Source organism: Synechococcus sp. CCY 0621 (assembly GCF_019038465.1).
Classification (GTDB): Bacteria; Cyanobacteriota; Cyanobacteriia; order PCC-6307; family Cyanobiaceae; genus Cyanobium.
This window is the reverse complement of the sequence record NZ_JAFKRH010000025.1, coordinates 1-54128: the sequence shown is the minus strand read 5'-3', so window position 1 is coordinate 54128 and position 54128 is coordinate 1. Positions and strand designations below refer to the sequence as shown.

General features: G+C 68.3%; 61 protein-coding genes (1 of these 61 running past the window's edge). 31 read left to right on the top strand and 30 right to left on the bottom strand.

Features of this window, described 5'->3' with window-relative positions:
- Positions 1-622, top strand: the 3' portion of a protein-coding gene (locus KUG43_RS07985) for a nucleotidyltransferase family protein (RefSeq protein ID WP_216907879.1). 560 nt of this gene lie to the left of the window's left edge; the window shows 622 of its 1182 coding nt (coding positions 561-1182); its start codon lies beyond the left edge, outside the window; the stop codon is at positions 620-622.
- Here the strand turns inward: KUG43_RS07985 and KUG43_RS07980 are convergent.
- The gene (locus tag KUG43_RS07980; RefSeq protein WP_216907877.1) at positions 557-1516 is read right to left on the bottom strand and encodes a methylenetetrahydrofolate reductase; all 960 of its coding nucleotides are present in this window, start codon (positions 1514-1516) and stop codon (positions 557-559) included. The genes KUG43_RS07985 and KUG43_RS07980 overlap by 66 nt on opposite strands.
- A 97-nt stretch (positions 1517-1613) precedes the next feature.
- Between KUG43_RS07980 and pedR the strand changes: the two genes are divergently transcribed.
- Entirely contained in the window at positions 1614-1877 is a 264-nt protein-coding gene (gene pedR / locus KUG43_RS07975; protein WP_216907875.1) for a photosynthetic electron transport-dependent transcriptional regulator PedR, read from the top strand.
- 2 nt (positions 1878-1879) lie between these two features.
- Here the strand turns inward: pedR and KUG43_RS07970 are convergent, their stop codons facing one another.
- The 9 genes from KUG43_RS07970 to KUG43_RS07930 form a co-directional block, all read right to left on the bottom strand.
- Complete coding sequence (locus KUG43_RS07970; RefSeq protein ID WP_216907873.1) at positions 1880-2434, bottom strand: CYTH domain-containing protein; 555 nt, start codon at positions 2432-2434, stop codon at positions 1880-1882.
- 32 nt (positions 2435-2466) lie between these two features.
- The gene (locus KUG43_RS07965) at positions 2467-3456 is read right to left on the bottom strand and encodes an NAD(+) kinase (protein WP_216907871.1); all 990 of its coding nucleotides are present in this window, start codon (positions 3454-3456) and stop codon (positions 2467-2469) included.
- Positions 3457-3483: 27 nt separating this feature from the next.
- A complete protein-coding gene (gene nuoK, locus KUG43_RS07960) occupies positions 3484-3813 on the bottom strand; it encodes an NADH-quinone oxidoreductase subunit NuoK (RefSeq protein WP_216907869.1) in 330 nt (109 codons plus the stop codon).
- Positions 3810-4436, bottom strand: a complete 627-nt coding sequence (locus KUG43_RS07955; RefSeq protein ID WP_216907867.1) for an NADH-quinone oxidoreductase subunit J — start codon at positions 4434-4436, stop codon at positions 3810-3812. The genes nuoK and KUG43_RS07955 overlap by 4 nt, the downstream gene beginning before the upstream one ends.
- Positions 4436-5068 carry an NAD(P)H-quinone oxidoreductase subunit I gene (gene ndhI / locus KUG43_RS07950; protein ID WP_216907865.1) on the bottom strand — a complete coding sequence of 211 codons (633 nt, stop codon included), beginning with the start codon at positions 5066-5068 and terminating at the stop codon, positions 4436-4438. Before ndhI ends, KUG43_RS07955 begins: the two co-directional genes overlap by 1 nt.
- 79 nt (positions 5069-5147) lie before the next feature.
- Positions 5148-6299 carry an NADH-quinone oxidoreductase subunit NuoH gene (gene nuoH / locus KUG43_RS07945; RefSeq protein ID WP_216907863.1) on the bottom strand — a complete coding sequence of 384 codons (1152 nt, stop codon included), beginning with the start codon at positions 6297-6299 and terminating at the stop codon, positions 5148-5150.
- Between the two features lie 39 nt (positions 6300-6338).
- Positions 6339-7550: a citrate synthase gene (locus KUG43_RS07940; protein ID WP_286194535.1), complete on the bottom strand. Its 1212-nt coding sequence runs from the start codon at positions 7548-7550 to the stop codon at positions 6339-6341.
- Between the two features lie 68 nt (positions 7551-7618).
- Positions 7619-8143 carry a phosphohistidine phosphatase SixA gene (gene sixA / locus KUG43_RS07935; RefSeq protein WP_216907861.1) on the bottom strand — a complete coding sequence of 175 codons (525 nt, stop codon included), beginning with the start codon at positions 8141-8143 and terminating at the stop codon, positions 7619-7621.
- Positions 8144-8145: 2 nt separating this feature from the next.
- The gene (locus tag KUG43_RS07930; RefSeq protein ID WP_216907859.1) at positions 8146-9756 is read right to left on the bottom strand and encodes a DUF3352 domain-containing protein; all 1611 of its coding nucleotides are present in this window, start codon (positions 9754-9756) and stop codon (positions 8146-8148) included.
- Between the two features lie 55 nt (positions 9757-9811).
- Here KUG43_RS07930 and KUG43_RS07925 point away from each other — a divergent pair, with 55 nt between their 5' ends.
- The 3 genes from KUG43_RS07925 (at position 9812) to KUG43_RS07915 (ending at position 12049) form a co-directional block, all read left to right on the top strand.
- Positions 9812-10174 carry a rhodanese-like domain-containing protein gene (locus tag KUG43_RS07925; RefSeq protein WP_216907857.1) on the top strand — a complete coding sequence of 121 codons (363 nt, stop codon included), beginning with the start codon at positions 9812-9814 and terminating at the stop codon, positions 10172-10174.
- A gap of 79 nt (positions 10175-10253) precedes the next feature.
- Entirely contained in the window at positions 10254-11264 is a 1011-nt protein-coding gene (locus KUG43_RS07920) for an HrcA family transcriptional regulator (protein ID WP_216907855.1), read from the top strand.
- Positions 11264-12049: a proteasome-type protease gene (locus KUG43_RS07915; protein WP_216907853.1), complete on the top strand. Its 786-nt coding sequence runs from the start codon at positions 11264-11266 to the stop codon at positions 12047-12049. Before KUG43_RS07920 ends, KUG43_RS07915 begins: the two co-directional genes overlap by 1 nt.
- 30 nt (positions 12050-12079) lie before the next feature.
- On the opposite strand, the gene trpB is transcribed toward KUG43_RS07915, so the two are convergent.
- Positions 12080-13339 (bottom strand): tryptophan synthase subunit beta, encoded by a 1260-nt coding sequence (gene trpB / locus KUG43_RS07910; protein WP_216907851.1) that lies wholly within the window; start codon positions 13337-13339, stop codon positions 12080-12082.
- A gap of 256 nt (positions 13340-13595) precedes the next feature.
- On the opposite strand from trpB, the gene KUG43_RS07905 reads away from it, so the two are divergent.
- Genes KUG43_RS07905 through cysC form a run of 3 tightly spaced genes read left to right on the top strand, consistent with a single transcriptional unit; the run spans position 13596 to position 15477 of the window.
- Entirely contained in the window at positions 13596-14489 is an 894-nt protein-coding gene (locus tag KUG43_RS07905) for a phytanoyl-CoA dioxygenase family protein (RefSeq protein WP_216907849.1), read from the top strand.
- Positions 14482-14808 carry a translation initiation factor gene (locus KUG43_RS07900; protein ID WP_216907847.1) on the top strand — a complete coding sequence of 109 codons (327 nt, stop codon included), beginning with the start codon at positions 14482-14484 and terminating at the stop codon, positions 14806-14808. Before KUG43_RS07905 ends, KUG43_RS07900 begins: the two co-directional genes overlap by 8 nt.
- Before the next feature lie 42 nt (positions 14809-14850).
- Positions 14851-15477, top strand: coding sequence for an adenylyl-sulfate kinase (cysC, locus tag KUG43_RS07895; RefSeq protein WP_216907845.1), 627 nt, complete (start codon positions 14851-14853; stop codon positions 15475-15477).
- On the opposite strand, the gene KUG43_RS07890 is transcribed toward cysC, so the two are convergent.
- Entirely contained in the window at positions 15452-16537 is a 1086-nt protein-coding gene (locus tag KUG43_RS07890; protein WP_216907843.1) for an AI-2E family transporter, read from the bottom strand. The two genes, cysC and KUG43_RS07890, sit on opposite strands and share 26 nt — an antisense overlap.
- A 79-nt stretch (positions 16538-16616) precedes the next feature.
- Positions 16617-17174, bottom strand: coding sequence for a 5-(carboxyamino)imidazole ribonucleotide mutase (purE, locus tag KUG43_RS07885; protein WP_216907841.1), 558 nt, complete (start codon positions 17172-17174; stop codon positions 16617-16619).
- 49 nt (positions 17175-17223) lie between these two features.
- On the opposite strand from purE, the gene KUG43_RS07880 reads away from it, so the two are divergent.
- Both KUG43_RS07880 and bchM read left to right on the top strand, forming a co-directional pair.
- On the top strand, positions 17224-18417 hold the full coding sequence (locus KUG43_RS07880; RefSeq protein WP_216907913.1) for an N-acetylglucosamine-6-phosphate deacetylase: 1194 nt from the start codon (positions 17224-17226) through the stop codon (positions 18415-18417).
- A 31-nt stretch (positions 18418-18448) separates the two neighbouring features.
- Complete coding sequence (gene bchM, locus KUG43_RS07875; protein WP_216907840.1) at positions 18449-19189, top strand: magnesium protoporphyrin IX methyltransferase; 741 nt, start codon at positions 18449-18451, stop codon at positions 19187-19189.
- Between the two features lie 188 nt (positions 19190-19377).
- On the opposite strand, the gene KUG43_RS07870 is transcribed toward bchM, so the two are convergent.
- From KUG43_RS07870 to KUG43_RS07860, 3 genes are read right to left on the bottom strand one after another with little or no spacing between them, the layout of a single operon-like run.
- Positions 19378-20412 (bottom strand): pseudouridine synthase, encoded by a 1035-nt coding sequence (locus KUG43_RS07870; protein WP_216907838.1) that lies wholly within the window; start codon positions 20410-20412, stop codon positions 19378-19380.
- Positions 20396-21193, bottom strand: coding sequence for a response regulator transcription factor (locus tag KUG43_RS07865; RefSeq protein ID WP_216907836.1), 798 nt, complete (start codon positions 21191-21193; stop codon positions 20396-20398). Before KUG43_RS07865 ends, KUG43_RS07870 begins: the two co-directional genes overlap by 17 nt.
- A 9-nt stretch (positions 21194-21202) precedes the next feature.
- Positions 21203-21796, bottom strand: a complete 594-nt coding sequence (locus tag KUG43_RS07860) for a hypothetical protein (RefSeq protein WP_216907834.1) — start codon at positions 21794-21796, stop codon at positions 21203-21205.
- Positions 21797-21802: 6 nt separating this feature from the next.
- Here KUG43_RS07860 and KUG43_RS07855 point away from each other — a divergent pair, with 6 nt between their 5' ends.
- Together KUG43_RS07855 and KUG43_RS07850 are read left to right on the top strand one after the other, a co-directional pair.
- Positions 21803-22945: a cysteine desulfurase family protein gene (locus KUG43_RS07855; protein ID WP_216907832.1), complete on the top strand. Its 1143-nt coding sequence runs from the start codon at positions 21803-21805 to the stop codon at positions 22943-22945.
- A 26-nt stretch (positions 22946-22971) separates the two neighbouring features.
- The gene (locus KUG43_RS07850; RefSeq protein ID WP_216907830.1) at positions 22972-23805 is read left to right on the top strand and encodes a hypothetical protein; all 834 of its coding nucleotides are present in this window, start codon (positions 22972-22974) and stop codon (positions 23803-23805) included.
- A gap of 20 nt (positions 23806-23825) precedes the next feature.
- Here the strand turns inward: KUG43_RS07850 and KUG43_RS07845 are convergent, their stop codons facing one another.
- Together KUG43_RS07845 and rsmH are read right to left on the bottom strand one after the other, a co-directional pair.
- Positions 23826-24410: a DUF456 family protein gene (locus KUG43_RS07845; protein ID WP_216907828.1), complete on the bottom strand. Its 585-nt coding sequence runs from the start codon at positions 24408-24410 to the stop codon at positions 23826-23828.
- 10 nt (positions 24411-24420) lie between these two features.
- Positions 24421-25320: a 16S rRNA (cytosine(1402)-N(4))-methyltransferase RsmH gene (rsmH, locus tag KUG43_RS07840; protein WP_216907826.1), complete on the bottom strand. Its 900-nt coding sequence runs from the start codon at positions 25318-25320 to the stop codon at positions 24421-24423.
- A 43-nt stretch (positions 25321-25363) separates the two neighbouring features.
- On the opposite strand from rsmH, the gene KUG43_RS07835 reads away from it, so the two are divergent.
- The 3 genes from KUG43_RS07835 to KUG43_RS07825 all read left to right on the top strand — a co-directional run bounded on the left by KUG43_RS07835 (position 25364) and on the right by KUG43_RS07825 (position 28176).
- Positions 25364-26548, top strand: coding sequence for an NAD(P)H-quinone oxidoreductase subunit H (locus tag KUG43_RS07835; RefSeq protein ID WP_216907816.1), 1185 nt, complete (start codon positions 25364-25366; stop codon positions 26546-26548).
- Positions 26545-26958 carry a DUF2752 domain-containing protein gene (locus KUG43_RS07830; protein ID WP_216907814.1) on the top strand — a complete coding sequence of 138 codons (414 nt, stop codon included), beginning with the start codon at positions 26545-26547 and terminating at the stop codon, positions 26956-26958. Before KUG43_RS07835 ends, KUG43_RS07830 begins: the two co-directional genes overlap by 4 nt.
- A gap of 114 nt (positions 26959-27072) precedes the next feature.
- On the top strand, positions 27073-28176 hold the full coding sequence (locus KUG43_RS07825; RefSeq protein WP_216907812.1) for a fatty acid desaturase family protein: 1104 nt from the start codon (positions 27073-27075) through the stop codon (positions 28174-28176).
- On the opposite strand, the gene KUG43_RS07820 is transcribed toward KUG43_RS07825, so the two are convergent.
- Positions 28169-28855, bottom strand: a complete 687-nt coding sequence (locus KUG43_RS07820) for a hypothetical protein (RefSeq protein ID WP_216907810.1) — start codon at positions 28853-28855, stop codon at positions 28169-28171. The two genes, KUG43_RS07825 and KUG43_RS07820, sit on opposite strands and share 8 nt — an antisense overlap.
- 104 nt (positions 28856-28959) lie before the next feature.
- Between KUG43_RS07820 and KUG43_RS07815 the strand changes: the two genes are divergently transcribed.
- Positions 28960-29415, top strand: a complete 456-nt coding sequence (locus KUG43_RS07815) for an acyl-CoA thioesterase (protein WP_216907808.1) — start codon at positions 28960-28962, stop codon at positions 29413-29415.
- Here the strand turns inward: KUG43_RS07815 and KUG43_RS07810 are convergent.
- The 5 genes from KUG43_RS07810 to menA are packed head-to-tail and all read right to left on the bottom strand — an operon-like array spanning position 29412 to position 33150.
- Entirely contained in the window at positions 29412-29585 is a 174-nt protein-coding gene (locus KUG43_RS07810) for a hypothetical protein (protein WP_216907806.1), read from the bottom strand. The two genes, KUG43_RS07815 and KUG43_RS07810, sit on opposite strands and share 4 nt — an antisense overlap.
- Positions 29585-29851, bottom strand: a complete 267-nt coding sequence (locus KUG43_RS07805) for a TM2 domain-containing protein (protein ID WP_216907804.1) — start codon at positions 29849-29851, stop codon at positions 29585-29587. The genes KUG43_RS07810 and KUG43_RS07805 overlap by 1 nt, the downstream gene beginning before the upstream one ends.
- A 15-nt stretch (positions 29852-29866) precedes the next feature.
- Positions 29867-31120, bottom strand: coding sequence for an AMP-binding protein (locus KUG43_RS07800; protein WP_216907802.1), 1254 nt, complete (start codon positions 31118-31120; stop codon positions 29867-29869).
- A 45-nt stretch (positions 31121-31165) separates the two neighbouring features.
- The gene (locus tag KUG43_RS07795) at positions 31166-32164 is read right to left on the bottom strand and encodes an o-succinylbenzoate synthase (RefSeq protein WP_353617968.1); all 999 of its coding nucleotides are present in this window, start codon (positions 32162-32164) and stop codon (positions 31166-31168) included.
- Positions 32161-33150 (bottom strand): 2-carboxy-1,4-naphthoquinone phytyltransferase, encoded by a 990-nt coding sequence (gene menA, locus KUG43_RS07790; RefSeq protein ID WP_216907800.1) that lies wholly within the window; start codon positions 33148-33150, stop codon positions 32161-32163. The genes KUG43_RS07795 and menA overlap by 4 nt, the downstream gene beginning before the upstream one ends.
- A 74-nt stretch (positions 33151-33224) precedes the next feature.
- Here menA and KUG43_RS07785 point away from each other — a divergent pair, with 74 nt between their 5' ends.
- Positions 33225-34613, top strand: a complete 1389-nt coding sequence (locus KUG43_RS07785; protein ID WP_502988588.1) for an isochorismate synthase — start codon at positions 33225-33227, stop codon at positions 34611-34613.
- Here KUG43_RS07785 and gshB read toward each other — a convergent pair.
- Together gshB and KUG43_RS07775 are read right to left on the bottom strand one after the other, a co-directional pair.
- Positions 34606-35595, bottom strand: a complete 990-nt coding sequence (gene gshB, locus KUG43_RS07780) for a glutathione synthase (RefSeq protein WP_216907796.1) — start codon at positions 35593-35595, stop codon at positions 34606-34608. The genes KUG43_RS07785 and gshB overlap by 8 nt on opposite strands.
- Positions 35592-35915: a glutaredoxin domain-containing protein gene (locus tag KUG43_RS07775; RefSeq protein ID WP_216907788.1), complete on the bottom strand. Its 324-nt coding sequence runs from the start codon at positions 35913-35915 to the stop codon at positions 35592-35594. Before KUG43_RS07775 ends, gshB begins: the two co-directional genes overlap by 4 nt.
- A 160-nt stretch (positions 35916-36075) precedes the next feature.
- On the opposite strand from KUG43_RS07775, the gene KUG43_RS07770 reads away from it, so the two are divergent.
- The 8 genes from KUG43_RS07770 (at position 36076) to KUG43_RS07735 (ending at position 41718) form a co-directional block, all read left to right on the top strand.
- Positions 36076-36870 (top strand): FUSC family protein, encoded by a 795-nt coding sequence (locus KUG43_RS07770; RefSeq protein WP_216907787.1) that lies wholly within the window; start codon positions 36076-36078, stop codon positions 36868-36870.
- On the top strand, positions 36867-37877 hold the full coding sequence (locus tag KUG43_RS07765; RefSeq protein ID WP_216907785.1) for an FUSC family protein: 1011 nt from the start codon (positions 36867-36869) through the stop codon (positions 37875-37877). The genes KUG43_RS07770 and KUG43_RS07765 overlap by 4 nt, the downstream gene beginning before the upstream one ends.
- 35 nt (positions 37878-37912) lie before the next feature.
- Positions 37913-39035, top strand: a protein-coding gene (prfB, locus tag KUG43_RS07760) for a peptide chain release factor 2 (RefSeq protein ID WP_353617970.1) whose coding sequence is annotated in 2 segments (ribosomal slippage) — positions 37913-37984 and positions 37986-39035 — 1122 coding nt in all. Because the reading frame shifts where the segments join, the coding sequence is not laid out codon by codon here.
- 23 nt (positions 39036-39058) lie between these two features.
- On the top strand, positions 39059-39235 hold the full coding sequence (locus tag KUG43_RS07755; protein ID WP_216907782.1) for a DUF3285 domain-containing protein: 177 nt from the start codon (positions 39059-39061) through the stop codon (positions 39233-39235).
- Positions 39232-39786, top strand: coding sequence for an rRNA maturation RNase YbeY (gene ybeY, locus KUG43_RS07750; protein ID WP_216907781.1), 555 nt, complete (start codon positions 39232-39234; stop codon positions 39784-39786). Before KUG43_RS07755 ends, ybeY begins: the two co-directional genes overlap by 4 nt.
- A gap of 68 nt (positions 39787-39854) precedes the next feature.
- Positions 39855-40316, top strand: coding sequence for a diacylglycerol kinase family protein (locus tag KUG43_RS07745; protein ID WP_216907909.1), 462 nt, complete (start codon positions 39855-39857; stop codon positions 40314-40316).
- Between the two features lie 9 nt (positions 40317-40325).
- Positions 40326-40922 carry an anthranilate synthase component II gene (locus KUG43_RS07740; protein WP_216907779.1) on the top strand — a complete coding sequence of 199 codons (597 nt, stop codon included), beginning with the start codon at positions 40326-40328 and terminating at the stop codon, positions 40920-40922.
- A gap of 43 nt (positions 40923-40965) precedes the next feature.
- Positions 40966-41718 (top strand): MBL fold metallo-hydrolase, encoded by a 753-nt coding sequence (locus KUG43_RS07735; protein ID WP_216907777.1) that lies wholly within the window; start codon positions 40966-40968, stop codon positions 41716-41718.
- A gap of 22 nt (positions 41719-41740) precedes the next feature.
- On the opposite strand, the gene KUG43_RS07730 is transcribed toward KUG43_RS07735, so the two are convergent.
- Complete coding sequence (locus tag KUG43_RS07730; RefSeq protein WP_216907776.1) at positions 41741-42898, bottom strand: pyridoxal phosphate-dependent aminotransferase; 1158 nt, start codon at positions 42896-42898, stop codon at positions 41741-41743.
- A gap of 76 nt (positions 42899-42974) precedes the next feature.
- Here KUG43_RS07730 and speG point away from each other — a divergent pair, with 76 nt between their 5' ends.
- A complete protein-coding gene (gene speG, locus KUG43_RS07725) occupies positions 42975-43520 on the top strand; it encodes a spermidine N1-acetyltransferase (RefSeq protein ID WP_216907774.1) in 546 nt (181 codons plus the stop codon).
- On the opposite strand, the gene argS is transcribed toward speG, so the two are convergent.
- Entirely contained in the window at positions 43501-45306 is a 1806-nt protein-coding gene (gene argS, locus KUG43_RS07720) for an arginine--tRNA ligase (RefSeq protein WP_216907772.1), read from the bottom strand. The genes speG and argS overlap by 20 nt on opposite strands.
- 146 nt (positions 45307-45452) lie before the next feature.
- A complete protein-coding gene (locus KUG43_RS17025) occupies positions 45453-45575 on the bottom strand; it encodes a hypothetical protein (RefSeq protein ID WP_286194531.1) in 123 nt (40 codons plus the stop codon).
- 890 nt (positions 45576-46465) lie between these two features.
- Between KUG43_RS17025 and KUG43_RS07715 the strand changes: the two genes are divergently transcribed.
- The 4 genes from KUG43_RS07715 (at position 46466) to KUG43_RS17460 (ending at position 50942) form a co-directional block, all read left to right on the top strand.
- Positions 46466-47197 carry a hypothetical protein gene (locus KUG43_RS07715; protein ID WP_216907770.1) on the top strand — a complete coding sequence of 244 codons (732 nt, stop codon included), beginning with the start codon at positions 46466-46468 and terminating at the stop codon, positions 47195-47197.
- A 409-nt stretch (positions 47198-47606) separates the two neighbouring features.
- Positions 47607-48434 carry a hypothetical protein gene (locus KUG43_RS07710; protein ID WP_216907767.1) on the top strand — a complete coding sequence of 276 codons (828 nt, stop codon included), beginning with the start codon at positions 47607-47609 and terminating at the stop codon, positions 48432-48434.
- 742 nt (positions 48435-49176) lie between these two features.
- Positions 49177-49959 (top strand): hypothetical protein, encoded by a 783-nt coding sequence (locus KUG43_RS07705; protein ID WP_216907766.1) that lies wholly within the window; start codon positions 49177-49179, stop codon positions 49957-49959.
- A gap of 137 nt (positions 49960-50096) precedes the next feature.
- Positions 50097-50942 carry a hypothetical protein gene (locus KUG43_RS17460; protein ID WP_286194530.1) on the top strand — a complete coding sequence of 282 codons (846 nt, stop codon included), beginning with the start codon at positions 50097-50099 and terminating at the stop codon, positions 50940-50942.
- 343 nt (positions 50943-51285) lie between these two features.
- Here KUG43_RS17460 and KUG43_RS07690 read toward each other — a convergent pair whose 3' ends face one another.
- Entirely contained in the window at positions 51286-51519 is a 234-nt protein-coding gene (locus KUG43_RS07690) for a hypothetical protein (protein WP_216907760.1), read from the bottom strand.
- A 636-nt stretch (positions 51520-52155) separates the two neighbouring features.
- Here KUG43_RS07690 and KUG43_RS07685 point away from each other — a divergent pair.
- Positions 52156-53049 (top strand): HpsJ family protein, encoded by an 894-nt coding sequence (locus KUG43_RS07685; RefSeq protein ID WP_216907758.1) that lies wholly within the window; start codon positions 52156-52158, stop codon positions 53047-53049.
- The last annotated feature ends 1079 nt before the right edge of the window (positions 53050-54128 follow it).

The following is a 54128-nucleotide window of genomic DNA, read 5'->3' as shown; positions in this document are numbered from 1 at the left end:
CATCTTCGAACCAGCCGTCCTCGACTTCATCCCCAGCGGCGAACCGTTCGACATCGCCGCCGATCTGTTCCCCAGGCTGGTGGAGTCCGGGGCCCCCTTCTATGCCCTGCCCATGGAATTCGAATGGGTCGACATCGGCAAGGTGCCGGATTACTGGCAGGCGATCCGCAGCGTGCTGCAGGGGCATGTTCGCCAGGTGCAGATTCCTGGCAAGGAAGTACGTCCAGGGATCTACGCGGGCCTGAACGTGGCGGCCGACTGGGACAAGATCCACGTTGAGGGGCCGATCTTCGTGGGTGGCATGACCCGCATCGAGAACGGTGTGACCATCATCGGGCCGGCCATGATCGGGCCGAGCTGCCACATCTGTGAAGGCGCCACGATCGACAACTCGATCATCTTTGATTATTCCCGCATCGGTGCCGGCGTCCAGCTCGTCGAGAAGCTGGTCTATGGCCGCTATTGCGTCGATCGCAACGGGGACCATTTCGATCTGCAGGAAGCTGCTCTCGACTGGTTGATTACAGATTCCCGCCGCCAGGACGTGGGCACCCCTTCACCGCAGCAGAAGGCCATGGCCGAGCTGCTCGGCACCGACCTCGCCGCCAGCGGCACCCCCTAGGCCCGCCAATCGCAGGATCTGGGGGATGCGGTGCTCGGCCTTGATCGCCATCAGGTGCACCCCCTGGGCGATGGAGCGGTAGGCCGCTACCTGTTCAGCGGCGATCGCCACACCTTCCGCCGCCGGGTCTGCGGCACCGGCGAGGCGCTCGATCAGGGACTGGGGGATGCGGGCCCCGGGCACCACACGGTTGATGAACTCGGCGTTGCGGGCCGACTTGAGCAGAAACACCCCAGCCAGCACCGGCAGCCCGAGTGGGGCGGTGATCTCCTCCACAAAGCGGCGCAGGCAGGCGGTGTCCATCACCATCTGGGTCTGGAGGAAGCGGGCTCCGGCCTCCTGCTTGCGCCGGACCCTGGAGCACAGTCCGCTCCAGCTGGGGGACTGGGGATCGGCGGCGGCGCCGGGGAAGAGCGCCGTGGCACCATCCGGCAACTCCCCCTTCACCGGATCCTCGCCGGCATTGAGGGCCCGCACGAGCTGCAGCAGCCTCACCGCTTCCAGTTCATTCACCGCCCGGACCCCAGGCTGATCCCCAGCTCGCACCGGGTCACCGGTGAGGCAGAGCAGGTTGCGGATGCCGAGGGCGTGGGCGCCGAGCAGGTCAGCCTGGAGGGCGATGCGATTGCGGTCGCGGCAGGTCATCTGCAGCACGGGCTCGATGCCGGCCTCCAGCAGCAGGCGGCACATCGCCAGGCTGCTCATCCGCATCACCGCCCGGCTGCCGTCGGTGACATTGACCGCCTGCACCAGGCCCCGCAGCGCCGCCGCAGCCTCAAGGGTGCGACCGGCGTCGCCCCCTCGGGGCGGAGTCACTTCCGCCGTGACGGCGAAGCGGCCGTCCGCCAGGGCCTCTCGTAGCTGCAACGGCCATCTCCATGACAGGGGCATCATGGATCAGCCGCTGCCTAGAGTGATATCAACCGCCGAGGAGCCGATGGCTGAGCGCAAGCCCCCGGCACCATCGATGCCCCCGTCCCCGGAGCGGCCCATGGTTCATCTACGCAGCGAGTTATCAGAGAGGGAACTCGAGATCATCGAGCTGGTGGCCACGGGCCTCACCAACCTGGAGATCGCTGGCCAGCTGACCATCAGCAAGCGCACCGTCGACAACCACGTCAGCAACATCTTCACCAAGACCGGCGCCAAGAACCGGGTGGCCCTGCTGAACTGGGCCATGGACCACGGCAAGATCTGCCGCGACGGCTTCAACTGCTGCGCCCTGCCCCATGTCGATCCTTCCAGGCCCAGCTGAGCTCAGCCACTGCGGGGCAGCAGGAGAGACTCCCGTTCGGCCACCGGCCACGCCACCAGCGGACGGTGCGCCAGGGCCGCATTGCTGAGGTCGCGGCGCCCCGTGATCTCCCTGGAGCACCAGGCGGGAACGGCCACCGCCTGATCGGCCCGCTCCAGTTCCACCTCCGCCACCACCAGGGGGGCATTGTCGGCCTCGAACACATCCAGCACCCAGTCGCCACCGGGCAGATCCAGGCCGTACCGCGTCTTGCTCACCTGATGGACGGATTGCTCCAACAGGGCCTCAGCATCGATGGCCGGAATCGGGTACTCGTACTCCTGCCGTGTCAGGGCCTGACCGGCGGAGGCTGACGCCGCCACCGCGTCGGCGGCCGGCAGCTTGAGGGTGAGAAACGCCTCCATGGCACCATCAGGGGCCCTGGCCAGCCGCACCCGCAGGGTGAGCTCCCCGTTACCGGTTGAGAGATAAGCCTGGCGGATGGCCCTGGCCCGGTGGGCATGGGAGCGCCATTGGTCGCCGCTGACGAGGAAGCGACGCTCGATTTCCAGGGCCATGGGGAGGGGGTGGCAGGGCGGAGCGGAGCTGTTCAGTTGCGGGACGGTTCACCAGCGGTGAGGCTGCCGGCCCAGTGGAGCTTGTGGGTGAGGGTGCTGTAGTACGAGGGGCTCTGCTCCAACTGGAGCATCAGCACGGGGTGGCGCCCCCGCTGCAGGACGCAGCGATCGCCCGGTTCGAGCACGGTGGCATGGGCTCCGTCCTTCCAGAGCTTGACCCGACGGCTGGTCTCCCCCAGGGGCCAGACCGACAGCCGCGAACCGGGAGGGACCACCACCGCCCGGCTGGAGAGACTCATCGGGCAGATCGGTGTGACCACGATCGCTTCAATGCCCGGATGCAGGATCGGTCCACCGGCGGCCATCGCGTAGCCGGTGGAGCCCGTGGGGGTGGCGATGATCAGGCCGTCGCCCCGGTACTGGTCCACCACCTCCCCGTCGATCTCCAGCTCCAACATGCAGGTGGGAGAAAGCTCATCGAGGTACGGACGGAAGTAGAAATCGTTGAGGGCGCCATGGGGTCCATCGCCGACCCCGTTCAGCTCGCCGTCTGCGGGGACGTCTCCCTCCAGGGGCACACCGTCGCCACGATCGATCCGGGCTTCCAGCATCATGCGCTTCTCGATCGCGAAGCGGTCGTCCCGCAGGCGTTGCCAGAGGGTGTCGTCGGGGTCGTGGCTGCCGGCTTCCCCGTTGGCCTCGCCCCGCAACCGCAGCAGGCGCCGTTCATGGGTGAGGAAGCCCAGGTGACCGCCGACGTTGAAGCTGAGCACCGGCACAGCAAAGCTGGCCAGGTGGCGAGCCGCCGCCAGGACCGTGCCATCGCCACCGAGGACAATGGCCAGGTCGGGAAGATCGCTCTCGGTGGCCAGCAGGCCAGGGAAGGGATTCAAGCCCAGGCCGCTGACGGCGGTGGTGACGATGACACCCTGGGAGCGCAGGTCCTGGGCACAGCGTCGGGCCTGTCGCTGGGCCGCCTGACTGCCCTTGCGAAGGATCAGCCAGACCCGCTCAAGCTGCATGGGCCGGATGGCATGAGACGTGCACGGCTACCAGCGCAGCAGGTTGAACCGCTCCATGTCCACTGTTTCCCTGTTGCGATAGAGCGACAGCAGGATGGCCAGGCCGACGGCCGCTTCAGCTGCCGCCACGGTGATCACGAAGATAGCGAACACCTGGCCGCGGATCAGCTGGCCATCGAGGTAGTTGGAGAAGGCCATCAGGTTGATGTTGACGGCGTTCAGCATCAACTCGATGCTCATCAGCACCCGCACGGCGTTGCGGCTGTTGATCAACCCCCAGACGCCGACGCAGAACAACATGGCCGCGACCGAGAGAAAGGCCTCGAGCGGAATCGGAGAGGCGAGGTCGGTGCTCATGGCTTGGAAAGGAGGGTGGGCGCGGGGGCGGATTTCTCGATCAGCAGGGGCGTGCGGTCCTTTTCGATCAGTCCCTGATCGGCCGGCTCACCGGTGATCACGTCGGTGCTGAAGACGTCGCGGCGAGCCAGCACGATGGCCCCGATCATCGCCATCAGCAGCAGCACCGAGGCCAGCTCAAACGGCAGCAGGTAATCGGTGAACAGGTGCTCGCCAATGCGAATGGTGGCCTCTTCGCCGACGGGCGTCGGGCCCGGCAGCGCCCAGGTGGTGGTGAAGGCCACCCGCAGCAGCAGGGCGAAAAGGCCGGCGCAGACGGCCCCCGAAAGAAGCCGACGCACCAGCAGCCCAGGGATCGCGGCGAGGGTTTCCTGCTTGTTGACGAGCATGATCGCGAACAGGATCAGCACATTGACCGCGCCCACATAGACGAGGATCTGGGCCGCCGCGACGAAGCTGGCGTTGAGCAGCAGATACAGCCCGGCAACCGAAAGAAAGACACCGCCCAGCAGGAAGGCGGAGTAGACGATGTTGGGCAGCAGGACCACGCCGAGCGAGCCGACCACGGTGGTGGCCGAGAGCACGAGGAAGCAGATCTGCTGGGTGGTGGAGGCGATCGACATCAGGACTCTCCGGTGCTGTCGGAAGGGGCGCCGCCGCTGGGGGCTGGCTCCTTCTGGAGGGATTCCAGCACCTGGGAAGGCAGCTGGCCCGCACGGGGCTCGCTGGCGGGCACCCCATGGGGGTCCAGGGCGCCCTTGGGAAGGTAGGCCAGCTCCCGCAGGGCAAACACCGCCGGATCGGAAGTGACGCTGGTGGGCAGGCGGCCAAGGGCGACGTTGTCGTAGTTGAGGCTGTGGCGGTCAAAGGCCGCCAGCTCGTACTCCTCGGTCATGGAGAGGCAGTTGGTGGGGCAGTACTCCACACAGTTGCCGCAGAAGATGCACACCCCGAAATCGATCGAGTAGTTGCGCAGCTCCTTCTTCTTGGTGGCCTTGTTCATCACCCAATCCACCACCGGCAGGTTGATGGGGCACACCCGCACACACACCTCGCAGGAGATGCACTTGTCGAGTTCGTAGTGGATCCGGCCCCGGTAACGCTCGGAGGGGATCAACTTCTCGTAGGGGTACTGCACCGTGATCGGGCGCCGGCGCAGGTGGTCGAAGGTGACCGCCAGACCCTGGGTCATGGTCTGGGCCGCGCTCACCGCCTCCCGGGTGTAGTCACCGACTTGTTTGAGAAACCCGAACATGGCTGGGGGCGAGGGGGTTACGGGATGGGGACCATGATGGCCCTAGGGGCGCAGCGCCGTTGGTATCGGCGCGACCGGATCAGCCGCCGAAGGCGACGGGGAAGGCCAGCTTGAGGCCGGCGGTGACCAGGAGGTTGACCAGGGCGATCGGCAGCAGGAACTTCCAGCCCAGATCGAGCAGTTGGTCGATCCGCACCCGTGGGGTGGTCCAGCGCAGCAGGATCGCGAAGAACACCAGCAGGTAGGCCTTCAGGATCGTGCTGACGATGCCGATCGAACCGGTGATCACCTGGACCAGGGGGGCATCGGGGGAGACCCCGAGCCAGCCGGTGATCCACTCGACGGGCACAGGGAAGCTCCAGCCGCCCAGGTAGAGCACTGACACCAGCAGGGCCGACAGCACCAGGTTGATGTAGCTGCCCAGATAGAACAGGGCGAACTTCATACCGGAGTACTCCGTCTGGTAGCCGGCCACCAGTTCCTCCTCGGCCTCCGGCAGGTCGAAGGGAAGGCGCTCGCACTCCGCCAGGGCGCAGATCCAGAAGATCACGAAGCCGACAGGCTGGCGCCAGATGTTCCAGCTCAGGATGCCAGCTCCGGTCTGCTGGGCAACGATGTCGACAGTGCTGAGGGAGTTGCTCATCATCACCACGGCCAGCACCGCCAGGGCCAGGGGGATCTCGTAGCTGATCGACTGGGCCGCCGCCCGCAGGCCCCCGAGCAGGGAGTACTTGTTGTTGCTGGAGTAGCCGCTCATCAGCAGGCCGATCGGCTGGATGCTGCTCAGGGCGATCCACAGGAAGATGCCCACCCCCACGTTGCTGATCAGCAGGTTCTGGCCGAACGGCACCACCAGCCAGGACAGGATCACCGGCACCACCACCAGCACCGGGCCGAGGCTGAAGAGCACGGAGTCGGCTCTGGCGGGGATGATGTCCTCCTTGAACACCAGCTTGAGGCCGTCGGCCAGGGGCTGAAGCACGCCCAGGGCGCCGGCATATTCGGGCCCGATGCGCTGCTGCACCGCCGCGGAGATCTTCCGCTCCAGCCAGACACTCACAAGGACGCCGACCACGGCCCCCACCAGCACCAGCACCATCGGCAGCGGCAACCAGAGCAGGCGGGCGGCACCGGCGGTGAGGCCCATGGCCTGGGCCAGGTCGATGAAGCTCGACTGGAGATCGAGACCAGGGGGAGCGACGGCGGCACCCAGCAGGCCAGTGGACAGCATCAGAGAACTCCGGTGGGGGGAACCTAGGTGGAAACGGGGTCAGCCAGGAACCGGACGGCTTTCCAGGGGCAACCAGCCCCGTTCAACGGGACCGGTGTAGATCTGCGAGGGACGGTAGATGCGGTTGGCACCCAGTTGTTCCTTCCAGTGGGCCAGCCATCCTGCCGTACGGGCGATGGCAAAGATGGGGGTGAACAGGTCGCGGGGAATACCGAGCTTTCGGTAAACCAGCCCGGAATAGAAGTCGACGTTGGGGAAGATGCCCTTCGGCCCGAGCCGCCGCTCCGCAACCTCCTCGAGCTTGAGGGCCACGTCGTACATGGCGTCGTGGCCAAAGCGCTGGAAGAGCTCCTCGGCCAGGCCCTGCAGGATCACGGCCCGGGGGTCTTTGACGCGGTACTCGCGATGGCCGAAGCCCATGATCTTCTGCTTCTGGGCGATGGCCCGGTCGAGCCAGGGCTCCACCTGGTCGATGCTGCCGATCTGGTCGAGCATGTCGAGCACGTCCTCGTTGGCGCCGCCATGCAGGGGACCGGCCAGGGTGCCCACGGCAGAGGCGACCACGGCGTAGGGGTCGGTGAGAGTACTGGCGGTGACCCGGGCACTGAAGGTGCTGGCGTTGAGGCTGTGCTCGGCGTGCAGGATCAGGCAGGCATCGAAGATCCGCGCCGCCAGGGGATCGGGCTCCCGCTCCGTGAGCATGTAGAGAAAGTTGGCCGAATAGGCCAGGTCGTCCCGGGGCTGGATCGGATCCTGCCCCTTCCGGATCAGCTGGAACGCCGCCACCATCGTGGGGATCTTGGCAATCAGCCGCACCACCGCATCGACGATGTACTGGGGGTCGTACAGAGCACGCCGTGAATAGAAGAGCCCCAGGGACGCCGCACTGGCCTGCAGGGCATCCATCGGATGGCCGGTGGCCGGAAAGCACTTCATCATGTCGCGGATGCGGAAGCTGAGCCGCCGGTGCATCTGCACCTCCTGCTCGAATTCACGCAGCTGGAAGATCGTCGGCAACTCGCCCCAGATCAGCAGATAGGCGGTTTCGAGGAAGCTGCTGTGGCTGGCGAGCTGCTCGATCGGGTAGCCCCGGTAGGTGAGCAGTCCCCGTTGCCCCTCGATGTCGCAGATGGCGGACTGGGTGGCCGGCACCCCCTCGAGCCCGGGGCGGAAGGTGGGGGGTGCCGGCGCCGACGGCAAGGGAGGGGTGCCCTGAGGGTCGCTCGCCTCTGGGGTGCTCGCCGCCGCCATGCCGCTTCCTGTGGATGGGATGAACTTAGGCGCAGGAACCGGCACCTGGCGTAGCGCCCGCTGCCGGCTCAGGGGCGGGGCAGCCAGAGCCCGGGGCGGACCAACCACTCCAGGCGGGCCGTGCCGGCCAGCGAACCGCCGGCTTCCACCACGGGGAGGCGCAGCAGGGCCAGACCCGCCTTGCGCAAGGCGATGGCACCGGGGGGCGCCCCGAGCAGGCGGGACGCCAGCAGCCCCAGATCCGGCTCATGGCCCACCAGAAGCAGCCGGCAGGATGGCGCTTCATCGCCCTGGCTGAACCAGGCCGGCAGCAGGGGCAGGGGATCCCCGCCGGGCTCCAGGATCTGGGCCAGCTCAAGGGCGGGGGCCAGGCCCACCATCCGGGCGATCTCGGCGGTTTGCCAGGCCCGGGCCAGGGGACTGGAGAAGAGGCGATCGGCCCGCAGACCCAGTTGGACGGCCCGCTCCAGCACCGCCTGGGTGCGGGAGCGGCCAGCGGCGGTGAGCTCCCGCCTGGCATCGACCCTGGCAGGGCTGCGCTCCTCGGCGATGCCGTGGCGCAGCAGGAGCAGCTCCCAGACGGGTGGTGCCATGGTCAGGCGGCTCCGAAGTCGAGGCGCGCTTCCACCGCCAGGAGACCGGGCTCTCCCTCCAGCGCCAGGGCCAGGCCGCTGATCGGCTCACTGAGCGGCCCCCCGGCAAGGGCGGTGAGGCGTTGCCAGGGCCTCCAGGCCGCCAGCAGGTCACGGGCCCGCGGACCATCCAGGGCCCATTGCAGGGACGCCTCCGGAACCGCAAGCGCCGCCAACTGCCCCTGCAGACGGCCAGCCCCCCCTTTTTGCGGCCCATCCAGACTCTCCAGCTGGCCGAGCGACTCCCCCCACCAGGCCTGGTCGCCCCGCTGCCAGCGCCAGCCCAGCAGGGGCGCCTGCAACTGCTCCGACCTGCCGTCGCGGCGGCCCGGGCTGGCCTGCAGCCGGGTCCAGGCCAGCAGCGGGTGGCCGTCGACCTCGAGGGGGGCGGCGATCAGGCCATCGGCCGCCAGGGCCGCCTCCAGCACCGAGGGCTCCGGCCGGTCCGCCGCCGTACCCAGCAACCAGCGATTGCCGCTGGCGGCGGCCAGCAGCGGTCCCCCGTCGGAACCAACGACCAGCGCGGGCACCGGACCCGCGGCATCCGCCGCCCCCACCAGGCGCTCAAGCAGCGGCTGCAGCAACGGGATCGTGGCCAGGGTGGCGGGATCCTGCACCAGGGCGAGGCTGGCGGCGGGACGCTGCAGGGCGGCCAGCAGGGCCTGGCCCAGGCCTGCGTCGGCGCCGATCTCCGGCAGGGCGATCTCCGCCGGCAGGCCGAGCAGGGCGGACAGCCGCAGGCTTTGACCGTCGGGTCGCAGGGCCAGCAGCAGCCCACCGGGCCGCTGGTCGGCAGGGGCGGGCAGCGGCAGCCCCAGCCAGCGCTCCAGGGCGCCGGGGGAAGCCTGGAGCAGGGCAGCGCCGGTGCCGAGTCGCCGCAGACCCTCCTGGAAGGACGCCTGGCCGGCCTGATTGAGCTCAGGGATCTGGGACACATCCAGCGCCTGCTCCAGCACACCCCGCCCCGAGGCGATCAGGACAAGGTCGTCATCCACCAGAGCCGTGGCCAGCGGCATCGGTGTGCGGCCCAGCAGGGCCCCCCGGCCGCTGATCAGACCCATACCCCGGTAGGTGCTGATCTGGAGATCCGTGCCCGCCAGGCTGCGGGTCTGCCAGAAGCGCTGCAGAAACTGGCGGGCGCCGTCATCATCGCGGCTGCCCAGGGCCAGCAGCCAGCCGCCCTTTGAGCCCCCTGCGGCGGCGCCGGCGTCCGCCTCGAACAGGGCCAGGCCCACGGGTGCCGCCAGCCAGGAGCGCAGTTCCGCTTCGTAGTCAAGACCCGCCGCGGCGAAGGCCCCGTCGCGCAGCCGGCCGACCGCGGCCGCCGCCTGGCGCCGCTGGCGGGGCGGGGCGACGGCACGGGCGTAGTCCAGGGGCTGGTCGCCGTCGCTGAACAAATGGAAGCTGAGGGGAGCATCCCGAGGCACGAACTGGGCAGCACGCGGCACCACGAGCGGCAGGCGCTGCAACCGCAGGGCACTGCGCTGCCACACCAGCCACCAGCCACCGAGCCCCAGTCCGAACACCACCAGCACCAGGGCCAGCAGCACCGCCAGGAATGGGCGGGCCTTCATGCGTACTCAGCAGGATGGGACCATCCTGACGCCACCCCCCCCTCCGACGCCCGCCATGGACGAGACGACCCGCCCGGGGACCCCCCGGACGCTCACCGCCGCGGAGCTGCAACGGCGCCTCGAGGCCGGCGAGCCGCTCCGGATCGTGGATGTGCGCGAGGACGGAGAACTGGCCCTGGCCAGGTTGCCGCTTGAGGTGCTGCATCTGCCCCTGAGCCGCCACCGGGAGTGGCTGCCACGACTGGAGACCATGCTCGACCGGCAGGAGCCGTTGGTGGTGCTCTGCCATGCCGGCATCCGCAGCTGGGACTTCGGCTGCTGGCTTATCCAGGAACAGGGCTTTGGGGAGGTCTGGAACCTGAAGGGGGGCATCGACGCCTGGAGCCGGGAGGTGGATCCCCAGGTTCCCCGTTACTGAGCCCCCGTGCCGGGCCTGGGGAGGCACTCCGCATACCTAGGATTAATGATCTCTTTTCTTTGCTGTTTCCCCACCGTCCTTGGACACGCTGCCGCGCCGACAACAGGAGGTCCTCCGGGCCACGGTGCGGCACTACGTGGACACCGTCGAGCCCGTGGGCAGCAGCACGCTGGTGCGTCGCTTCGGGCTGCCCGCCAGCCCCGCCACCGTGCGCACGGCCATGGGGGCCCTGGAACAACGCGGCCTGCTGACCCAGCCCCACACCTCCGCCGGCCGGATCCCCAGCCAGCGGGGCTACCGCCTCTACGTCGATCAGTTGTTGCCGGCCCCGGGCGCCGCCGCCCTGCAGCTGGATCGGGAGCTGGCCGGAATCAGTCTGCAGTGGGCCGCCCTGGATGATCTGCTGCTGCACCTGGCCCGCCGCCTGGCCGACCTCACCGGCCTGCTCAGCCTGATCACCCGACCCCAGCGCCCCAGTCCTCTGTTGCAGGCGGTGCGGCTGGTGCCCAGCGGCGACCGCCTCCTGGTGTTCCTCGTCCAGGGACCGGACTTCAGCACCAGCCTGAATCTGCGTCTTGGGGCCGGGCTGGAGGAGGAGCTGCCGATCCTGGAGCGCTGGAGCAACCAACAGCTCCGCGCCAACGGCGACGGGCGCATCCCCTGGGAGCGACTGCCGGCAGAACTGCGCCGCAGCGGCGGCCTGCTGCGCCAGGCCCTCGACAGCCACAGCCGCATCCGCAGCGAGGAGCTCGACGCCGTTGTCGCGGCCGGCCTGGGGGGTCTGCTGGCCCAGCCGGAATTCAGCCACAGCTCCACCCTCCTTCCGGTGGTGCAGCTGGTGGAGCATGGCCCCCGCACCCTGCTGGGGCTCACCGGCGACCCTGCCGCCATCGCCAGCGACGCGATCTGGATCGGCACAGAACACCCCCACGCCGCCCTCGGCCAGTGCTCGGTGGTCCAGGCCACCTACCGCACGGGCCACGGCGGCCGCGGCCAGGTGGCACTGGTGGGGCCGATGCGCATGGCCTACGCCACCGCCCGCGCAGCGGTCCAGTCGGTGGCCTCGATCCTGGAGAGGCTGCTCAGCTGATGACCTATTGCCTCGGTTTTCTGCTCCAGAGCGGCCTGGTGTTCGCCTCCGACTCCCGCACCAACGCAGGCGTCGATTACATCTCCAGCTACAGCAAGATGCATGTGCTGGCGCCGGCTCCGGATCGGCTGTTCGTGCTGATGGCAGCCGGCAATCTGGGCACCACCCAGGCCGTGCTCAATCGCATCCGCCGCGACATCGAGAACCACGGAGCCGGTCCCAGTCCCCAGTGGAGCCGCCAGGACGACCCCCCGGCCGGACCGAGCATGCTCACCGCCCGTTATCTGTTTGAGGTGGCCGATTACATCGGCCGCCTCAATGTGATGGTCCAGAAGGAGTTCAATCCCAACCTGCGCCAGGCGGGTGCCAGCGGCGAGGCCAGCTTCATCCTGGGCGGCCAGATCGCCGGCCAGCCCCACGGGCTCTACATGGTGTATCCCCAGGGCAACGCGATCATGGCCACCGCCGACACCCCCTTCCTGCAGATCGGCGAAACCAAGTACGGCAAGCCTCCCCTCGATTACATCGGCAGACCGGACCTCTCCCTGGAGGATGCGGCGCGCCTCTGCCTGGTGTCAGAGATCGTGACCCGCCGCTCCAATCTCACCGTGGGGCCACCCTTCGAGATCGCCCTAGTGCGCCGTGACGAATTCAAGGTGGGCCGCCACCTCAAACTCGAAAAGGAGGCCCCGGAGATCCAGCACACCATGGATGTGTGGGCCCGCCACATGCAGGAGGGCCTCAACAAGCTGCCCCGTTTCCCCTGGGAGCAGGATCCGCTCTGAGGCCACAGCCTGGCGAGCGGGGCGGGAAACCTATCCGGCCAGGCCGTCGCCCAGCTTCTCCGCCACCGTGTTGACGTCCTTGTCGCCGCGGCCGGAGAGGTTGAGCACCACTTCGGTGCCGGGGGCGAGGGTGGGGCAGAGCGATTCCAGCCAGGCGAAGGCATGGGCCGTCTCCAGGGCAGGGATGATGCCCTCCAGTTCGCTCACCCGTTGCAGGGCTTCAAGGGCCTGGGCGTCGGTGACGGCGGCGTACTCCGCCCGGCCGATGCCCTTGAGGTAGCTGTGCTCCGGCCCCACGCCCGGGTAATCGAGGCCGGCACTGATCGAATGGGCCTCCTGCACCTGGCCTTCGTCGTCCTGCAGCAGCAGGCTCATGGCGCCGTGCAGCACCCCCACCCGCCCTTCGGTGATCGTGGCGGCATGGCGGCCCGTGGCCACACCCTCGCCGGCCGCCTCCACGCCGATCAGACGCACCTCGGCGTCCTCAACGAAGGGGTGGAACAGGCCCATGGCGTTGGAGCCGCCGCCCACACAGGCGATCAGCACATCCGGCAGCCGGCCGAAGGCTTCGAGGCACTGGGCCCTGGCTTCCTGGCCGATCACGGCATGGAAATCGCGCACCAGCATCGGGTAGGGGTGCGGACCGGCCACCGAGCCGAGGATGTAATGGGTCGTCTCCACGTTGGTGACCCAGTCGCGGATGGCTTCGCTGGTGGCGTCCTTGAGAGTGGCGGTGCCGGCGGTGACGGGCTGGACGGTGGCCCCCAGCAAGCGCATCCGGAACACGTTCAGGGCCTGGCGGCGCATGTCTTCGGCGCCCATGTAAATGACGCACTCCAGCCCGAAGCGGGCGCAGACCGTGGCAGTGGCGACGCCATGCTGGCCGGCGCCGGTTTCGGCGATGATCCGCTGCTTACCCATCCGCAACGCCAGCAGGGCCTGGCCCAGGGCGTTGTTGATCTTGTGGGCGCCGGTGTGATTGAGGTCCTCGCGCTTCAGCCACAGGCGCGGTCCCCCCTCTGGACGGCGGTAATGGGCCGTGAGGCGCTCGGCTTCATAGAGCGGCGTGGGTCGCCCGACGTAATGACGCAGCAGGTGGTCCAGCCGGGCGGTGAAGGCGGGATCGGCCCAGGCCTCGGCGGCGGCGGCCTCCAGCTCCGCCAGGGCGGGCATCAGGGTTTCGGGCACGTACTGACCGCCGAAGGGGCCGAAACGGCCCAGGCCATCCGGGCGGACCGACGGCTGCAGCTCGGCCGGATCGACGCGGCGGGTAGGGACGGTGCTGGTCACCGGAGGTACTGAAGGGGATGATTCAGAGTAGGGAGGCACCACCCGGCACGGCTGGGACGGCTCCGCGGATTCCGGAGTGCCAGCTCAGAACCGTGGGCATCACCTGGTGAGACGGCCCAGCCCCAAACGAACGCCAGAGATGCTTCCCAGCCACTACCTCTCTACCCTGACACTGGCGGAACGGCTGTATCGTCAGCAGCCCGAAGTAGCGAGCCAGATTTATTCAGAGCAAGTGCTTCAGTTCCTCCGGGACGGTGTGATCATCTTTCCGCAGGTGATGGACCCTGTCCTGCTCGATCGGGTGGACGCCGACTTGGACGACCTGCCGCGCCTGGCCCAGGCCTCCCTGCTGTATGGCCTGATCGGCATTGACGGCAATGCCGATCACTACGAAGCCAGGGTTCTACGCAATCTTCCAAAGTTGGGTATCACAGATTTGCGCCAGGCAGGACCTGGGCTCAAGCTCAATGACCTGCATCGCTACTTCGATTCAGCCCGCGATCTTGCCTTCTCAAAGCCCATTATCGCTTTTCTCGATGAGCTCTTCGGATCGGCACCGGCCCTGATTCAATCGCTCACCTTCTGGAAAAGCAGCGAACAATCCTTGCACCAGGACTTCTCCTATGTGCACCATCACAACCGGCTGGGCCATCTGGCCGCAGCCTGGATTCCCCTGGAAGACATCAGCGATCAGGCCGGGCCGCTTGTGTATTACAAGGGTTCCCATCTCCTGGCGGAGCATCAGTTCTACGACTGGAACCAGGGCGGAATTCTGGCCAGCCGCAACACCGACCCTCAGACAGCCGCAGGGTATGGGCATTACCTGAGCGCCTTGATCAACCAGCAGGGCTGGACACCGAGCATCTACCTGCCCAGGCGCGGCGACCTGCTGATCTGGCACGGGGCGCTGATTCACGGCGGTACCGCCATGGCCGATCCTTCGCGCACCCGCCGCTCCTACGTCTGCCACTACACCGCCGCCGCGAATCACAAGGCCATGGCCCGCCATCGCGTCGGGGAGGGCTACGACTTCTCCGAACCGCCGTCTCTACCTGAAACGATGCGATCCAGATCCTTGCCGTCCCGGTTGGTGTCCGCCGCCGGCCGCCGCATGAAGCAGCTCTTCAGGGGGGGCCGCACCCATGGCTAAGGGCGGTTGGAGGGAGTTCAGTAGCTCGGAGAGCCTGCAACGGCCAGCGTCCCCCGGTGGCCCTGGCGTGGCCAGGGCCCAGCAGCGGGTGCGGGTGCAGCGCACCAAGGCGGGCAAGGGCGGCAAGCTGGTCACGGCGGTCACGGGGCTGGAGGTTCCAGACGTCGAAGCCCGCGCCTTGCTGCAGCGGCTCAAGACCCGCGCCGGCACCGGCGGCACCCTCAAAGACGGGGTGATCGAACTCCAGGGCGACCAGGTGGCCCTCACCCTGGCTGAGCTGGAGGCACAGGGGTTCCGGCCGAAGCAGGCAGGGGGGTAGGGGAGAATGCGCCCCGATGCTTCTGTGCGTTCCGTGTCCGAGATGACCTCGCCTGCCAAGGCCACCAACATCGTCTGGCACCACTCGACCGTGACCCGCGCCGCCCGGGCCCACCAACGGGGCCACCGCAGCGCCATCCTCTGGTTCACGGGCCTCTCGGGGGCGGGGAAGAGCACCCTGGCCAACGCGGTGAATTCGGCCCTGTTCGAGCAGGGGTTGGCCTGTTACGTGCTGGATGGCGACAACGTGCGCCACGGGCTCTGCAGCGATCTGGGCTTCTCCGACGCCGACCGGGAGGAGAACATCCGCCGGATCGGTGAGGTGGCGAAATTGTTTCTGGATGCCGGGGTGGTGGTGCTCACCGCCTTCGTCTCCCCCTTCCAGGCCGACCGCCAGCGGGCCCGCGAGCTGGTTGAGGCGGGCGATTTCCTCGAGATCCACTGCGCTGCCGACCTGGAGGTCTGCGAACAACGGGACACCAAAGGCCTCTACGCCAAGGCCCGGGCTGGGGAGATCAAGGAATTCACCGGCATCTCCAGCCCCTACGAAGCCCCCGAGGCCCCCGAGCTGCGGGTGGCCACGGGTGAGCAGAGCCTCGACGACTCGGTGGCCCAGGTGATGGCCGAACTGGAGCGGCGCGGCATCATTCCGGCGCCGGCGGAACCCTGAACGGTTCGGCGCGAAGACGCAGGGCCCAGGCATCAAGGAAGGTCTTGGCACAGCTGGCCACCGGCACCGCCAGCAGCAGGCCCAGCAGTTCGCCGAGCCCCAGCAGCCCCCCCAGCCGGGCGCCGATCGGCAGGCTGATCAGCAACCAGGCCGGCTGCAGCCCCACGATCGACCCCATCAGCCGCGGCTGGATCACCTGGTCGACCACCTGGCCGACGGTGATCGCCACGGCCAGCACCTCCAGGCCGGTGCGTGGATCCTGGAGCGCCAGCAGCACGCTCACCCCCACGATGGTGAGGGCACTGGCATAGGGAATCAGCGTGGTGTAGCCGATCGCCACGGCGAACAGCACCCCATAGGGGATCCCGAGCAGGGTGAACACCAGGCTCTGGGCACCGCTGAGGATCAGGGCCAGCACCACCTGGCCGGCGAAATAGCCCCGGAAGGTGCGGTCCAGGGTGTTGAGAACCAGAGACCGTGTGCCAGGGGGCAGCCATTCGGCAAGCCCCTTGGCGATGCCCTCACCGCCCAGCAGCAGAAAGACCGCCAGCACCAGGACAATCACCGTGTTGACGGTGATGCTGACGGTGGCCCCCAGGATCCCCAGCACCTGCTGGCTGAGCTGGGAGGCAATCTTGCTGGTGCGGGTGATCAGTTCGCTGCTGAGGCCCCCGAAGTCGGTGGGCAGCCCCCGCTCGGTGGCCCAGCTCTGCAGCTGCCCCAGCAGGGTTTCCCCCTGGGCCAGCCAGCTGGGAAGGGCCAGCACCAGGTCACCCAGCTGCTCCACCAGGCGGGGGACCAGCACCAGGACGGCCAGCACCACCACCGAGAGGCTCAGCCCCAGCACCAGCAGCAGCGCCACCGGCCGGGGCAGACCGCGCTGGATCAACCAGCGGCTAGGGATGTCGAGCAGGAAGGCCAGCAGGGCGGCCGTCAGGAACAGGGCCGGGAACGGCGCCAGGGGCACCAGCAACTGGCGCAGCACCCACAGGTTGAGCACCAGCAGGGGCAGGGCCAGCGAGAACCGCAGCCATGGGGGCAGCACCAGCCGCTCAAGCATCAGCGGGAGCCGGGCACGCCCCCGGTGGATCGATGAACTCCCATCAGCTTGGCCTGCCGGGCCGGCAACGGCCAGCGCTTCATCCCTGGCCCATCCCCTCCAGGTAGGCAGCGCTGCCGAGGGCCTGCAGGCGCCCATCCTTGGCCACCACCTGATCGTGCAGACCACGGCGGTAGGCCTCCAGGGCCTGCGCGAGCACGGGATCGGCAATGGCCAGGATCGAGGCCGCCAGCAGACCGGCGTTGAGACCGCCACCGATGGCCACCGTCGCCACCGGGATCCCCGCCGGCATCTGCACGATGGAATGCAGCGAATCCACCCCGGAGAGGGCCTGGCTGCGCACGGGCACGCCAATGACAGGCAGCAGGCAGAAGGCGGCCACCATGCCGGGCAGGTGGGCGGCGCCGCCCGCCCCGGCGATGATCACCCGCAGGCCCCGGGAGGCGGCCGCCTCGGCGAAGGCCGCCATCTCCCGCGGGGTGCGATGGGCCGAGAGCACCCGCACTTCGGTGGCCACCCCCAGCTGCTCCAGGATCCGCACCGCCGGCTCCAGCGTCGGCAGGTCGGAATCGCTGCCCATCACCACCGCCACCCGGGGCGGCGGGGCAGACGCGGATGCTGGGGCAGCGGGATCCATGGGGCGGGGGACGGCGAGGATGGCATTGTCCCGTCCCGTGGCTGCCCGGATGCGCTGGCTGACCAACCTGCGACTGGCGGGCGACGACCTGGCCTGCAACGAAACAGAGGCGCGCTGGAGAGTTGGTGTCGACAGCGAAGGGCTGATCGCCCGGGTGCGGCCCACGCCACCGGGGAGCCGGGCCGCCGGCGAGGACTGGGGCGGCGACTGGCTGTCCATGGGGGGGGTCGACCTGCAGATCAACGGCGGCCTGGGCCTGGCCTTCCCCGAACTCACGTCCAGCGATCTGCCCCGCCTGCAGGCCTTGCTGGAGCTGCTGTGGAGGGACGGGGTGGAGGCCATCTCTCCCACCCTGGTGACCTGCGACCCGCAGGCCCTGCGCCAGGCCCTGGCGGTGCTGGCCGAGGCCCGCCGCCGGCACCGGCCAGGGCGTTGCCGGTTGCTGGGCGCCCATCTGGAGGGGCCGTTCCTCGCCCCGGAGCGGCGCGGCGCCCACCCGGCCCAGCACCTGCAGGCCCCCAGCCGGGCCGCCCTCGAGCGGCTGATCGCCGGCTTCGCGGGCGGCCCGGAGGCCGATGTCGCCCTGGTGACGCTGGCCCCGGAGCTGGAGGGGGCCGCCGAGGTGATTGCGGCGCTGCAGGCCGCCGGCGTGGTGGTCAGCCTGGGCCACAGCGGCGCCGATGCGGCCCAGGCCAGCCAGTCCTTCACGCAGGGCGTGGGGATGCTCACCCACAGCTTCAATGCTATGGCAGGGCTGCACCACCGCGCCCCGGGGCCCGTCGGCGCCGCGCTGCGCCAGGGGGAGGTGGCCCTGGGGCTGATCGCCGACGGCGTGCACGTGGACCCCACCATGGCGGTGCTGCTGCAGCGGCTGGCGCCCCGCCAGGTGGTGATCGTCAGCGACGCCCTGGCCCCCTACGGACTGGCCGACGGCACCCACCGCTGGGACGAACGGCTGCTGCTGGTGCAGGACGGCAGCTGCCGCTTGGAGGACGGCACCCTGGCCGGGGTGACCCTGCCGCTGCTGGAGGGGGTGCGGCGGCTGGCCGGCTGGAGCGGCCAGGTGGCCGCTTCGATCGCCGCGGCCACCCTCGCCCCCCGGCGCCTGCTGGGGGAACGGCGGCGGCTGGAGCAGCTGCTGCTGGGGCAGCCGCTGGCGGACACCCTGCGCTGGAGCACGGCGGCCGACGGGCGCCTGGACTGGCGGCGCCCCGAAACCGTGCCCCAGGCCCCACCTGCCTAGGATCCGGCCCACCCGAACGGCCCTGCGCCCCATGCCCCCGGAACTGCAACCCCCCGCGCCCGCCGAGGCACAGGCTGAGACGCAGGCCGAGAAGGCCGAGGTGCAGGCCTACTTCGAAAGCACCGGCTTTGAACGCTGGAACCGCATCTACAGCGACAGCGAAGAGGTGAACCGGGTCCAGCGCAACATCCGCATCGGCCACCAGAAGACGGTGGACGCCGTGCTGGCGTGGTTGCAGCAGCAGGGCGACCTCGCGAGCCGCAGCTTCTGCGATGCGGGCTGCGGCGTCGGCAGCCTCAGCCTGCCCCTGGCGGCCCTCGGGGCCGGCTCGATCGCCGCCAGCGATCTCTCGGCGGCCATGGTGGCCGAGGCCAGTCGCCGCGCCGCCGAGGCCGGCCTGGCTTCCGAGCGGCTCAGCTTCAGCGTCTCCGACCTGGAGAGCCTCCAGGGTCGCTACGACACGGTGATCTGCCTGGACGTCTTCATCCACTACCCCCAGGCCGCGGCCGAAGCGATGGTGCGGCATCTGGCGGCGATGGCCGAACGCCAGCTGATCGTCAGCTTCGCCCCCTACACGCCGCTGCTGGCGGTGCTCAAGCAGATCGGTCAGCTGTTCCCCGGACCGAGCAAGACCACCCGCGCCTACACCCTGCGGGAAGACGGGATCGTGGCGGCGGCCGCCAGCGCCGGCTTCCGCCCCGTCCACCGCAGCCTCAACCAGGCCCCCTTCTACTTCTCCCGGCTGATCGCCTTCGAGCGCGACCCGGCCTGACCAGCGACCGGGGCACGCCGGAGATCGTGACGCAGGGGCTGGGCTGACGGGCTTTCCCCATGGGTATCGCCCATGGGCATTCCTGATTCTGTACAGCCTGTACAGGACCTGAAGCGAAGCATCGAACAGCCGTGCACCGGCTCCACAGGTCTGAAGTCCAGCCTTCCAGCGGCACGGCACGGCGTCGATCAGCCCAGGCCTTCCGCCGGAGGGGCCTGCAGCTCCAGGACGGACCCATCTGGACGGTGCAGCCGCAGCCAGCGGGCCTGGAGCCGGTAGCCGCCTTCGCCCGGCAGGCCCCCGGGGCGGGCCCAGCCGCCCGCCAGATACAGCGGATCCCCCCGCAGCGGCGCTCCGAGAGCGGCGCAGTGGATGCGGATCTGATGGGGCCGTCCGGTGAGGATCGCCACCTCGACCAGATCGGCCTCGCTGCCACTCTCCAGCAGGGTGAGCCGGCTGCGGGCCGGCAGGGCGCCCGGATCGCCGGCCGCGGCCGCACACCAGATCTCCCCGAGCGGTGGGTGGGGTCGCCGGCCGATCGGTGTGGTGATCGCCAGGCTGTCGCCGGCCGCCAGGGCCAGCCGGCCCGGCACCAGCAGGGCCCGGTAGAGCTTGCGGCAGGGCGGCGCCACGCCACCGACGCCGCCACTGGCGCCACTGACCATCGAGCCCGTGCTCTCCCGCAGCTGGGCGCTGAGCGAGGCGCGGGTGGCCGGCCGGCGGGCGCACACCAGAAGACCGGAGGTGAAACGCCCCAGGCGGTGCACCGGCCGCGGCAGGCCGGCGGGGTCGTCGCCGTGGCGGCGCTCCAGCAGCCGCAGCACAGTGTGCTCCAGGAACCCGCCCGCCGGCAGCACGGGCAGGCCGCTGGGCTTGTCGATCACCAGCAGATCGCCGTCGTCGTGGATCACCCCCCAGCGGGCCGGCACGGCGGGCTCCGCCCAGGGGGGACGCCGCCAGAGCAACCGGTCGCCGCCGGCGAGGGTCACGTCGGCCCGCAGAATCTCGCCGTTGCGGCTGATCTCACCAGCCACCAGGCGTCGTTCCCATGCCGCCGGGCTGGAGTGGCCATAGCGCTCCGCGTAGAAGGCCACCACCCCCAGACCGGCTCCGGAGGGGGGAATCCGGTCGCGGTAGGTCCAGCCGTCGTTGGGCTCGGCCGGCAGCCAGCCCGGCGGCAGGCTCAGCGGTGGAAGGTGGGGGGCCTCAATCGACCAGCCCATGCTCGAGGGCGAAGCGCACCAGCTCGGTGCGGCTGGCGGTGCCGGTCTTGATGAACAGCCGGCTCACGTACTTCTCGACGTTGCGGATCGATGTTTCCAGCCGCCGGGCGATTTCCTTGTTCATCATTCCTTCCGCCACCAGTTGCAGGACGCTGGCCTCGCGGGGGGTGAAGTCAAGCTTGACGTCAGAGACGGGCTTCCGGGTGCTGCCGCCGCTGCCGGTGCCCGAACCGCCGCCGCCGCCCAGCATCGAGCGGATCTCCGTGATCTGGCGGGCCATGGCGCCGATGTCGGCATCGGCGAAGCGGGCCGCCTCCGCCAGCAGGCGCTCCTGGCGCCGCACCACGTTGCGCACCCGCGCCACCAGTTCGTCCGGGTCGAACGGCTTGGGGATGTAGTCGTCGGCGCCGGCCTGGAAGCCGGCGATGCGGTCGGCCGTCATGCCCTTGGCCGTGAGGAAGATCACCGGGGTGCCCCCGAGCCGCTCATCGGCCCGCAGCCGCTTCAGCAGGCCGTAGCCGTCGCAGCGGGGCATCATCACGTCGGTGATCACCACATCGGGCATCTGGGCCTGGGCCGCGGTCCAGCCTTCCTCGCCGTCATTGGCGGTGGTCACGGCGAAGCCCTCATCCTCCAGGTAGGCCTTGACCGCCGTGCGCAGCCCGGGCTCATCGTCGACCAGCAGCAACCGCACCGGCGTGCTGCTGGCGGCCTCAGGCGACTCCTCCACCCCGGACGGCTCGGAGATGGGGCCAGCGGCGGCGGAAGGATCTTGGCTCATGGGGGAAATCTATCGACCGGGACCAAGCACCACCTGTTCCCGTTCGGGCAAGCGGCCGCTGTAGCCGAGCTGGCGGGCCAGGGGGCCGAGGCTGGCGGGGTCCTTGCCGGCTTGCTCGGGCACGCAGACAGCCCACCACATCAGGTGGTCGAGGCGGTTGGCGGGGGTGATCACGCCGCCGGGATTGAGCTCGCGGATGACCAGCCGCCGCGCACTGCCGGTGATCCTCAGGGGGCTGGTGGGGCTGCAGCCGATCTTGTCGGTGGCGACGGTGACCCGGTCGTCGAGCTCCTCCCACACCTGCACACGCCACATCCCCGGCTGGCTGGGTTCACTCACCTGGCCGTAGATGCCCACCACCTCCCGGCCCCGGTGGGTCACCCGGTCCAGCAGCACCTTGAAGCCCTTCGGGCGGCTTTCGGCATTGCTGCGGGAGTCGTCCTGGGCGGCGGCTGGCCGGGGCAGGACCAGGCTGGAGGCCACCGTCACAAGGGCCCCCGTCACAAAGGCCGCCGCCAGGGTGAACCCCGCCAGCGAGGCCATGGGGAGGACAGGCCGCAGCCGCAGCGGGCAGGCACCGGAGGAGCGGAAACGGTTCAGCATGACCCCATGCTGACCTACCTCGACCACCACGCGAGCACCCCGTGCGATCCGGCGGTACTGGCGGCCATGGCGCCCTGGTGGACGCAGAACGCCGCCAATCCCTCCAGCCGCCTGTACCGACCGGCCCTGGAAGCGGGCGCGGCGGTGGACATCGCCCGCAAGCGGGTGGCCGGGGCGCTGGGTGTGGACAGCGCCGCTGTGATCTTCACCAGCGGCGCCACCGAAGCCAACAACCTGGCCCTGCGCGGGGTGGCCGAGGCGGCTCTGGAGCGGGGGGAGCCCCGCCGCCGCCTGGTGACCCTGGCCAGCGAGCATCGGGCCGTGCTGGAGCCGCTGGCCTGGCTGGAGCGCCACGGCTTTCCGCTCACCGTGCTGCCAGTGGGAGCCGATGGCCGGCTCGACCCGGAGCGGCTGGCCCAGGCTCTGGGCCCCGACACCCTGCTGCTGTCGGTGATGGCGGCGAACAACGAGATCGGCGTGCTCCAGCCCCTGGCCGACATCGGCGCCCTCTGCCGCCAGCGGGGGGTGCTGTTCCACTGCGATGCCGCCCAGGCGGTGGGCCACATCCCCCTGGCCATGGCCGAGCTCGGCATCGACCTGCTCAGCCTCAGTGGCCACAAGCTCTATGGCCCCAAGGGGGTCGGCGCCCTGCTGCGCCGGGAAGGGGTGCCCCTGGCCCCGCAGCAGCTCGGCGGCGGCCAGGAGGGCGGGTTGCGGGGCGGCACCCTGCCGGTGCCCCTGATCGTCGGCCTCGGTGCCGCCGTCGCCGGGGCCCTGGCCGACCGCCAGGAGCGGGCCGAACGCCTCGGGGCCCTGCGCGACCGCCTCTGGAACGAGCTGGAGGCCCTCGGCGGGGTGCGCCGCAACGGCCAGCCGCTCCACACCCTGCCCCACAGCCTGAGTGTCACGGTGGAAGGGGTGGACGGCACCCGGCTGCACCGGCAGCTGCGCCGCCAGGTGGCTGTGAGCAGCGGGTCAGCCTGCAGCCAGGGCAGCCCCTCCCACGTGCTTGCCGCCCTCGGCCTCGACCGCCGCGCCGCTGGCGCCACAGTCCGCTTCGGGCTGGGACGAGGGACCACGGCGGCGGACGTCGATGTCGCCGTGGCCGCCATGCGCGACGCCGTGGCGGAGTTGCGAGTGCCCCTCTAACTTTCGGGGTCTATGGCCTCGCCTTGATGCACGCACCCGTCGGGCGGCACGGTCCCCGGCTCGACTTCGGTGATGCCCTCCAGGAGGGCTGGCGGGCCTTCAGCCGCAGCCCAGGCCCCTTCGTGGGCTTTCCCCTGGTGGTGATCACCCTCCAGTTCCTGATCCAGCCCCTGCAGAGCCAGATCAGTAACGGCGGCGTGGCCTCCAGCAATCCCCTCGACTGGATCCTCTACCTGATCGGGCTGACGGCAAACCTGATGCTCAACCTCTGGTGTGCCATCGGACTGGTGCGCGGCGCCGGCAGCGCCATCCAGGGCGGCCACCCATCCCTGGGGCAGTTGATGCGCTGGGACGGCGAGGTGTTCGGGCGGCTGCTGCGGGCCTGGCTGCTGCTGGCGGCGGTGGTGCTCGTGCCCCTGATCGGCCTGCTGCTGCTGGTGGGCGGCCCCCTGGCACTTCTCAGCTTCTATGCCGACCAGCTGGTGCCGTTCAGCCGCACCCTCGTGGAGGTGCTGGGCCTGAGCCTGGCGGTGGTGTTCGCCCTGCTTCTGGGGGTGCTGCTGCTGGGCGTGATCTATCTGGCGATCAACCAGAGCTTCCTCACCCAGATCGTGCTGTTCGAGCGGGCCGGCTCCCGCGCCGCCCTGCAGCGGGGGCGGACCCTGGTGGACCCCAGTTGGCTGATGGTGCTGCTGCTCACCCTGATCGGGGGCCTGCTGATGCTGCTGGGTCTGCTGGCCTGCCTGGTGGGGGCCTTCGTGGCCTGGCCCCTGGTGGTCTGCATCGCCACGGCCGCCTACAGACAGCTGGTGCTGGCCAGCGGCGCCGCCGATCCCCTGCCGCCCCACCCCAGCCGCTGAAGCCCTCTGCGCCGCGCCCATCAGCCGGCGAGGCGGGTGGCGAAGGGGCCGGCGGTGAGCAGCACGAACCCCAGCAGCCCCACCAGGGCCAGCAACAGCTGGGCCACGCGACTCACCAGCATCCCGGCCACCACCGCCAGGCCCACCAGCAGGGAGCGGCGCAACCGTCCCAGGCCAGGAGGGCCCAGGGACGGCGGGGCGGTGAGCAGCTCGCCAAGGCTGGCCCCGAGCAGGGGGCCCACCAGGGCACCGAGCAGGGGCCCACCCACCGGCAGGGCCGGCAGCAGCCCCAGCAGGCCCACCACCAGGCCCAGGCCGGCGCCCACGTAACTCCAGCGAGTGGCCTGCAATCGGGCCGGACCAAGCAGCAGGCCCAGGGCCTCGGCCCCCCAGCCCAGGGCGAGCAGCACCACGGCCAGCAGCAGGGCCGGCCAGCCGGCGGACCAGCCCACGGCCCAGCACCACAGCAACGCCCCCAGGGGCAGCAGGGTGAGGCCGGGGGCCACCGGCAGCACGGTGCCGGGGATGGCGAGGGCCTGGATCAGCAGGGCGATCCACCAGAGCACATCGACACGATCGAGGCTGGGCAGGCTGGCCGGGGTCATGGGAAGCGGCTCAGGCCACGCGGCGGGCCACCCTCAGCTTGGCGGAGCGGCTGCGGGGATTGGCCTGCTCCTCCTCCTCGCTGGCCACCAAGGGTTTGCGGCTGAGCCGTTCCAGGCGCGGATCGCTGAGGAAGGCCGTCTTGACGCGCCGGTCCTCCAGGGAATGGAAGCTGATCACCGCCAGCAGCCCCCCCGGCACCAGCCAGCCGGGGGCTGCGGCCAGCAGGCGGTCGAGGGCCCCCAGCTCGTCGTTGACGGCGATCCGCAGGGCCTGGAAGGTGCGGGTGGCCGGGTGGATCCGGCCGTGGCGTGCCTTGGGCGGAAAGCAACCCGCCACGGCATAGGCCAGGTCGGCGGTGGTGCGACCGCTGCCGGCCCAGGGGCGCTCGGCCACCAGGCGCCGGGCGATGCGGCGCGACAGGCGCTCCTCGCCGTAGCCATGGATCAGATCCGCCAGGGCCGACTCCTCCAGCCGGTCGATCAGTTCGGCCGCGGTCTCGCCGCCGTCGGGATCCATGCGCATGTCCAGGGGGCCGGGGGCACGGAAGCTGAACCCCCGGGTGGGTTCATCCAGCTGGGGACTGCTGACGCCCAGATCGGCCAGCACCCCCACCAGGGGAGCGGGCGGGGTGAAGTCCGCGAAATTGGCGGCCTGGATCACGGCCCGATCGCCGAAGGGGGCGAGCCGCTCGGCGGCCGCGGCCCGGGCGGCGGGGTCCCGGTCGAGGCCGATCAGGCGCAGCTGGGGGTGGGCCGCCAGCAGCAGGGCGCTGTGCCCGCCGCCGCCGAGGGTGCAATCCAGCAGCAGCCCAGGCCCCTCACCCGCTCCCGCTTGTTGTCCAGGCAACCCGGCGAAGGCCTCCAGCACCGGATCGGCCAGAACCGGAAGATGGGCGAACGAAACGGCCATGCGACCTTCCTAAGATCCCGGCACTCCGTTCCTTGCGAAGGGCATGACCCAGCTCGAGACCCGCACCGAGCCGATGGTGGTCAATTTCGGCCCCCACCACCCGTCGATGCACGGGGTGCTGCGGCTGGTGGTGACCCTCGACGGCGAGGACGTGATCGACTGCGAGCCGGTGATCGGCTACCTCCACCGCGGCATGGAGAAGATCGCCGAGAACCGCACCAACGTGATGTTCGTGCCCTACGTGAGCCGCTGGGACTACGCGGCGGGCATGTTCAACGAGGCGATCACGGTGAATGCCCCGGAGAAGCTGGCCGACGTGCCGGTGCCGAAGCGCGCCAGCTACATCCGGGTGCTGATGCTGGAGCTGAACCGCATCGCCAACCACCTGCTCTGGCTTGGACCCTTCCTGGCCGACGTGGGCGCCCAGACGCCTTTCTTCTACATCTTCCGGGAGCGGGAGATGATCTACGACCTCTGGGAGGCGGCCACGGGCCAGCGGCTGATCAACAACAACTACTTCCGCATCGGCGGGGTGGCCGTCGACCTGCCTTATGGCTGGCTGGAGAAGTGCGCCGACTTCTGCGACTGGTTCGGGCCCAAGATCGATGAATACGAGAAACTGATCACCAACAACCCCATCTTCCGCAAGCGGATCGAAGGGCTCGGGGTGATCGGCAAGGAGCAGGCGATCAACTGGAGCCTCTCCGGTCCGATGCTGCGCGCCTCCGGCGTGCCCTGGGATCTGCGCAAGGTGGATCACTATGAGTGCTACGACGATTTCGAATGGTCCGTGGCCTGGGAGAAGGAGGGAGACTGCTACGCCCGCTACCGGGTGCGGATCGAGGAGATGCGCCAGTCGCTGAAGATCCTGCGCCAGGCCATCACCATGATTCCCGGCGGCCCCACCGAGAATCTGGAGGCCCACCGCATGGCCGAGGGCAAGAAAAGCGAATGGTATGGCTTCGACTACCAGTACGTCGCCAAGAAGGTGGCTCCCACCTTCAAGATCCCCGAGGGTGAGCTCTATTGCCGGGTGGAATCGGGCAAGGGCGAACTGGGTGTGTTCATCATGGGCAACAACGACGTCACCCCCTGGCGCTGGAAGATCCGCGCCGCCGATTTCAACAACCTGCAGATCCTTCCCCACATCCTCAAGGGGGCCAAGGTGGCTGACATCATGGCCATCCTCGGTTCGATCGACGTGATCATGGGATCGGTGGATCGGTGAGCACGGCCAGCCGGCGCTGGATCCGCCGGCTGGAACGCTGCGGCCCCCTCCTGCCGCTGGGGGCCACCGGCCTGCTGGTGCTGAAGGGGCTGCATCCGGGCCTGCCCGGCTTCAGTTGTCCGCTGCGGGCCCTCACCGGCATCCCCTGCCCCACCTGCTATCTCACCCGGGCCACGGCAGCGAGCCTGGTGGGTCGCTTCGGCGACGCCGTGGCCCTGCATGCCTTCGGGCCCGTGGTGGCGGCCGGCCTGGTGGTCTGGTCGCTGCAGGCCCTGCGCACCGGGCGGCTGGTGCCCTGGGTGCTGCGGGGCTGGCATCTGGCGGTGATGGGCCTGCTGCTGCTGCTCTACTGGGCCGGCCGGATGGGTCTGACCTACGGCATCGGCCTGCAGGCCTTTCCGCTCTCCTGATCCAGCCGGGACGCACCCGACCGAACCCGCTGCCGCCACGGCGATTCAGTGGGCCTACCTACGCTTGAAGCGAATGGACCTCTCCCGTTGCTCACGGTCCACACCCGGAATTCCTTGCCCGTTTCGTCAAGCCCTGCAGCACCCGCCGCTGCTCAGCTTCTGATCGCCCAGCCCGACTACGCCAAACGCCTCCGCCCCCTGCTGCCCGACGCGGCCTTCAGCCCCGACTGGGGGACGCTTCTGGTCCTTGGCCTCAACGGAGCGATCCTGGTGCTGGGCTGGGCCATGGCCCGCCAGCTTCAGGCCAGCCATTGGCAGGGTCTGCTTCTCTTTCTGCCCTTCGCCCTGGTGATGGGCAACGCCGTGGTGGTGATGCTGTTCGGCACCCACGACATGATGCACAGCAAGGTGATCCGCCAGCCCCTGCTGCGCCAGGTGCTGCAGTTGCTCGGCCTCGCCCTGCTATGGATGCCCCCGACGCTTTGGAAGGCCGTCCACAACCGGGAACATCACGGCAAGACCAATTCCGAGCAGGATCCCGACCGCAACTACAACGCCAGCCAGCCAGCGAGCTGGGGGAAGTGGATCCAGAATCTGTTCGTGCCATCGGTTGAAGTGAACCCCTTCTGGCTGTCTGTGGGGATGACCTCGGCCTGGGGGGTGCATGCGTTCCGAAACATCACATCGGTGCTGCTGTTCAACAACGGATCCACGCGCTATCCGGTGTTCTCCTTTCAGGTGAGTCCCAGGGAGAGGCGCCAGATTGCCCTTGAACTGGCCGCCATCGTGCTGATCCACCTGGCCATCATCGCCTTCATCGGCCTACGCCCCGTCCCCCTTCTACTGGGGTACTTCCTGCCGATCTGGATCGGCTACAGCGTGGTGATTGCCTACATTTACACCAATCACATGGCCTGCCAGGCCACCGACACCAACGACCCCCTGATCAACAGCATTTCCCTGAAGATGCCAGCCATCTTCGACGTTCTGCATTTCAATTTTTCCTTCCACACCGAGCACCACATCTTTCCGGGCATGAACCCGGACTATTATCCCCAGGTGCGGGCCCTGCTGCTGGAGCACTACCCGGATCGCTTCAATCTGCTGAGCGCCCCCCAGGCCTGGCAGCTGCTGAGGCGGACCCCCCGGCACTATCTGGATGCCACCACCTTCTCCAGCAGCTGCGGCACCATCATCCAGCCCTGTCCCCTCAGCTGAGCACCCCCTGGTGATAGGCGGCATTCTGGATGTAGAAGGTGGCCACCGGCACCGCCACGAGGGAGCCCAGGCCGCAGGTGAAGATCGTCACCACCAGCACCAGCAACCAGGCGATCAGTTCGATGCCGGCGAATGTGCGGCCCTTGGCTGAGCCGTACACGGCCTGGAACGAGGAGGAGAAGGCGTCCAGGATGGGGCTGTCGGTGAGAAATACCTTGTTGACGTACACGGGCATCACCAGGGTGACGGCTATGCCAGGCAGGATGCAGAGCACGAAACCGATCGCGGCCACGACCGTGAACAGCACCCCGGCCAGGAGATAGCGCACGGGCCGGTGCATCAGCACCCGCAGGGCAGGCTCGGTGCCGATGATCTCGCCACTGGCGTAGTACATCGCCGGCACGGCCACGAACAGCACCCCCACCAGGTTGGAGAGGACCGTGAAGGGCAGCTGCACCAGATTGCCGAGGACCGCCGCTATTCCGGAAGCGGCATCACTGCCGGCGCCGCTGCTGGACAGGCCGACGCCCAGGGCCGTGAGTGCCAGCGAGGCCACAACGCCGATGACGGACAGAACGATCGTGGCCACCCAGATCAGCAGGATCGTGGGGATGTGGGCCAGAAAAGCAGCCCAGGCCTTGGAGATCGTGGGCGGCTCGTAGGCGATGGGGGCGGCCAAGGGGGGCGCTTCGTACTGCGCGGAACCTAGGGGCGTTCCGGGAGGCCAGCAACGGGCCGGGGGCGCCAGCATGGAGGCAAGGGCACGTGTCGCTATGGAGGTTGATGTCCCCAGCCGACCCACCATGCACGCCGGCGGACTGGCTGCTGCTCTGCCGCACGGTGCGCTTCGGTGACACCGACGCCGCCGGGGTGATGCACTTCCACCAGCTGCTGCGCTGGTGCCACGTGGCCTACGAGGAAAGCCTGGAGCGGTTCGGTGTGGCCTCCGGCGCCCTCTTCCCCGGGCCGGGCCGGACGCCGTCCGTGGCGCTGCCGATCGTGCATGTCAGCGCCGACTACCGGCGGCCGCTGGCCTGCGGGGATCCTCTGGCCATCGCGCTGCGGCCCCTGCAGCGCGATGGCGGCAGCTTCGAGATCCGCTACCGCTTCCTGCATGACGGCCAGGAGGCCGCCACCGGCCTGACCCGGCACGTGGCCATCGACGCTGCCAACCGGCAGCGGACGGCCCTGCCGGACTGCATCGTGCTGTGGCTGGCGGCCAGCAGACCGGACGCCTAGCGGCGGTTCAGCAGGGCCCAGGCCAGGGCGGCCAACTGCAGGGGCAGGAGAGCCGCGAACAGGGCCAGAGGGTGCAGGCCATCGTGCGGAGTGCTCCCGAGGGCCATGAAACTGAGCAACCCACCTCCCACCAGCAGGGCGAGGCCCAGCCGTGGGCGGGGGTCAGGCATCAGAACCACTCCCGTGTGGCGTCGATGTACTGGGCCTGGAATTCCTCCGTCGACTTGGTGAGGTAGATGACGCCTTCGATCACCCCGATGATCCCCATCACCGAGGCGCCGAAGCCACAGGTCAGCACCGTGACCAGCAGCATGATCAGCCCGGGTTTGCTGTAGCCCAGTACAAATTTGTGGATACCCAGTGATCCCAGGAAGATGGCCAGCAACCCTGCCGCCAGCTTCTTGTTGCTGGTCTCGACCTGTTGGCTGTCGGTCATCGGTGCAGGTGCCGTTCAGAAGGCTTCTAGCGAGTCCAGCCACCGCTGCCAACGTCCCCGCTCCCATTTGCCGGCGGCGGTGGGCGCCAGCGACGGGCAGAGCTGCCAGTGCCGCGGCCGCTCGGCGGGGGGCCAGGCGACCGTCAGGGCCCGCAGCACCCCCAGCAGCGCCGCCCCGTCGCCCCCTTGCCGCGGCCGCACCAGGGCCACCAGGTGCTCGCCCCATTCCGGGTCAGGCCGGGCCAGCAGCAGCAACGCCTCCACACCAGCCCCGGCGCGGGCCGCCTGCTCCTGCAGCCGTTCCTCCAGCCGCTCCGGGAAGACCGTCTCGCCGCCGCTGTGCAAGGCCCCATCCAGACGGCCCAGCACCGCCAGTCCTTCGGCGTCGAGCCGCCCGGCATCGCCGCTGCGCCACCAGCCTCCCGGCTGCAGCGGCAGGGGCTGCAGCCGGCCCGCCACCAGCCGGCCGGGGCTGAGGCGGCCGCAACGCACCTCCACGGCCCCGGTGGCGCCATCGAGGCGCAGGGCCACGTCGGCCAGGGGCTCACCGCAGCCAGCGGTCCCTGCCAGAAAGCGCTGCGGCGGCAAGGCACACACCATGGCGGCGGTTTCGGTGGCGCCGTAGCAGGGGGCCAGGGGCAGGCGGGCGCGGCGGGCGGCGGCGGCCAGCGGCGCCGGCAAGCCCGCCCCCCCGACCCAGATCACGGCGCAGCCGGCCAGCCAGGCCGTGCCCTCGGGGCTGGCCAGCAACCGGGCCAGCTGGGTGGGCACCAGCGAGAGCAGCACCGGGCGATCCCGGGGCAGGGGGCAGGCCTGGCGCAGCTCGTCCGGCCGGCGCAACAGCGCCGGGGCCAGCCCGCGCCACTCTCCCCCCCAATGGCGGGCACGCACCAGCGGCAGCAGACCGCTGACGTGGTGCAGCGGCAGGGGGTCGAGGTGCAGGCAGGCGGATGGCTCCAGGCCCAGGGACACCAACCAGCCGGCGCTGGCCTCGGCCGAAGCCTGCAGGTGGCCCAGGGGTTGCAGGCACCAGTGGCGCCCGCCGGCACTGCCACCGCTGCCCAGCACCACCGCCGCCCCGAACCGGACCAGCGCCGCCAGCTCCCCTGGGGCCCCTCCGAGGGCCTGGGCCAACTCCCCCTGCTGCCCGGGCCCGGCCAAGGCCACCAGGCGCTGTTGGCCCCAGGCCTGCTCCAGCTGGGACATTGCCGCCTCCGGGTCGGCCGGGGCGGGCTCCAGCAGCAGCGGTGCCCAGGGGGGATCGGCCACGCAGGGTCTCCGTGGAGCGCCACGCTAAGGGCCCCCGCCAGGGGCTCAGGCCGCCGCCGCCCAGACCCGTTGCGGGTCACGGTCGAACAGGGGGCCGGTGGGCGACCAGTCCGGGGCCAGACCGGGGGCCACCGGCGTCGGGCCTCGCCATTGCAGAGCCGCCAGGTGGGCCGTCCAGCGGGCGCCGATGCCGGTCTCGAAGCCGGTGCTGAGCATCAACCTGGGCACCCCCCGGAGCAACTGCCCCAGCAGGGGCCGGGGATCGCCGTCCTGGGACGGGCGCCGCACCTGCCAGCCACCCCAGTGATTCCTCAGCTCCGGCCGCTGCCGCAGGGATTCATCCAGGGCCACCGGAATCCTTTGGGCCAGCTGATCGAGGCCCTCCTGGTCGCCGGCGGCCAGGGGCTGCTCCAGCCACTCCAGCCGCGGTTCCCGCCCCAGCCGCTCGGCCCAGGCGGCGGCGGTGGCCCGGTCCCAGCCGCCGTTGGCATCCAGCCGCAGGCGCCCATCGGCTGGCAGGCGCTCGAGCAGCAGCTCCAGCCACTGGCGTTCCAGCCCATCGGCCTCCGCCGCCACCTTCCACTTGAAGGTGGGCGCCGCGGACGCTGGGCTGGCATGCCGTTGGTCCAGGGCTGCGAGCATGGCCTCACCGGCGGGCAGCAGCCAGGCCGATGGTGGAGCGGCGAGCCAGCCGCCATCGGCCATCGCTCCCACCATCCCGTCGCTCTCCACCAGGGCCGCCCCCAGGGCGAAGGCCAGGGTGGGCGGCAGCGCCGGCAGCCTCCGTTCCAGATCACTCCGCTCCAAGGCGGTGCCCAGCCCCTCCAGCGCCGCCGCCACGGCCGGCCTCTCGCCGGAATCCAGCGGCGCCGCCTCCCCCCAGCCGACGCCACCGGCCGGGCCCTGCAGCCGCAGCAGCCAACCCCGTTTGTCCTCCAGCCGACCGCTGGAGGTCTGCAGCGGCCGGGGCAGCCGGAAGGCGAAGGGCCTGGTCTCCAGAGCCAGCCAGCCCTCGGGCCTCCCCCCGTCCGCGGGGGCGCTCACCGGCCCGCCAGCGCCGTCAGCCAGGGGCCGAGGGCCAGGCCAGCGGCCAGACCCAGGCCGTTGAGGGCCTGGAAGCGCAGGGCCAGGAACTTGCTGCCGATGAGGCGCTCCGGCCGGTGGTGCTCCTCGCCGAGGAGCCGGATCAGGGCCCGGGCCGGCGGCAGGCCGATCGCCCCCAGCAGGGCCGTGAGCGGCCACCAGCCCAGCAGGACAGGCGCCCACTGCAGCGCCAGGGCCGTGGCCACGAACCAGGGCACCAGAGCCGCGGCCCGCTGGCTGCCGAGGCGCACCACCGGCGAGCGCTTGCCGTGGGCGGCGTCCTCCTCCACCTGGTGGAAATGGGAGCAGAACAGCACCAGGGAGGTAGCCACCGCCGGTCCGCTGCCCAGCACCAGCGCTGCTCCCCAGGGCACCACGCCGGCGCCCTCCCCGGCCGGGGCCAGGGCCAGCAGGGCGGCAGCCGTGGCGCAGGGGCCGAAGGCCAGCCAGCAAAGGGGTTCCCCCAGGCCGCGGTAGCCGAGGCGGAACGGTGGCCCCTGGTAGAGGTAACCCAGACCGCAGCAGAGCAGCACCAGCAGCAGCACCACGCCACTGCTGCGCAGGGCCACCAGGGCCATCAGGGCCAGCCCGACCACCAGACAGCCGTTGGCCAGAGCGAGCACCCGGTCGCGCCGGCCGGTGAGGTTGACCACCGAGTGGGGCTTGCCGTGGGTATCGACGCCGGTGTCGGCATCGAAGACGTCGTTGGCAAGGTTCTCCCAGGCCAGCAGCAGCACCGCCGCCAGCAGAAACAGCAGCAGCTGATCGGGCCGCAGGCCCAGCCCCTGGCCGAGCCGCCAGCCAGCCGCCAGCAGCACCGGCATCACCGCCACGGCGTACATGGGCCATTTCACGGCGGCACGCCAGAGGCGGCCGCGAGAAGAGGCCTCAGAGGCGGCGACGCCCCCCGCGGCGTAACGGCTTGCGACGACCTGTGGCTCAGACATGGGGGCCGCGGGCGTTGGGCGGGGAAAGGCCCATACATTTGAGCAGCCTTCCGCCCCGGACCCGCGGCCCCTTGGTGCAGGCCCCTGCCAGCTTCTCCGCGCTGCTCTCGGCAGCCACCGCCGCCAGCCGGCGTCTGGAGGAGGAGGGAGTGCTCAGCCTGGCCCTGCCGATGGCCGCCCTCGACCCCCTTGTGGCCTTGCCCCACCTGGGCGGCAGCGGCGACTTCCGTTTCCTCTGGGACGGCGCCCCGGGGCTCAGCATCGCCGCCGCCGGCCAATGCAACGGCCTGGAGCTGAGCGGTCCGCGCCGCTTCGAGCTGGCCCAGCGCTTCAGCAGCCTGAGCCTGAATCGCCTGGCCCGGGAACCGGGCCCCTGCCCTGCCCTGGCCCGGCCACGGGTGCTGCTGGCCTTCGCCTTCTTCGAGAGCCCCCTGCACGCCGGCACCGGCGCGGCGGGGGTGCAGGCGGTCCTGCCCAGCTGGCAGCTGAGCCGCCAGGGCCGCCACTGCTGGCTGCGGCTGCAGCGTGCCCTCGGCGGCGGTGTCACGGCCCGCAGCGTGGCCGAGGAACTCTGGGACACCCGCCAGCGGCTGGAGGCCCTGGGCTGGGCCGGACATCCCGGGACCGGCCAGGGCGCCCCTGTCGGCATCGCCCATGGCTCCCACTGGCAGGCGGGCTACCGCTCCGCCCTGGATCGGGCCCTGGAGCTGGTGGAGGGTGGCGAGCTGCAGAAGCTGGTGCTGGCGGTGCGCCAGCAGCTGGTGCTGAACGGGCCGCTGGATCCGCTCAGCCTGCTGTCCCACCTGCGCCGCAGCCAGCCCGGCAGCTGCCGCTTCCTCTGGCAGCGATCGGAGCGGGAAGCCCTGGTGGGCGCCTCACCAGAGCGGCTGCTTACCCTGCGGCAGGGCCAGCTGCGCAGCGATGCCCTGGCCGGCACGGCCCCCCTGGGGGAGCCGGCCGACGACCTGCTGCAGTCGCGCAAGGACCGCCACGAGCATGAGCTTGTGGTGGAAACGATCACCGCCGTGTTGCAGAAGGCTGGCCTCGATCCACGCCGGCCGCGGCGGCCGCGCCTGGCCCGCCACGGCTCCCTGGTGCATCTGCACACCCCGATCACGGCCGCGTTGCGGGGCCAGGCCCCGCTCACCCTGGCGGAAGTGCTGCACCCCACCCCCGCGGTGGCAGGCCTGCCCCGGCGGGAGGCGATGGCCTGGCTGCGCAGCCTTGAGCCGTTCGAGCGGGGGCACTACGCCGCGCCGATCGGCTGGATCGACACCGAAGGTGACACGGATCTGCGGGTGGCCATCCGCAGCGGCACCCTGCGGGGCCAGCAGCTGGAGCTGACCGCCGGAGCGGGGCTGGTGCGCGGCTCCCACCCCGAGCGGGAGCTGCAGGAGGTGGCCCTCAAGCTGGGGGTCCTGCAACAGCAGCTCAACCTGCCGCTGGCCGCCGCCTTCAGCTGACCAGCAGGCGCTCGATGACCTGATCGGCGAGGGGACGACGCCCCAGCCACTCCACCTCCCGCACGCCGGTGGGGCTGGTGACGTTGATCTCACTGAGCCGGCCGTCAATTACATCAATGCCGACGAAGAACAGCCCCTCGGCCCGCAGCACCGGCGCCAGTTCGGCGCAGATGCGCTGCTCGGTGTCGCTCAGTTCGGCCGCAACGGGGGCTCCACCCAGGGCCAGGTTGCTGCGGAACTCCCCCGCCTTGGGCAGCCGGTTCACGGCCCCCAGGGGCTCCCCATCCACCAGCAGGATCCGCTTGTCTCCGGCGCTGACCCCCGGCAGAAAGGCCTGGACCATCACGGGCAACGTTTCCTGCAGGGTGACCAGCTCCAGCAAGGCCTTCAGTCCGGGGGCCGCCGCCGTGACCCGCACCACCCCCTGGCCGGCCCGCCCCGCCAGGGGCTTGAGCACCACCTCCTCGTGGCCTGCGGCGAAGGCAGCCAACTGCTCCACCCGGGCGCTCACCATCGAGGGCGCCATCAGATGGCTGAAGCGCAGGGCACCCAGCTTCTCGTTCCAGGCCCGCAGGGCCGCCGGCCGGTTCAGAACGCGCACCCCGACCGCTTCGGCCATCTCCAGCAGCTGGGTGGCGTAAAGGTAGGCCTCATCGACGGGCGGATCCTTGCGCATCCAGATCCAGCGGAAGTGATCCAGGGGCATCTCGCGGGGCTCACCGGCCTCGACCCAGGGGTCCGGCACGGTCCAACCCTCGGGCGTGGCGGCCATCTCAGCCAGGTGCAGCGGCTGGGCCCAGGCCCGGGGACGATGGGCGCCATCGGCCGCCGCAGCGGTGGAGAGATCCGCCTGGGTGCAGGCCCACACCGCCAGACCGGCCCGCTGCGCCGCCTGCATCAGGGCCACACTGGAATCCTTGGCTGGCCGCAGGCGGGTGATCGGATCGACCACGAACAGCTGGGCCTCCCGATTCCCGGTCACGGGGCCAGACGCAGCAGGCCGGCCAGCTCACCGCCAGCGTTCAGTTTCTGCAGCTCGGCGTAGCCACCGATGGCGATGCCGTCGATGAAGATCTGGGGAACGCTGGTGCGACCTCCCGAGCGCTTCATCATCACTTCCTTGTTGATTTCATCGTCGTCGATGATGAATTCGTTGTAGGTGACGCTGAGCCTGTCCAGCAGACCCTTGGCCCGGATGCAATCCGACGAAAAACGGCAGGTGTAGATCTCCACTTTCGCGGGTGGCTTCACCTCCAGGGTGTCCTGCCCGACCAGCTCTGGGGGGACTCCTGGGATCTCCATCCGGTCTCTCATGAGGCGATGCCGCGCAGCTTAAGGGGACCGTCCACGCACCACCGGATCCATTCGTGGCACAAGGGCCGCTGGCCTTTGCCCATGCCGATCGACCCAGGCCCGGCATCCTGGGGCCTGATACCCCGGCTGGGCGTGGTCCGCCGGCTCGATGCCCCCCCGTCCTCCTTCGCCCCAGCAGATCCGCAACGCCCTGCAGGTGGGGTTCGCCGGTTTCCTTGCGGCCGGCATCCACGCGGCGGCCGGACCGGACGTCAATGCGATCGACGGCTTCTATGTGGTCTACGGCGCCGCCCGCAGCCTGCTGCCCACACCGGAGGCCTCGCGGGAGGCGGCCTGGGCGCGGATCGTGGGCACCGTGTTCGGGGGCGCGGTGGTGGTGCTGCTCACCCTGGCCCTGCACAACTGGCTCGCCATCGGGATCGGCTACGTGCTCATCCAGCTGCTGGGGCGCCGGCTGGGGCTGAGTCCGGCCACGCTGATGAACGCGGTGATCATGACCGTGCTGATCCTGGCGGTTCCCGCCCACGAGCGGATGGGGGGCTGGTACGTCGTCGACAGGACCGGCTGGCACCTGCTGGGGCTGCTGCTGGGCATGGCCGTCGAACGCCTGTTCTGGTTCCGCTCACCGCTGCAGCGCCTGGAGGACAGCGAGCGCGTTCTGCTGGGCCGGATCGATGCCCTGCTGGCTGGAACGTCCCACGACGGGGCGGAGGAGCTGATCAGCGCCTACGGCAACCACTGCGCGGTGCGCAGCACCGTGCTGCGAAGCCCCCAAGGCCAGCGACTGGCGAATGAAGGCATGCAGCAGCGGCACGAGGCGCTTGAGCAGGCGCTGCGCCACGCAGTCGCCATGGTTCGGGCGCCGGCCGTGCTGCGCTCCATCGACGCCGACGCTTGCCATGAGGCCCTGCTCCGGTTGCGAAGCCAGGCGGCACCTCCATGAAAGCTCCCGGACGATCGGCCGTGATCGTGCGCAACGGGACGGTGATGGCGCTGGTGGTGGCCGCCTGCAACCATCTGGCGCTTCCGGAGGGGCTGTTCCTGGCCCTGGGGGTGCTCACGATTCTCGAGACCGACCTCGGCGGCGGCTTGCTGGCCGGGCGGGAGAGGATCATCGGCACCCTGCTGGGACTGCTCGCCGTGGTCATCAGCGCGGGGATCCTGGGCGGCCTGTCCAGCGCCCTCGGGGTGTTCCTGGGACTGACCCTGGTGCGGCTGTTCGGGTTCGCCGCCGGCCTGACCAGCGGCTTCGTGGTGGGGGGCCACATGGTGGCGGGCAGCCTGATGAACCACGGCGACGCCTGGTGGCACTACGTGTTCTGGCGAATGGTGATGACGATCCTTGGCGTGATCCTGGGGGTGGTGGTGTCGCGGCAGATCGTCAGCCAGCGGTCCTCCAGCGCCTGGCAGGCCTCCTGTGACGGCTGGCTGCGCGACCTGGCCCACGTCCTGGAGCGCCTGCCAGGCATTCCCGAACCGGAACAACGCTTCGCGTCCCTGCGGGAACACCGCAATGCGCTGCGCCGCCAGCTGCCCCAGCTGGCGGCGGAACGGACGCTGATCCACGGCCAGCCGGACGAGGCGGTGCTGCGGGCCCAGCATCAGCTGCAGCACGGCAGCACGGTGATGAGCGCAGCGCGGGATCTCTGCCTGCTGCTCCAGGAGGAGGCCCCGGTGGCCTGGGTACCGCCTGGGCTGATCCCGCGCCTGATGGGGGCCGGCAGGACGCGAGTCGAGGCGCTGATCCAGGGACGGGACGCCCCTGACGCGGCGGCGGACCTGCGCCGCTGCCAGGAGCAGCTGAGCGCGGCGCTGCCGGGAACGGATCCGCCGCCCCAGGACGCCCGGAACCAGCTGCTGATCGTCAGTCGGTTGCTGCTGCTCTCGGACGCCCTGATCCGGCTGCCCCGGTCCCCGCAGCACCCGGGGCGGCCGGATGCGGGGCGCTGATAGGGTCGAACCATCGCCGGATTCGCCTCCCCTTGCTGGATCTCACCGACTTCAAGCGCGACCTCTCCGAGCTCACCGACCGCCTGGGCCATGCCCAGGACTGTCTTTGACGTACCGGCCCTGAAAGCACGCCAGCGGGACCTGGAGCAGCTGGCCTCCCAGCCCGACTTCTGGGACGACCAGGCCACGGCGCAGAAGAAGATGCGTCAGCTGGATGACGTCAAGGCCCAGCTGGAGCAACTCTCGGCGTGGCGGGGGATCGTGAACGACGGCCAGGCCACGCTCGAGCTCTACGACCTCGAACCCGACGAAGACTTGCTGGCCGAGTCGAACACCTCGCTGCAATCGCTGCGCGCCGACCTCGACCGCTGGGAGCTGGAGCGCCTGCTCAACGGCCCCTATGACAAGGAGGGCGCCGTGATCTCGATCAATGCCGGTGCCGGCGGCACCGACGCCCAGGACTGGGCCCTGATGCTGATGCGGATGTACACCCGCTGGGCCGAGGACCACGGCATGAAGGTGACCGTGGACGAGCTTTCCGAAGGGGAGGAGGCGGGCATCAAGAGCTGCACGATCGAGATCGACGGCCGCTATGCCTACGGCTACCTGCGCAACGAAAAGGGCACCCACCGCCTGGTGCGGATCTCGCCCTTCAATGCCAACGACAAGCGCCAGACCAGCTTCGCCGGTGTGGAGGTGATGCCCAAGCTCGATGAAGACGTCAAGCTCGACATCCCCGAGAAGGACCTGGAGGTCACCACCTCCCGATCCGGTGGCGCCGGCGGCCAGAACGTCAACAAGGTGGAGACGGCCGTGCGCATCCTGCACATCCCCACCGGCCTGGCGGTGCGCTGCACCCAGGAGCGCTCCCAGCTCCAGAACAAGGAGAAGGCCATGGCCCTGTTGATGGCCAAGCTGCTGGTGATCGCCCAGGAGCAGCGGGCGGCCGAGATCGCCGACATCCGCGGCGACATCGTCGAGGCGGCCTGGGGCAACCAGATCCGCAACTATGTGTTCCACCCTTACCAGATGGTGAAGGATCTGCGCACCGCCCAGGAGACGACCGACGTGCAGGGGGTGATGGACGGGGATCTGGATCCCTTCATCCAGTCGCTGCTGCGCCAGGGTGTGGAGATCGCCGCCGACGCGGCCGCCTGATCCCCCTGAGCCAGCGACGTCCCATGTCCGATCCCGCCACGCCCCCAGGCCAGGAAAACTCCAGCTTCGTGAAGCTGGCCATGCGCAACATGGTGCGCAAGGGGCGCCAGAGCCTGCTCCACTTCGGCCTGACCGCCGTGGGGCTGTGCGGTTTCCTGGTGCTGATTGCCTGGCTGGGGCGTCCCAGCCTGCCCGGATGACCACGGCAGGGGCAGCGTCTTTGCCAGGACCGGCGCCGGAGATCGACCTGGCCTTCAGCCTGGAGCCCGGGCCCGGCTGCGGCGCCACCGCCGGCAGCGCCCTGGTGGATCCCGACCTGGCCGAAACCCTCTGGGGCAGCCACCTCAGTGCCTGGCTTGCCCAGCTGGCTCCAGAGCTGCCGGCCCAGCTGCGCGCACCCGGTTACAGCCTGGGGCTGCAGCTCACTGGCGACGCCACGATCGCGGAGCTCAACCAGGCCTGGCGCCAGCACAGCGGCCCCACCGACGTGCTGGCCTTTGCCGCCCAGGAGGAGGCACTGCCGGCTCCAGCGGGGGCGGAGCCGGACTGGCTGGAGCTGGGCGACATCGTGATTTCCCTGGAGACGGCCCAGCGGCAGGCCAACGACGCCGGCCACGGCCTGGCGGAGGAGCTGCTGTTCCTGGCCAGCCACGGGCTGTTGCACCTGCTGGGCTGGGATCACCCCGATGAGGAGAGCCTGACAGCCATGCTGGCGCGGCAGACGGCCCTGCTGCTGGCGTCGCCGTCCTGACAGAGGCTGTTCGCCGCGTCCATCGGCGGTAGTGTGCCGGTTGTCCCTCCAACGGCGGTGCGATGCCGATGCTCGTTCCCGAGGAACAACCGCCGGCCCTGCGGGACGTGACCACTGACGTGCATCGGCGCGGCAGGCGTCTGCGGGTGGGGGCGTGGAAAGTGGCCGGCGACCTGCCGGCGAGCTTCCGCTATGCCGCCCAGGGCCTGGCCTACGGCTTCGCCAGCCAGCGCAACTTCCGCATCCATGTCTTCACCGGCCTGTTGGTGTTCGGCATGGGGCTGTGGCTGCGGCTGGCCGCCGATCGCCTCGCCGTGCTGGTGCTGACGGTGGCGGCGGTGCTGGTGCTGGAGCTGCTCAACACCGCCACCGAAGCGGTGGTGGATCTGGCCATCGGCCGCCAGTTCCACCCCCTGGCCCGCATCGCCAAGGACTGCGCCGCCGCCGCCGTGCTAGTCGCCGCCCTCTCCTCACTGCTGATCGCCCTGCTGCTGCTGGTGCCCCCGTTGATGATCCGCCTCGGCGTCTAGACCATCCCCATGCTTCTGGTTCTCGACAACTACGACAGCTTCACCTTCAACCTGGTGCAGTACCTGGGTGAACTGGCCGCCGACTACCCCCTGGCCGCCGAGGTGCGGGTGGAACGCAACGACGCCCTCAACCTGGAGCAGATCCGGGCACTGGCACCGGCCGCGATCCTCATTTCTCCCGGCCCCGGCGATCCGGACCAGGCCGGGGTGTGTCAGGAGGTGCTGCGGGACCTGGGCCCCACCGTGCCTGTGCTGGGGGTGTGCCTGGGCCACCAGTGTCTGGCCCAGGTGTTCGGGGGGCGGGTGGTGCGGGCCCGCGAGCTGATGCACGGCAAGACCTCACCGGTGCACCACCGGGGCGCGGGCGTGTTCGAAGGCCTGCCCGAGCCCCTCACCGCCACCCGCTACCACAGCCTGATCGCCGAGCGCGACAGCCTGCCCGACTGCCTGGAGATCACCGCCTGGCTGGAGGACGGCACGATCATGGGGTTGCAGCACCGGCAGCATCGCCACCTGCAGGGGGTGCAGTTCCACCCGGAGAGCGTGCTCACCCAGGCCGGCCACCAGCTGCTGGCCAATTTCCTGCGCCAGGCCTCCCACTGCTAGTTTCGCGCCACAAGACGGGCCCGGTGGGGCCAGATGCGATTCCATGGTTCATCCCACCTGCAGGATCACCACCACTGGCCTGCGCCTGGGGGTGGGTCTGGCCCTGGCGGCCGGACTCACCCTGCCGCTGCCGGCGACGGCCCAGAAGGGTGGCGGTGTCACGATCAGCAGCCTGGGCCACAGCGCCCTGATGATCCAGGGGGGCGGTGCCCGGGTACTGCTCAACCCCTTCCAGGCCGTGGGTTGCGCCGCCGGCCTTCCCGAGCCGCGGGTCAGCGCCGATGTGATTCTGGCCAGCAGCCTGCTGAAGGATGAGGGCGCCCAGGTGGCCAGCGGCAAGTTCCTGGTCAAGCCGGGCTCCTACCGGCTGGCCGGGCTGCAGATCGAGGGCATCGCCGCCCCCCACGACCGGGTGGGGGGCCGCCGGTTCGGCAACGCCACCCTCTGGCGCTGGCGCCAGGGCGGCCTCGACATCGCCCACCTCGGCGGCACCGCCGGCCGCCTGGGCCCCGCCGATCGCGTGCTGCTGGGCCGCCCCGACGTGCTGATCATCGGCGTGGGCGGCGGCGGCAAGGTCTACACGGGCCAGGAAGCGGCCGAGGTGGCGCGGGAGCTGCAGGCCCGTCGGGTGATTCCGGTGCAGTACAACAGCGGCAAGCCCCCGGCCGGCTGTGATCAGGGGTCGGTGGAGCCGTTCCTCAAGGCGATGGCGGGCGCCACGGTGCGGCGCAGTGGCCGCTCGATCAGCCTGGTGCCGCCCCTGGGGGACGGGATGATTGTCGAGGTGTTGCGCTGAGCCCGGCTGCGGCGCTCGCACCTCACCCCAGCCCCTCGATGCGGCGGAAGGCCTGCCAGAAGCGGCCCATCTGCTCGCAGCTGCCGAGGCTGACCCGCAGGGAGCCGTCGATCAGCGGCTTGCCAGCCATCGAGCGCACGAGGATGCCCGATTGGCGCAGGTCGGCCTCCACATCGGCTGCGGGGCGACGGGGCCAGAGCAGCAGGTAGTTGCCGCCGGCGGCGTGGTGGCGCACCCCCGCCTGCTGCAGCTGGCCCAGGAGCCAGTCGCGGGCCCGCAGCACCTCGGCCACATAGGCGTCCACATAGGCCTGGTCGGCCAGGGCGGCCAGGGCCGCCGTCACCGCGAAGCTGTTGATGTCGTACGGGCCGCAGACCCGGCCCACCCGCTCCACCAGCGCCGGCGCGCCGATGGCGAAGCCGATGCGCAGACCCGCCAGGCCGGCCGTCTTGGCCAGGGAGCGCAGCACCAGCAGGTTGGGAACTGCGGCGAAGGGGTCGGCGGCCGCCCCGCCCGCCAGCAGCGGCGGCAGCACGCTGTCGCCGGTGAAGGCCTCGTAGAGCTCATCGACCACCACCAGGGTGTCCGGCGCCGCTGTCGCCAGCTCCAGAATCCGCTCGGGCGCCAGCCGGGTGCCGGTGGGGTTGTTGGGGTTGCAGAGCAGCAGCAGCCGCGGGGCACCAGGCCCTGATTCCGACGCACCCAGGGCTGCCCGGATCTCCTCGAAGGGGAAGTCAAAATCCGGTAGGCGGTAAGGGATCGCCTCGATCGCCATGCCCTGCATGCGGGCGCAGGGCGTGTAGTAGCCGAAGGTGGGGCTGGTGGTGAGCAGGCGATCACCAGGGGCGCCGAAGGCGTGAAAGATGGCATGGATGGCTCCATCCACGCCGTTGAACAGGCCGATGTGGGCCGGCGTGAGGCCCCGGCCACCGAGCGAGGCCACCACCGCCTCCCGCAGGCCGTCGTACTCGGGATAAATGGCGTAGTGATCGGCCGGGATGGCGCGGATCGCCTCCACCACCTGGGGGCTGGGCCCGATGGTGTTCTCGTTGAAGTCGAGCCGCAGCAGGCCCCGGCGACCCTCCAGGGGGGCGCTGTAGGCCGTGAGGGTTTCCACCTCGGGGCGGGCCAGGGGGCCTGGGGAAACGGCCGGGCTCTGGCCTGGGGTCGGGCTGCTCACGGAGCCGGAGTCGGATCGCTACGGAAGCCATCCTGCTGCGCAGCCCTACCGTTTGATGACCTGCCTAGGAGATCCGGTGGCGAGGACGGAGCTGGCCCTGCGGGCCCTGGAGCGGGGTGACCTGCGATTCATTCACGACCAGGTGAACAACAGGAGCGTGATGGCCTACTGGTTCGAGGAACCCTACGAGTCGTTCGACGAACTGGAAGAGCTCTACATGCGTCATATTCACGACAATGCCGAGCGTCGCTTTGTCGTTGAGAACAAGGACAAGGAACTGATCGGCCTGGTGGAACTGATCGAGATTGATTACATTCATCGCCGCGCTGAGTTTCAGATCATCGTCGCCCCTGCCCACCAAGGCAAAGGCTTTGCACGCTTCTGCATCCACAAAGCCCTCGACTACTCCTTCACGATCCTGAACCTGCACAAGATCTACCTCTCCGTTTCCGTCGACAACGCCAAGGCGCTGCACCTCTATCAGCAATGCGGCTTTGTCGAAGAGGGCCACTTGGTGGACGAGTTCTTCATCGAAGGCCAGTACCGCGACGTCAAACGCATGTACATCCTCCAGGACGACTATCTCGCCAGATCAGCCAGCCTCACATCCGCTCCAGGGTAGGGATGCCCAGCAGGCCCAGGCCCAGCTTGAGGGTGTCGGCGGTGAGGCGGCAGAGCGCCAGCCGCGATCCGCGGGCGGGCTCTTCGGCCTTGAGCACGGGCACCTGGTCGTAGAAGCGGTTGAACACCTGGGAGAGTTCAAAGAGGTAGCTGCACAGCCGGTTGGGCAGCAGTTCCTGCTCCACCTCCAGGATCACGGCGTCAAACTGGAGCAGCTGGCGCGCCAGCGCCCACTCCTGGTGTTCGACGAACACCAGGGGCGCTGGGAATGCGGCGCCGGCGGCATCGGCACCACCTTTGCGCGCGATCCCAGCGATGCGCACCACCGCGTAGAGAAGGTAGGGAGCAGTGTTGCCGCTGAGGGCGAGCATGCGGTCGAAGCTGAACTGGTAGTTCGTGATCCGGTTGGTGGACAGATCCGCGTACTTCACCGCCGCCAGGCCCACGGTGGTGGCGACCTCCTCAATGAAGGCCCCGTCCTCCTGGCGTTGCTCCTCGGCCAGGCGGCGGCGCAGGTCGGCCTCGCAGCGCTCCACCGCCTCATCCAGCAGCTCCTTGAGTCGCACGGTGTCGCCGGAACGGGTCTTGAGCTTCTTGCCGTCCTCCCCCTGCACCAGGCCGAAGGGCACGTGCTCCAGCCGCCCGCCCTCAGGAATCCAATCGGCTCGGCGGGCCACCTGGAACACCCCGGCGAAATGGCTGGCCTGGCCGGCGTCGGTGACGTAGATCACGCGCCGGGCCCCATCGCCTGCGGGGGGTGCGGCAAAGCGGTAGCGGATGGCGGCCAGATCGGTGGTGGCGTAGTTGAAGCCGCCGTCGCTCTTGCGCACGATCACCGGCGGCGCCTGGCTCGCCGTGCCGTCGTCTGCCTCAAGAAACACACACTGGGCGCCGCCATCGCTCACCAGCAGGCCTGCGGCGTCCAGGTCGGCCACCACCGCCTCCAGATAGGGGTTGTAGAAGGATTCACCGCGCTCGTCGAGGCGGATGTCGAGGCGGTCGTAGAGGAGCTGAAACTCGCGGCGCGACTGGTCGCACAGCAGTTGCCAGGCGCGGCGGCTGGTCGGATCGCCGCTCTGCAGCTTCACCACTTCTTCGCGCGCGGTGGCCTGGAAGGTTTCGTCGCTGTCGAAGCGGGCCTTGGCCTGGCGGTAGAAGGCCACCAGGTCGCCCAGGTCGACGGCGTCGGCGGTGTCGAGGGCCTCGGGAGCCACCTGCTTGAGGTGGGTGATGAGCATGCCGAACTGGGTGCCCCAGTCGCCGACGTGGTTGAGCCGCAGCACCGCATGGCCGCGGAACTCCAGCACCCGGGCCAGGGCGTCGCCGATGATCGTGGAGCGCAGGTGGCCCACGTGCATCTCCTTGGCGATGTTGGGGCTGGAGAAATCCACCACCACCGGGGCACCGCCGCCGGCCACGGCCTCCACCCCCAGCCGGGGATCGGCCAGGCAGCGAGCCACCTCGGCGGCCAGCACCTCGGGCCGGAGGGTGAGGTTGATGAAGCCCGGGCCGGCGATCTGCGGCTGCAGGCACAGAGCCGCGACGGCGGGGTCGGCCTCCAGCTGCGCGACGATCGCTGAGGCAATCGCACGGGGGGCCAGGCGCAGGGGCCGGGCCAGGGCCAGGGCGCCATTGGCCTGAAAATCACCAAACTCCGGCTTTGAGGCGGGCCCCAGCTGGGGATCCAGCGGCGCGCCAGCGACACGGGCGGAGGCAGACGCCTCGGGGAACGCGCTCTCCAGGGCCCCCAGCAGCTGGCTGTTCAGGGCGTGGGCGATGCGCAGCATGGAGCGAAGCCGCTGAAACGGCAGGCGTGGTGTCGATCATCCTCCCCGGCGGAGCGGGGAGGGGGGAGACGCATCCATGGGCCGTTCGATGACCCGCAAGCACTCCGCCAGCCGGTCCAGCTTCGAGCGCTCCGCGGGGAGGGGGCTCAGAGGATCATCCGGTTGCAGCCTGCCAGGATCGTCGGATGTCGCAGCAGGCACTTGCCCCGTTCCTGGATCCACTGCTGCCATTGGGGCGGCAGCAGGCTTTCCAGACGTGCCAGGTCCACGGGGATTTAGCCAGCCGTGGATTCCGTTTCCGCCATGGCCTGGAGCAGATCCAACTTCCGCAAGCCTTCCATGGCAAGGTCCCTATCGGCAGCAAGGCCGAACATCCCGTCGAGGGTCGATCCGAACAGCCGCACGCCATCGATCGCCGGCCAACTCCGTTGCTGGGCCAGGGCGCACTGGCTGGCTGCCGGCAAAGGACTCAACAGACGACAAACGCGGGCCTGCCGCTCCTGCCAGCAGGGACGGTGGGCGATGGAGACCCTCAGGAGGTGAACAGAGGCGGATGGCGGCCGGTGTCCCATCGCCCTGCGGGGTAAGGTCGCCAATGCGCTTGGGGCGCAGATGGATCTCCTCGGCGAGCGTCCGACTGGAGACATCCACCACCACAGAGACGGTGCTAGCGGCCACTCTCGGCACCCCCAAGCCGGAGGCCAACCAGCCGCCCGAAGCAGCCATCAGTTGCCAGAACCTCGGGCCCCACTGCGTGGTTGACGAAGCCAGGACCAGAACGCCGCTGGCCCGCAGAACTTCGGACCGTAAGAACGTAAGGCGCCCAAGAGCTGAAGATCCAGGGGATGGCCTACATCCCTGGCAGCCGCTAAGCCTCGGGGACGGGTCGGCAGGATCGTTAAGCCCTGCCGACTCCTGCAGGGCCAGAACCCCGGAATGGCTTCAGCCTTGAGGAACCCTTCCAGCGACCGGCACGCAAGGGCATGAAGCAAGGATGCAGATCTGCTGCTTTTTTCCTTAAATTTCTTGACGCCATGTCCGGAATTGGTGAGGGCAGCATGCTAAAAATCTAACGTTCTGGCGATTTTTACCCGTGAAGGTCTCTCACCGCTTCTTAGCCATAGGGTCCGTCACCACGCTCTTGGCGGCAGCCCCGGCCTTGGCAGCCGATGACTTCCTAGTGAACTTTGCAGGAGCCACTGGCGTCACTGCAACCATGAAGTTCGACTTCACCGCCACTGGCTCGGACTATTACATGGATTTGGAAGTTACCAATACCACCCCCGACCCTCCGGGCTCAGCAGCACTGACCGGGTTTGCACTATCACTGCCCAGCAGTAATGGCTTCGGATTTTTAACCTACAATCCGTTGGCTTCTCCCTTCCTTCAGATTGTCCAACCTAACCCGGGCGGTAATGTAACACTGGCTCCAAATATTCCATATAACATGGCTTCGCTTAGCGAAGGCACCAATCTACCTCCACTGGGAACATTCGATTTCTGCTTCATTGATTCTGGCGCTAATTGCGCCGGCGCAGGCAACGGCACGACGGGATTGCAGCCGACCGACGTTGGCAAAGTGCAGTTTAAGATTGCCTCAACTGCCGGAAGCACAACGGCGGTTTCTGGCTTGATCAAGCAATTCATTCTTGACAATCAGAGTGCCCAGCCTTATGCAGTGGCCACTCGCTGGCAAGGCATTGGGCCCAATGGCGGCAGCGATAAGGTGCCTGGTTACGTCTGCCCACCCACAGATCCCAACTGCACTCCCCCCCCGCCGGCACCAGGGGATGAGGTGCCAGGGCCTCTGCCCCTCTTCGGTGCCGCAGCTGCATTCGGCTACAGCCGCAAAATTCGTCGCCGCCTACAAGCCAGTAGCCTGATCTCCTGAGCCAACTCATTGAAATCCTACTTACTCCGCACTAACAATTTCTAATTTTTTGGCCTGCTCAATTTGAGCAGGCTTTTTCATTTGCTTGTTTCTTGCTTCCCTTCCAGAGAGAAAGGAAGCAGGTCACCATCTCAGAGGATCACCTCACAGTTGTTCTTGATCGCTTGATGGAGAAATCCCCTTGCGGAGCATCATGGCTCGTCAGTAGGCCAAGCGCGTGGCAGGATCAGAGGGCGAGAGTAGGTAGTACCAAGGCGTACCTTATCAACTGGGCGACGGGGTTGGACTTCTCACTCACACCTGCCGAATGCTCATCACCTGACCTCTCAACGTCGCCTCCATGATTGAAAGCCCACAAAGCAGAAATGTTGAGGCGGCGATCTTCGCCGATCGTCTGGCGTTGGTCGCCATGGCTCTGTTTGCGGTCTATCTGATCTCGGTTCTGGCATTCATCCTGCCGCCCAGGTTGCTCGATCCCCTCTGGCAACTCAGCAGCATCAAGCTAGCCGTGGAGGGAGCCCCCATTCCCCTGCTGGGCCTGGCTCTGCTTCATTTGGCCGCTTTCCTGTGCCCTGGCGACTTCCGACTTCAGAGGCGGCGGCAGGCCCTGACTCGGTTGGCCATCCTGCCCGCCCTTGGCTTTCTGCTGCTCATTCCCCTCCAGGGCCATGCCGTCTGGAAGACCTATCGCCTCTCCAACGCGGTCTCCAACCAACAGCAAGAGAGCGCCAGCCAACGGGCCGATGCGGTTCGTCAGGCCATCGAGAAGGCCACCAGTCCCGAAGACCTTCAGAAACGTCTACTGGCACTCCAACGTCCTGATCTGCAGATCCGGTTGGGGGACACTCCATTTCCAGCCATCCCACTTCCGCAACTGAAACAGCAGCTCCTGGCCCAGGTGAACAGAACGGAAGGTGAGTTCAAGGTGAGGTTCGCACCCGTTGACCCCGCCACCACTGAAAGCATCACGCGGGAGACCTTCCGCGTCATGGTCTCTTCCATCGCCTTCGCCATCGCCTTCGCCGCCCTTGCCCAGCGAAAGAACAGCCCTGTGCCGTTCCTGGTGGAATGGCCTTCCCTGCCAGGCCGCTTGCTCGGTTCGCTCCTACGCCGGCCTGCCCGGTCGGGTCAGGGCAGCGCTGGGAGGACGTTCCTCAAATCCCCCAACCAGCGCGAAGAGGACTACTTCGAAGCCCTGGCCCATCAGGATGACGAAGGCCCACATCCCGCGCCTTGAACGGGAGTGACGCCGGGGCTTCCTGGTGATTCTGCCCCGCGCCGGCAGGCTCAGCACCTAGAGCTTTCCCCTGGCCCAACGTCATGGACCTCGCTAAGCCGGCCCAACCCCTAAGGATCCCCAGCAACGGCTCCCGGCTGAACGAGTGGGGGCTCATCCGCTGGTGGTCAGGTCCGCTGGGAAGTCCCAGCTTGGCCCGACGGTCGAAAGCCGCCGGATCGCCCAGTTCCACCTGGCCAGTCAGCGTTGTCCCGCAGATCACCGCGCAGGGAAAGGCCCCTGCAATCACAAGCGGCAGGCCAACAGGCCCACAGGCCGTTTGAAACAGGCACAGGTTCGGGTCCATTCCCATCGTGGGGAATGGGTCGGCCATGGCAAGCCGGCGTGTCAGGGCGCCCGAACCAACGGAATTCATTCCTGCAGCGGATTTGCTGCGAGCGACGCGAAGCCGGGGTGGAGGCTCTATGGGCGCACAGCCCTGAGCCGTGGGCCCAGAACCGGGACGGGACGGTTGATCCCAGCGACAGCTAGAGATCAGTTCATGGGAATCCACGCCTCCACGGCAAGGGAACCCGGAAGCCCTGAAACTTAAGGACGGGCTAAGGGGGGCTTGAGCCTTTCTGGAAATCCTGTGCTAGGGTGAAGGGAAATTCATCCCTTTGTCATGCCGGCCTTGGCCAAGCGCAACCTGTTCCTAGCCGCGGGGTGCCTCGCAGGGCTCCTAGGAAGTAGCGCGCCCGCCTTGGCATTTGATGTGAACTTCTTAGGCGCTACTGGGGTCGCCGGGAAAATGACCTTTGACTTTACCAAGTCGCAAAGCGTGCCAGGCGAATATGAGATGGCAGTCGGCATATTCAATAACACTCCTACCTTGGGTGGTACCACCGGAGTAATCACAGGATTCGCCATCTCCCTCCCACCCCAAACCCAAACAACAGCAGATGACACAACCACAGACGGAGGATTCCAGTTTTTAGCATATAATCCCAAGAAATCTCCCTTCGTTGAGGTTGAACCAGGCGGGACTGCCACTGCCGATCAATACTTCGACTTGACTCCCTACACTTCGAACGCAAATCTAGGCGGAGTTGGAACTTTTGACTTCTGCTTCGTTGGCTCTCAAAATTGCAACGGTGCCGGCAGTGGGAACGTCGGCGTGAAGCCTCCCAATGGCCAAACCGCTGTTAGCTTCAAGATTCAATCGTCTCTCGCCAGCGCAAATCTCGTATCTCAGTATTTCCAGCAGTATATATATAACACCCAGAACTCCTGCTCAAACAACCAACCATGTCCAATTGCCACTCGTTGGCAGTCCATAACGGGGAGCCTCAACGGAAGTACCAGTGATAAAGTCGTTGGACAAACTGTCTGTAAGAACGGCATTTGTACCGGCCCTGGCCCTGCCCCCGGGGATGCCGTTCCTGGTCCGCTTCCTCTCTTCGGTGCCGCCGCAGCTTTCGGCTACAGCCGCAAGCTGCGCCACCGCATCTCTGCCACACGCGCTCAGCCTTCCCTGGAGTCCTGAGCCACCCAGCTTCACTTTGCCGCAATCCAGCACTTTCGGATTGACAAGGGATGCCGATAGGGTCTTGATAGGTTCAACTTCCATGCAGGTGCCTTGCGCAGCTGCAGTGGTCTAATTGAATTTTCCAGATTTCGTTCATGCCTCCCGAGACAGAATTAAGAGATTTCCAATCTTCAGTCCTTGCAGATCGACTTGGAATCATCGCGATCGTTCTGTTCGTTCTGTACGTCGTCTCGGCCTTGGCAGTCATGCTGCCGATCCAGACACTTGACACGCTCTGGCAACGAAAGGCCATCTCGACCCTGATCGATACCGCCGCTATCCCCCTGGTGGGCCTCGGGTTGCTGCATCTGGCGGCTTACCTGGATCCTGCCAACTCCGCTCTGGCAGATCGCAGAGATCGCTTAGCCCGCTTGGCGATCCTGGCCGTGATCGGCTTCCTGCTGCTGATCCCAGGACAAGTCTTGGCCTCCTGGAGCACCGTGGCCACTGCCAAGGCCCGGGTGACGACGCAGCTGACGAGCGCCAACAGGAACTTTGCCCTGGTCCGCGAAGCGATCAGCTCCGCCTCCAGCGTCGATGACCTCGAGGCGCGCCTGCGATCCCTTCAGTCACCGGAACTGGGTATCCGCTTTGAGGACCTGGGCCTGCCATTGCCCGAAACCAAGCGCCAAATGCACCTCCGCCTCAACGAAGTCGAGGAGCAGGTGAAGACGAGAATCAATGCCCCGCCCCCCGAGGCCATCGAGGACTTGGCCAGAAACTCCCTGCGGCTAATGGGTACCAGCATGGTTTATGCCCTTGCCTTCGCGATGGCCGCCCAGCGCCGCGACCAGGAGGTGCCGCTGCTCGTGGAATTGCTCACGCTCTGGAGCATGAAAAACCCGAGAGGCCGCCCACCGCGTGGAGTTCCCAGCGTCGCTGAAGTTGACTATTACGACCAGCTCACTTCGCCGGAGCACGATCCCACCCGCACACCCTGAGCGCCTGCCTGCCCCGCTGAGGACAGCACCGGGGGGCACCGAGGCAGGAGCAGAACTGCAGCGCAGAAACCTTGAGCAGGGTGAAAGACCTTCCAGCAGAGTGACGGAAGCAAGCATTCCTACGAGCCACAGTCAGGAACACCCCCTGGTGCTTGGCGGCATCGCCGGTACGAGCGACTACACCACCGGCGTCAAGGGCAAGATGGGCTTCGACTTCTGGGGCCCCCTCCGGCACCCTGGTGGAATTCGCCTTCAACGAGCCCTTGCGCGGCAATGGAAGTGAAGCGATTTCCCTGCTGAACGACAGCCCCCTGCCTCTGGGTACGGGCGAGAATTCGGGAACTCAAACAATGGTATTCGCGACAATCCAAATGAGCCACTGGATATCTCCAATCTGCGCACCGCCCCTTACGCCCCCTTTGCCAACTTTGATTTCTGCGCGCGCATGTGCAACCGCAGTGGTTGCCATAGTGGCTTGGGCAGCACAGGGATCGCTGGCGGGACCAACGTGAAGGTTCAGTTTTCGCTGAAATCCAACGACACCAATATCTCCAAAGCCGACCAGATTGTCGAGCATCTCTATAGCCTGTTCCATTCGTTCGAATCTGGCGACCGTTGGAGCAAGGCCAGATGGCCTTTCTCTTCCAGAACGTCAGGAAAGCCAATGAAAGAACAGAACGTGGTGGAGAAGAGCTAGACCGGGGAAGCCTTCTGGCGGATTCCTGATGAACGTGACACAAACGAAGTTCCTAGTCATCTGCCCGTCCTGTGGGGGGCGGCAGCCTTCGTATGGAGCCACAGGGTAAGGCGGCGGATCCAGTGCTCCTCACTCCCAGTCCAATATCGGTACATGAAGACCTGCGCAGGCCTGCTTCAGCGAGGGAGCCCCGCAACGCGCCTCAGCGGCGTGATCTGGCTTACATCAATACTCCTTTCCTGTTTCCTCTGCAATAGCAGTGCCTGCCACTCCTGAGTTATTGGTTGGTGACCAACCACGGACGCATCTCCGTGCCTGGTCATAAGCAGTCACACATTGAAGGGCCGGTCGGTTGGAAGACTGGCAACATCCATTGTCAGGAAATGAAGCTGCTGCGGGAAAGTTCAGCGATCTGAATGCGTACGATTCCGTGGCGCTCGCTAACCATCCCATCGACATCGACGCTGAAAGTCACGCTGGCCAGCCAATGGGCCGGGTTCAAGCCGGGCATTCCTGATGGCCAGCACCAAGGAATTCAGAGAGTTTGATTCGGCCATCCTGGCCGATCGGCTGGCCTTCATGGCGATCGCGTTGTTCGTGATCTACCTCATCACTCTGCTGGCCAGCGTCCTTCCGATTCGCCTGCTGGACACCGCCTGGCAGCTGCGCTTCATCTCGAGCTGCCTGGATTCGGCCACCATCCCCCTGGTCGCCCTCGGGCTGCTCCATCTGGCGGCCTATCTCGACCCAGAGAACCCAACGCTGCAGAAGCGGCGCGACGGTGTGGCCCGCCTGGCGATCGTGGCCGTCATCGGCTTCCTGCTCATCGTTCCCCTGCAGGCCTATGCCGGCTGGCAGCGCGTGGCGACAGCCAGGGCCAATGTCGCCCGCCAGCTTTCTGCCGCCACCAGCACCTTCGATCTGCTGCAGGACACCATCACCTCGGCCAGCAGCCTCGACAACCTTCAGGCTCGCCTCCAGGCAATCCAGACCCCCAGCCTGGGAATCCGGTTCGAAACCCTTGGGGACACCTTGCCGGAAACCAAGCGCACGATGCTGGCTCGGCTCAAAGTGGTGCGAGAGCAAGTGGAGGCCAGGATTCAGGCCCCTGCCCCCCAGGCCATCGAGGCCGCCTTCAAGGACAGCCTGCGGGTGATGTTGTCCGCACTCGCCCTGGCCATCGGCTTCGCCATGGGTGCCCAACGCAAAGGCAGTGACGTCCCTTTGCTGGTGGAGTGGCACACCAGGCTCAGTCTGCAAAGCCCACGGGGGGCGCCCCCCGCGGCTGGGGTCCTGAGTGGTCTGTCCCTTCCCGGGCGGACCGGGTCCTCAAGGCAAGATGCCTACCTCTCCCAGCTGCTGCCCGAAGAGGACGACACCTCGGAAACAGGCGTTCCGCCTCCCCCCTGAAGAGGCCTTGCCTGGCGGCGTCCTGGATGGCACCATCCCCCTAAGACATCGGTCAGATGCACAAAACACTGCGGCTGCAGATGCGGCACAGATCGACTGAAATGCTTAACGACACTTAGGCCGTTGATGCGCTGACCCTCAGCCCGTGGACAGGCTTTGCAAAGGGTTACAATTTCACGGCCAGATCTTGCGAGAAGCCTTGGTACAGCTTGGGTTTGCCCCTCCACCTCCCCCTTGTGATGTTCCTTTCCTGGGTCTGAAACTGCTCAGCAGCAGCCCTCGCAGGATCGCCCGGGACAGGCCGTCTGGCCGCCATTACAAAGATTCTTGAGCCCGAACGCACAGGACTGCCGGTGAAAACCTAAGGCTTTGCTCAGCCACGGCCATAGAACTCTCCTTCTGAATTGGCCTGAGCACAAAGACGGCACGGTTGCTGCAGAACCATGATGCGTTCCGGTGGCAAAGGTTCCCTTCCATCGCCACCCCCCCAGCAACAAAGTCAATCCCCCCAGTGCTCTGGGCGCGATGACTTTGAACTCGTCTTGGAATCTCCATCTGGCAACAGTTGGGTGATCTCGGCGCGGATGGATGTCGTCTTCTGTTCTCCCTCGATTCGCCATGACTTACACCAATCAGGCAGGGGGCCAACAATCGCCTTCCTTCCTCTTCCCAGAGCTCTCCAGCCCAGCGAAGCGTTCCATCGATACAACCCTGTCCCTTCTTACCGACGCCCCTGCAGCGGCAGCGGAGGCATCGAGCCCGCTGATCACAGCTGTTCTGGCCACCACCAAGGCCTCACAACCTCCCCCCGCTGAAGCCACTCGGGACTCACTGGAATCCAGCCATCTGGCGCCCAGCAGCGATGGGGCCGTTTTCCAGAAGGGTGTCGCCATCATCTCGATACCAGATCTGGCGATGAACAGCCATCAGGCTCTGAGCGATTCCCTGCCCGGGGCGAAACCCACCACCGCTGCCATGGGCCCCAGCTGCGGCTGCAGGGCCTGCAGCGTGCTGGCCGTCAGCACCGCTGACGGCGCCGAGGCCTGGGACACCACCTCCGACCAGGCTCCCTTGGTCAT

What these genes read in the sequence shown, in the direction of transcription:
- sixA (WP_216907861.1), bottom strand. Translation starts at nt 8,143, where the DNA reads ATGGCACCACCCGTCTGGGAGCTGCTCCTGCTGCGCCACGGCATCGCC.
- KUG43_RS07850 (WP_216907830.1), top strand. Translation starts at nt 22,972, where the DNA reads ATGCACGCACCCGTCGGGCGGCACGGTCCCCGGCTCGACTTCGGTGAT.
- argS (WP_216907772.1), bottom strand. Translation starts at nt 45,306, where the DNA reads ATGCTGCGCATCGCCCACGCCCTGAACAGCCAGCTGCTGGGGGCCCTG.
- KUG43_RS07810 (WP_216907806.1), bottom strand. Translation starts at nt 29,585, where the DNA reads ATGCCTGACCCCCGCCCACGGCTGGGCCTCGCCCTGCTGGTGGGAGGT.
- bchM (WP_216907840.1), top strand. Translation starts at nt 18,449, where the DNA reads ATGCCCCCGGAACTGCAACCCCCCGCGCCCGCCGAGGCACAGGCTGAG.
- rsmH (WP_216907826.1), bottom strand. Translation starts at nt 25,320, where the DNA reads ATGGCCGTTTCGTTCGCCCATCTTCCGGTTCTGGCCGATCCGGTGCTG.
- KUG43_RS07770 (WP_216907787.1), top strand. Translation starts at nt 36,076, where the DNA reads ATGCCCCCCCGTCCTCCTTCGCCCCAGCAGATCCGCAACGCCCTGCAG.
- KUG43_RS07955 (WP_216907867.1), bottom strand. Translation starts at nt 4,436, where the DNA reads ATGTCGATCGCCTCCACCACCCAGCAGATCTGCTTCCTCGTGCTCTCG.
- KUG43_RS07685 (WP_216907758.1), top strand. Translation starts at nt 52,156, where the DNA reads ATGGCCAGCACCAAGGAATTCAGAGAGTTTGATTCGGCCATCCTGGCC.
- KUG43_RS07740 (WP_216907779.1), top strand. Translation starts at nt 40,326, where the DNA reads ATGCTTCTGGTTCTCGACAACTACGACAGCTTCACCTTCAACCTGGTG.
- KUG43_RS07865 (WP_216907836.1), bottom strand. Translation starts at nt 21,193, where the DNA reads ATGAGCCAAGATCCTTCCGCCGCCGCTGGCCCCATCTCCGAGCCGTCC.
- KUG43_RS07710 (WP_216907767.1), top strand. Translation starts at nt 47,607, where the DNA reads ATGGCTCTGTTTGCGGTCTATCTGATCTCGGTTCTGGCATTCATCCTG.
- KUG43_RS07835 (WP_216907816.1), top strand. Translation starts at nt 25,364, where the DNA reads ATGACCCAGCTCGAGACCCGCACCGAGCCGATGGTGGTCAATTTCGGC.
- KUG43_RS07915 (WP_216907853.1), top strand. Translation starts at nt 11,264, where the DNA reads ATGACCTATTGCCTCGGTTTTCTGCTCCAGAGCGGCCTGGTGTTCGCC.
- KUG43_RS07755 (WP_216907782.1), top strand. Translation starts at nt 39,059, where the DNA reads ATGTCCGATCCCGCCACGCCCCCAGGCCAGGAAAACTCCAGCTTCGTG.
- nuoH (WP_216907863.1), bottom strand. Translation starts at nt 6,299, where the DNA reads ATGCTGTCCACTGGCCTGCTGGGTGCCGCCGTCGCTCCCCCTGGTCTC.
- pedR (WP_216907875.1), top strand. Translation starts at nt 1,614, where the DNA reads ATGGTTCATCTACGCAGCGAGTTATCAGAGAGGGAACTCGAGATCATC.
- KUG43_RS07765 (WP_216907785.1), top strand. Translation starts at nt 36,867, where the DNA reads ATGAAAGCTCCCGGACGATCGGCCGTGATCGTGCGCAACGGGACGGTG.
- KUG43_RS07855 (WP_216907832.1), top strand. Translation starts at nt 21,803, where the DNA reads ATGCTGACCTACCTCGACCACCACGCGAGCACCCCGTGCGATCCGGCG.
- KUG43_RS07860 (WP_216907834.1), bottom strand. Translation starts at nt 21,796, where the DNA reads ATGCTGAACCGTTTCCGCTCCTCCGGTGCCTGCCCGCTGCGGCTGCGG.
- menA (WP_216907800.1), bottom strand. Translation starts at nt 33,150, where the DNA reads ATGTCTGAGCCACAGGTCGTCGCAAGCCGTTACGCCGCGGGGGGCGTC.
- KUG43_RS07775 (WP_216907788.1), bottom strand. Translation starts at nt 35,915, where the DNA reads ATGGAGATCCCAGGAGTCCCCCCAGAGCTGGTCGGGCAGGACACCCTG.
- cysC (WP_216907845.1), top strand. Translation starts at nt 14,851, where the DNA reads ATGACCTCGCCTGCCAAGGCCACCAACATCGTCTGGCACCACTCGACC.
- KUG43_RS07965 (WP_216907871.1), bottom strand. Translation starts at nt 3,456, where the DNA reads ATGCAGCTTGAGCGGGTCTGGCTGATCCTTCGCAAGGGCAGTCAGGCG.
- KUG43_RS07815 (WP_216907808.1), top strand. Translation starts at nt 28,960, where the DNA reads ATGTCCCCAGCCGACCCACCATGCACGCCGGCGGACTGGCTGCTGCTC.
- KUG43_RS07930 (WP_216907859.1), bottom strand. Translation starts at nt 9,756, where the DNA reads ATGAAGGCCCGCCCATTCCTGGCGGTGCTGCTGGCCCTGGTGCTGGTG.
- KUG43_RS07805 (WP_216907804.1), bottom strand. Translation starts at nt 29,851, where the DNA reads ATGACCGACAGCCAACAGGTCGAGACCAGCAACAAGAAGCTGGCGGCA.
- KUG43_RS07890 (WP_216907843.1), bottom strand. Translation starts at nt 16,537, where the DNA reads ATGCTTGAGCGGCTGGTGCTGCCCCCATGGCTGCGGTTCTCGCTGGCC.
- nuoK (WP_216907869.1), bottom strand. Translation starts at nt 3,813, where the DNA reads ATGAGCACCGACCTCGCCTCTCCGATTCCGCTCGAGGCCTTTCTCTCG.
- KUG43_RS07745 (WP_216907909.1), top strand. Translation starts at nt 39,855, where the DNA reads ATGCTCGTTCCCGAGGAACAACCGCCGGCCCTGCGGGACGTGACCACT.
- KUG43_RS07735 (WP_216907777.1), top strand. Translation starts at nt 40,966, where the DNA reads ATGGTTCATCCCACCTGCAGGATCACCACCACTGGCCTGCGCCTGGGG.
- KUG43_RS07880 (WP_216907913.1), top strand. Translation starts at nt 17,224, where the DNA reads ATGCGCTGGCTGACCAACCTGCGACTGGCGGGCGACGACCTGGCCTGC.
- ndhI (WP_216907865.1), bottom strand. Translation starts at nt 5,068, where the DNA reads ATGTTCGGGTTTCTCAAACAAGTCGGTGACTACACCCGGGAGGCGGTG.
- KUG43_RS07980 (WP_216907877.1), bottom strand. Translation starts at nt 1,516, where the DNA reads ATGATGCCCCTGTCATGGAGATGGCCGTTGCAGCTACGAGAGGCCCTG.
- KUG43_RS17460 (WP_286194530.1), top strand. Translation starts at nt 50,097, where the DNA reads ATGCCTCCCGAGACAGAATTAAGAGATTTCCAATCTTCAGTCCTTGCA.
- purE (WP_216907841.1), bottom strand. Translation starts at nt 17,174, where the DNA reads ATGGATCCCGCTGCCCCAGCATCCGCGTCTGCCCCGCCGCCCCGGGTG.
- ybeY (WP_216907781.1), top strand. Translation starts at nt 39,232, where the DNA reads ATGACCACGGCAGGGGCAGCGTCTTTGCCAGGACCGGCGCCGGAGATC.
- KUG43_RS07845 (WP_216907828.1), bottom strand. Translation starts at nt 24,410, where the DNA reads ATGACCCCGGCCAGCCTGCCCAGCCTCGATCGTGTCGATGTGCTCTGG.
- KUG43_RS07940 (WP_286194535.1), bottom strand. Translation starts at nt 7,550, where the DNA reads ATGGCGGCGGCGAGCACCCCAGAGGCGAGCGACCCTCAGGGCACCCCT.
- KUG43_RS07870 (WP_216907838.1), bottom strand. Translation starts at nt 20,412, where the DNA reads ATGGGCTGGTCGATTGAGGCCCCCCACCTTCCACCGCTGAGCCTGCCG.
- KUG43_RS07900 (WP_216907847.1), top strand. Translation starts at nt 14,482, where the DNA reads ATGGCTAAGGGCGGTTGGAGGGAGTTCAGTAGCTCGGAGAGCCTGCAA.
- KUG43_RS07690 (WP_216907760.1), bottom strand. Translation starts at nt 51,519, where the DNA reads ATGCTCGACAATCTGGTCGGCTTTGGAGATATTGGTGTCGTTGGATTT.
- KUG43_RS07970 (WP_216907873.1), bottom strand. Translation starts at nt 2,434, where the DNA reads ATGGCCCTGGAAATCGAGCGTCGCTTCCTCGTCAGCGGCGACCAATGG.
- KUG43_RS07925 (WP_216907857.1), top strand. Translation starts at nt 9,812, where the DNA reads ATGGACGAGACGACCCGCCCGGGGACCCCCCGGACGCTCACCGCCGCG.